The sequence below is a fragment of the Micromonospora fulviviridis genome, assembly GCF_014648395.1.
Classification (GTDB): Bacteria; Actinomycetota; Actinomycetes; order Mycobacteriales; family Micromonosporaceae; genus Micromonospora; species Micromonospora fulviviridis.
Map to the genome: position 1 here is coordinate 371,236 of NZ_BMRA01000003.1, position 56,968 is coordinate 428,203.

At 74.9% G+C, this 56,968-nt stretch carries 55 protein-coding genes (1 of these 55 cut by a window edge); 35 read left to right on the forward strand and 20 right to left on the reverse strand.

Annotation, left to right across the window (positions count from 1 at the left end):
* The 4 genes from IEY96_RS10280 to IEY96_RS10295 form a co-directional block, all read left to right on the forward strand.
* A partial coding sequence (locus IEY96_RS10280) for a discoidin domain-containing protein (RefSeq protein WP_189194573.1) occupies positions 1-991 on the forward strand: 991 nt, incomplete at its 5' end.
* A 91-nt stretch (positions 992-1,082) separates the two neighbouring features.
* Positions 1,083-5,366, forward strand: coding sequence for a discoidin domain-containing protein (locus tag IEY96_RS10285; protein ID WP_189194574.1), 4,284 nt, complete (start codon positions 1,083-1,085; stop codon positions 5,364-5,366).
* Between the two features lie 112 nt (positions 5,367-5,478).
* The gene (locus tag IEY96_RS10290) at positions 5,479-5,796 is read left to right on the forward strand and encodes a hypothetical protein (protein WP_229791495.1); all 318 of its coding nucleotides are present in this window, start codon (positions 5,479-5,481) and stop codon (positions 5,794-5,796) included.
* On the forward strand, positions 5,790-6,074 hold the full coding sequence (locus IEY96_RS10295; RefSeq protein WP_189194575.1) for a hypothetical protein: 285 nt from the start codon (positions 5,790-5,792) through the stop codon (positions 6,072-6,074). The genes IEY96_RS10290 and IEY96_RS10295 overlap by 7 nt, the downstream gene beginning before the upstream one ends.
* Positions 6,075-6,083: 9 nt before the next feature.
* Here the strand turns inward: IEY96_RS10295 and IEY96_RS10300 are convergent, their stop codons facing one another.
* The 5 genes from IEY96_RS10300 to IEY96_RS10320 all read right to left on the reverse strand — a co-directional run bounded on the left by IEY96_RS10300 (position 6,084) and on the right by IEY96_RS10320 (position 10,227).
* Positions 6,084-7,142 carry an SRPBCC domain-containing protein gene (locus IEY96_RS10300; RefSeq protein ID WP_189194576.1) on the reverse strand — a complete coding sequence of 353 codons (1,059 nt, stop codon included), beginning with the start codon at positions 7,140-7,142 and terminating at the stop codon, positions 6,084-6,086.
* Between the two features lie 48 nt (positions 7,143-7,190).
* Entirely contained in the window at positions 7,191-8,522 is a 1,332-nt protein-coding gene (locus tag IEY96_RS10305) for a low temperature requirement protein A (RefSeq protein ID WP_189194577.1), read from the reverse strand.
* Positions 8,523-8,588: 66 nt separating this feature from the next.
* Positions 8,589-9,215, reverse strand: a complete 627-nt coding sequence (locus tag IEY96_RS10310) for a GNAT family N-acetyltransferase (protein ID WP_189194578.1) — start codon at positions 9,213-9,215, stop codon at positions 8,589-8,591.
* Positions 9,216-9,243: 28 nt separating this feature from the next.
* Positions 9,244-9,606: an MmcQ/YjbR family DNA-binding protein gene (locus IEY96_RS10315; RefSeq protein ID WP_189194579.1), complete on the reverse strand. Its 363-nt coding sequence runs from the start codon at positions 9,604-9,606 to the stop codon at positions 9,244-9,246.
* A 30-nt stretch (positions 9,607-9,636) separates the two neighbouring features.
* Positions 9,637-10,227 (reverse strand): TetR/AcrR family transcriptional regulator, encoded by a 591-nt coding sequence (locus tag IEY96_RS10320; RefSeq protein WP_189194580.1) that lies wholly within the window; start codon positions 10,225-10,227, stop codon positions 9,637-9,639.
* A gap of 101 nt (positions 10,228-10,328) precedes the next feature.
* On the opposite strand from IEY96_RS10320, the gene IEY96_RS10325 reads away from it, so the two are divergent.
* From IEY96_RS10325 to IEY96_RS10335, 3 genes are all read left to right on the forward strand, one after another.
* On the forward strand, positions 10,329-10,799 hold the full coding sequence (locus IEY96_RS10325) for a MarR family winged helix-turn-helix transcriptional regulator (RefSeq protein WP_229791496.1): 471 nt from the start codon (positions 10,329-10,331) through the stop codon (positions 10,797-10,799).
* On the forward strand, positions 10,796-12,436 hold the full coding sequence (locus IEY96_RS10330; protein WP_189194582.1) for an MDR family MFS transporter: 1,641 nt from the start codon (positions 10,796-10,798) through the stop codon (positions 12,434-12,436). Before IEY96_RS10325 ends, IEY96_RS10330 begins: the two co-directional genes overlap by 4 nt.
* 97 nt (positions 12,437-12,533) lie before the next feature.
* Positions 12,534-13,421, forward strand: coding sequence for a phosphatase PAP2 family protein (locus IEY96_RS10335; protein ID WP_189194583.1), 888 nt, complete (start codon positions 12,534-12,536; stop codon positions 13,419-13,421).
* A 12-nt stretch (positions 13,422-13,433) separates the two neighbouring features.
* On the opposite strand, the gene IEY96_RS10340 is transcribed toward IEY96_RS10335, so the two are convergent.
* Entirely contained in the window at positions 13,434-15,509 is a 2,076-nt protein-coding gene (locus IEY96_RS10340; RefSeq protein ID WP_189194584.1) for a cellulose binding domain-containing protein, read from the reverse strand.
* A 246-nt stretch (positions 15,510-15,755) separates the two neighbouring features.
* Between IEY96_RS10340 and IEY96_RS10345 the strand changes: the two genes are divergently transcribed.
* Both IEY96_RS10345 and IEY96_RS10350 read left to right on the forward strand, forming a co-directional pair.
* Entirely contained in the window at positions 15,756-16,502 is a 747-nt protein-coding gene (locus tag IEY96_RS10345) for a lytic polysaccharide monooxygenase (protein WP_189194585.1), read from the forward strand.
* Between the two features lie 71 nt (positions 16,503-16,573).
* Positions 16,574-17,137 carry a DUF305 domain-containing protein gene (locus IEY96_RS10350; protein WP_189194586.1) on the forward strand — a complete coding sequence of 188 codons (564 nt, stop codon included), beginning with the start codon at positions 16,574-16,576 and terminating at the stop codon, positions 17,135-17,137.
* A 12-nt stretch (positions 17,138-17,149) separates the two neighbouring features.
* Here the strand turns inward: IEY96_RS10350 and IEY96_RS10355 are convergent, their stop codons facing one another.
* A complete protein-coding gene (locus IEY96_RS10355) occupies positions 17,150-17,650 on the reverse strand; it encodes an anthrone oxygenase family protein (protein ID WP_229791497.1) in 501 nt (166 codons plus the stop codon).
* An 81-nt stretch (positions 17,651-17,731) separates the two neighbouring features.
* On the opposite strand from IEY96_RS10355, the gene IEY96_RS10360 reads away from it, so the two are divergent.
* Together IEY96_RS10360 and IEY96_RS10365 are read left to right on the forward strand one after the other, a co-directional pair.
* Positions 17,732-18,664 (forward strand): AraC family transcriptional regulator, encoded by a 933-nt coding sequence (locus IEY96_RS10360; RefSeq protein ID WP_189194588.1) that lies wholly within the window; start codon positions 17,732-17,734, stop codon positions 18,662-18,664.
* 163 nt (positions 18,665-18,827) lie between these two features.
* Positions 18,828-20,414: a DHA2 family efflux MFS transporter permease subunit gene (locus IEY96_RS10365; protein WP_189194589.1), complete on the forward strand. Its 1,587-nt coding sequence runs from the start codon at positions 18,828-18,830 to the stop codon at positions 20,412-20,414.
* Between the two features lie 82 nt (positions 20,415-20,496).
* On the opposite strand, the gene IEY96_RS10370 is transcribed toward IEY96_RS10365, so the two are convergent.
* Positions 20,497-21,012 carry a DinB family protein gene (locus IEY96_RS10370; RefSeq protein WP_189194590.1) on the reverse strand — a complete coding sequence of 172 codons (516 nt, stop codon included), beginning with the start codon at positions 21,010-21,012 and terminating at the stop codon, positions 20,497-20,499.
* A 119-nt stretch (positions 21,013-21,131) separates the two neighbouring features.
* Here IEY96_RS10370 and IEY96_RS10375 point away from each other — a divergent pair, with 119 nt between their 5' ends.
* The 5 genes from IEY96_RS10375 to IEY96_RS10395 all read left to right on the forward strand — a co-directional run bounded on the left by IEY96_RS10375 (position 21,132) and on the right by IEY96_RS10395 (position 24,607).
* Positions 21,132-21,545, forward strand: a complete 414-nt coding sequence (locus tag IEY96_RS10375) for a nuclear transport factor 2 family protein (protein WP_189194591.1) — start codon at positions 21,132-21,134, stop codon at positions 21,543-21,545.
* A 72-nt stretch (positions 21,546-21,617) separates the two neighbouring features.
* Positions 21,618-22,556: a sigma-70 family RNA polymerase sigma factor gene (locus IEY96_RS10380; RefSeq protein WP_189194592.1), complete on the forward strand. Its 939-nt coding sequence runs from the start codon at positions 21,618-21,620 to the stop codon at positions 22,554-22,556.
* A gap of 55 nt (positions 22,557-22,611) precedes the next feature.
* Positions 22,612-23,169 carry a dihydrofolate reductase family protein gene (locus tag IEY96_RS10385; protein WP_189194593.1) on the forward strand — a complete coding sequence of 186 codons (558 nt, stop codon included), beginning with the start codon at positions 22,612-22,614 and terminating at the stop codon, positions 23,167-23,169.
* Positions 23,170-23,252: 83 nt separating this feature from the next.
* Complete coding sequence (locus IEY96_RS10390) at positions 23,253-23,480, forward strand: hypothetical protein (protein ID WP_189194594.1); 228 nt, start codon at positions 23,253-23,255, stop codon at positions 23,478-23,480.
* Positions 23,481-23,515: 35 nt separating this feature from the next.
* Entirely contained in the window at positions 23,516-24,607 is a 1,092-nt protein-coding gene (locus tag IEY96_RS10395; protein ID WP_189194595.1) for a PIN domain-containing protein, read from the forward strand.
* A gap of 19 nt (positions 24,608-24,626) precedes the next feature.
* Here the strand turns inward: IEY96_RS10395 and IEY96_RS10400 are convergent, their stop codons facing one another.
* Complete coding sequence (locus IEY96_RS10400) at positions 24,627-25,865, reverse strand: hypothetical protein (RefSeq protein WP_189194596.1); 1,239 nt, start codon at positions 25,863-25,865, stop codon at positions 24,627-24,629.
* A 90-nt stretch (positions 25,866-25,955) separates the two neighbouring features.
* Here IEY96_RS10400 and IEY96_RS10405 point away from each other — a divergent pair, with 90 nt between their 5' ends.
* A complete protein-coding gene (locus IEY96_RS10405; protein WP_189194597.1) occupies positions 25,956-26,429 on the forward strand; it encodes a molybdenum cofactor biosysynthesis protein in 474 nt (157 codons plus the stop codon).
* Between the two features lie 153 nt (positions 26,430-26,582).
* The gene (locus IEY96_RS10410) at positions 26,583-27,158 is read left to right on the forward strand and encodes a sigma-70 family RNA polymerase sigma factor (protein ID WP_189194598.1); all 576 of its coding nucleotides are present in this window, start codon (positions 26,583-26,585) and stop codon (positions 27,156-27,158) included.
* Positions 27,159-27,211: 53 nt separating this feature from the next.
* Here IEY96_RS10410 and IEY96_RS10415 read toward each other — a convergent pair whose 3' ends face one another.
* Both IEY96_RS10415 and IEY96_RS10420 read right to left on the reverse strand, forming a co-directional pair.
* A complete protein-coding gene (locus IEY96_RS10415; protein WP_189194599.1) occupies positions 27,212-27,949 on the reverse strand; it encodes a zf-HC2 domain-containing protein in 738 nt (245 codons plus the stop codon).
* Positions 27,950-28,008: 59 nt separating this feature from the next.
* Complete coding sequence (locus tag IEY96_RS10420) at positions 28,009-28,170, reverse strand: hypothetical protein (protein WP_189194600.1); 162 nt, start codon at positions 28,168-28,170, stop codon at positions 28,009-28,011.
* Between the two features lie 56 nt (positions 28,171-28,226).
* Between IEY96_RS10420 and IEY96_RS10425 the strand changes: the two genes are divergently transcribed.
* Positions 28,227-28,724: a DinB family protein gene (locus IEY96_RS10425; protein WP_189194601.1), complete on the forward strand. Its 498-nt coding sequence runs from the start codon at positions 28,227-28,229 to the stop codon at positions 28,722-28,724.
* Positions 28,725-28,783: 59 nt separating this feature from the next.
* Entirely contained in the window at positions 28,784-29,548 is a 765-nt protein-coding gene (locus IEY96_RS10430) for a hypothetical protein (RefSeq protein WP_189194602.1), read from the forward strand.
* Positions 29,549-29,563: 15 nt separating this feature from the next.
* Here the strand turns inward: IEY96_RS10430 and IEY96_RS10435 are convergent, their stop codons facing one another.
* The 3 genes from IEY96_RS10435 to IEY96_RS10445 form a co-directional block, all read right to left on the reverse strand.
* A complete protein-coding gene (locus IEY96_RS10435) occupies positions 29,564-30,778 on the reverse strand; it encodes an RNA polymerase sigma factor (protein ID WP_189194603.1) in 1,215 nt (404 codons plus the stop codon).
* On the reverse strand, positions 30,778-31,194 hold the full coding sequence (locus IEY96_RS10440) for a YciI family protein (RefSeq protein ID WP_189194604.1): 417 nt from the start codon (positions 31,192-31,194) through the stop codon (positions 30,778-30,780). The genes IEY96_RS10435 and IEY96_RS10440 overlap by 1 nt, the downstream gene beginning before the upstream one ends.
* Positions 31,195-31,472: 278 nt before the next feature.
* Positions 31,473-32,603 (reverse strand): FAD-dependent oxidoreductase, encoded by a 1,131-nt coding sequence (locus tag IEY96_RS10445; protein WP_229791498.1) that lies wholly within the window; start codon positions 32,601-32,603, stop codon positions 31,473-31,475.
* 24 nt (positions 32,604-32,627) lie between these two features.
* On the opposite strand from IEY96_RS10445, the gene IEY96_RS10450 reads away from it, so the two are divergent.
* Positions 32,628-33,353, forward strand: coding sequence for a TetR/AcrR family transcriptional regulator C-terminal domain-containing protein (locus tag IEY96_RS10450; protein ID WP_189194605.1), 726 nt, complete (start codon positions 32,628-32,630; stop codon positions 33,351-33,353).
* A 21-nt stretch (positions 33,354-33,374) separates the two neighbouring features.
* On the opposite strand, the gene IEY96_RS10455 is transcribed toward IEY96_RS10450, so the two are convergent.
* On the reverse strand, positions 33,375-34,778 hold the full coding sequence (locus IEY96_RS10455; protein WP_189194606.1) for an acyl-CoA synthetase: 1,404 nt from the start codon (positions 34,776-34,778) through the stop codon (positions 33,375-33,377).
* Positions 34,779-35,023: 245 nt separating this feature from the next.
* On the opposite strand from IEY96_RS10455, the gene IEY96_RS10460 reads away from it, so the two are divergent.
* Positions 35,024-36,160 (forward strand): CaiB/BaiF CoA transferase family protein, encoded by a 1,137-nt coding sequence (locus IEY96_RS10460; RefSeq protein WP_189194607.1) that lies wholly within the window; start codon positions 35,024-35,026, stop codon positions 36,158-36,160.
* Between the two features lie 4 nt (positions 36,161-36,164).
* Here IEY96_RS10460 and IEY96_RS10465 read toward each other — a convergent pair whose 3' ends face one another.
* Entirely contained in the window at positions 36,165-36,740 is a 576-nt protein-coding gene (locus IEY96_RS10465) for a TetR/AcrR family transcriptional regulator (protein WP_189194608.1), read from the reverse strand.
* A 141-nt stretch (positions 36,741-36,881) separates the two neighbouring features.
* Here IEY96_RS10465 and IEY96_RS10470 point away from each other — a divergent pair, with 141 nt between their 5' ends.
* Positions 36,882-38,075 (forward strand): thiolase family protein, encoded by a 1,194-nt coding sequence (locus IEY96_RS10470; protein ID WP_189194609.1) that lies wholly within the window; start codon positions 36,882-36,884, stop codon positions 38,073-38,075.
* A gap of 18 nt (positions 38,076-38,093) precedes the next feature.
* Here IEY96_RS10470 and IEY96_RS10475 read toward each other — a convergent pair whose 3' ends face one another.
* Positions 38,094-38,522, reverse strand: a complete 429-nt coding sequence (locus tag IEY96_RS10475; protein WP_189194610.1) for a PPOX class F420-dependent oxidoreductase — start codon at positions 38,520-38,522, stop codon at positions 38,094-38,096.
* Positions 38,523-38,662: 140 nt separating this feature from the next.
* Here IEY96_RS10475 and IEY96_RS10480 point away from each other — a divergent pair, with 140 nt between their 5' ends.
* Positions 38,663-39,874, forward strand: coding sequence for an LCP family protein (locus IEY96_RS10480; RefSeq protein ID WP_229791499.1), 1,212 nt, complete (start codon positions 38,663-38,665; stop codon positions 39,872-39,874).
* Between the two features lie 9 nt (positions 39,875-39,883).
* On the opposite strand, the gene IEY96_RS10485 is transcribed toward IEY96_RS10480, so the two are convergent.
* The 3 genes from IEY96_RS10485 to IEY96_RS10495 all read right to left on the reverse strand — a co-directional run bounded on the left by IEY96_RS10485 (position 39,884) and on the right by IEY96_RS10495 (position 42,426).
* Entirely contained in the window at positions 39,884-40,546 is a 663-nt protein-coding gene (locus IEY96_RS10485; protein ID WP_189194611.1) for a ribonuclease FAU-1 family protein, read from the reverse strand.
* Positions 40,547-40,594: 48 nt separating this feature from the next.
* A complete protein-coding gene (locus IEY96_RS10490; protein ID WP_444543426.1) occupies positions 40,595-41,047 on the reverse strand; it encodes a VOC family protein in 453 nt (150 codons plus the stop codon).
* A gap of 320 nt (positions 41,048-41,367) precedes the next feature.
* Positions 41,368-42,426, reverse strand: a complete 1,059-nt coding sequence (locus tag IEY96_RS10495; protein ID WP_189194612.1) for a S8 family peptidase — start codon at positions 42,424-42,426, stop codon at positions 41,368-41,370.
* A gap of 143 nt (positions 42,427-42,569) precedes the next feature.
* On the opposite strand from IEY96_RS10495, the gene IEY96_RS10500 reads away from it, so the two are divergent.
* The 11 genes from IEY96_RS10500 to IEY96_RS10550 all read left to right on the forward strand — a co-directional run.
* Entirely contained in the window at positions 42,570-43,223 is a 654-nt protein-coding gene (locus IEY96_RS10500) for a hypothetical protein (RefSeq protein WP_107077947.1), read from the forward strand.
* Between the two features lies 1 nt (position 43,224).
* On the forward strand, positions 43,225-43,524 hold the full coding sequence (locus IEY96_RS10505; protein WP_189194613.1) for a LysM peptidoglycan-binding domain-containing protein: 300 nt from the start codon (positions 43,225-43,227) through the stop codon (positions 43,522-43,524).
* 1 nt (position 43,525) lies between these two features.
* Positions 43,526-44,677 carry a hypothetical protein gene (locus IEY96_RS10510; RefSeq protein WP_189194614.1) on the forward strand — a complete coding sequence of 384 codons (1,152 nt, stop codon included), beginning with the start codon at positions 43,526-43,528 and terminating at the stop codon, positions 44,675-44,677.
* Between the two features lie 19 nt (positions 44,678-44,696).
* Positions 44,697-45,194: a phage baseplate assembly protein V gene (locus IEY96_RS10515; protein WP_107077943.1), complete on the forward strand. Its 498-nt coding sequence runs from the start codon at positions 44,697-44,699 to the stop codon at positions 45,192-45,194.
* A complete protein-coding gene (locus IEY96_RS10520) occupies positions 45,194-45,511 on the forward strand; it encodes a hypothetical protein (RefSeq protein WP_091261547.1) in 318 nt (105 codons plus the stop codon). The genes IEY96_RS10515 and IEY96_RS10520 overlap by 1 nt, the downstream gene beginning before the upstream one ends.
* A complete protein-coding gene (locus IEY96_RS10525) occupies positions 45,508-45,891 on the forward strand; it encodes a GPW/gp25 family protein (RefSeq protein ID WP_189194615.1) in 384 nt (127 codons plus the stop codon). Before IEY96_RS10520 ends, IEY96_RS10525 begins: the two co-directional genes overlap by 4 nt.
* The gene (locus IEY96_RS10530) at positions 45,888-48,392 is read left to right on the forward strand and encodes a putative baseplate assembly protein (RefSeq protein ID WP_189194616.1); all 2,505 of its coding nucleotides are present in this window, start codon (positions 45,888-45,890) and stop codon (positions 48,390-48,392) included. The genes IEY96_RS10525 and IEY96_RS10530 overlap by 4 nt, the downstream gene beginning before the upstream one ends.
* Positions 48,389-50,947 (forward strand): baseplate J/gp47 family protein, encoded by a 2,559-nt coding sequence (locus IEY96_RS10535; protein WP_189194617.1) that lies wholly within the window; start codon positions 48,389-48,391, stop codon positions 50,945-50,947. Before IEY96_RS10530 ends, IEY96_RS10535 begins: the two co-directional genes overlap by 4 nt.
* A complete protein-coding gene (locus tag IEY96_RS10540) occupies positions 50,944-53,121 on the forward strand; it encodes a phage tail protein (RefSeq protein WP_189194618.1) in 2,178 nt (725 codons plus the stop codon). The genes IEY96_RS10535 and IEY96_RS10540 overlap by 4 nt, the downstream gene beginning before the upstream one ends.
* Before the next feature lies 1 nt (position 53,122).
* Complete coding sequence (locus tag IEY96_RS10545) at positions 53,123-56,200, forward strand: DUF6519 domain-containing protein (protein ID WP_189194619.1); 3,078 nt, start codon at positions 53,123-53,125, stop codon at positions 56,198-56,200.
* Positions 56,197-56,968: part of an eCIS core domain-containing protein coding region (locus IEY96_RS10550; protein WP_189194620.1), annotated on the forward strand (this coding region is incomplete at its 3' end). 1,642 nt of the annotated region lie beyond the right edge of the window; the window shows 772 of its 2,414 annotated nt. The genes IEY96_RS10545 and IEY96_RS10550, both read left to right, overlap by 4 nt.

Here is a 56,968-nt window from a genome sequence, read left to right on the forward strand (position 1 = left end):
GATCGGCTCCGGCGGCACGCCGTCACCGACCCCCACGACGCCCACGCCGACGCCGACCAGCCCGACGCCGAGCCCCACCCCGACCACCCCGCCGCCGTCCGGCGGCAACCTCGCCCTCGGCCTGCCGGCCACCGCGTCCAGCAGCACCCAGACGTACGCGGCGGCGAACGCGGTGGACGGCAACGCCGGCACCTACTGGGAGAGCGCCAACAACGCGTTCCCGCAGACGCTGACCGTGGACCTCGGCGCGGCGCGCACCGTCGACCGGGTCGTGCTCAAGCTGCCGGCCGGCTGGGAGCGGCGCACCCAGACGCTGTCGGTGCTCGGCTCCACCGACGGATCCACCTGGACCACGCTGAAGGCGTCGGCCGGCTACGCCTTCGACCCGGCCACCGGCAACACCGTGACGATCCCGCTGGCGGCGGGGGAGCGGCGGCACCTGCGGCTCAGCGTCACGGGCAACACCGGCTGGCCGGCCGGCCAGGCCGCCGAGTTCGAGGTGTACGGCGGCGGCACCACCACCCCGCCGCCGACCACCACGCCGCCCCCGACCACCACCCCGCCGCCGCCGAGCGGCAACCTGGCCGCCGGGCGGCCGGTCACCGAGACCAGCCACGCCGACGTGTACGGCGCGGCCAACACGGTCGACGGCAACGCCGGCACGTACTGGGAGAGCGCCAACAACGCGTTCCCGCAGTCGCTCACCGTGGACCTCGGCGCGACGTACCCGGTGTCCCGGGTCGTGCTGAAGCTGCCACCCTCGCCGGCCTGGCAGACGCGCACCCAGACGCTGTCGGTGCTCGGCTCCACCGACGGGTCCACCTGGACCACGGTGAAGGCGTCGGCCGGCTACACCTTCGACCCGGCCACCGGAAACACCGCCACCATCACCTTCCCGTCCGCCGGACGCCGGCACCTGCGGCTGAGCTTCACCGGCAACACCGGCTGGCCCGCCGGTCAGCTCGGCGAGTTCGAGGTGTACGCCACCTGACCGCCCCGGGGTCCCCGCGGCGCGGCGGGGACCCCGTCCACCCCCCACCACACCACCTCTCCACGTCCCCGGAAGAAGGTGTCCCTCCACCATGTCCAGATTCCGTACCCGGCTGGTCGCGGTGCTCGCCGCGGTCGCGCTGGCCGTCACGGCCCCGCCCCCGTCCCCGGCCGCCGCGGCCGGCGGTCCCAACCTCGCGCTGGGCCGCACCGCCACCGCCAGCAGCGCCAACGGCCCGTACGCGGCCGGCAACCTCACCGACGGCAACGCCGGCAGCTACTGGGAGAGCGCCGGCAGCACCTTCCCCCAGTGGGCCCAGGTCGACCTCGGTTCCGCCCAGTCGGTCGACCAGGTCGTGCTGAAGCTTCCCGCCGGCTGGGAGTCCCGCACCGAGACCCTGTCGGTGCAGGGCAGCACCGACGGAAGCAGCTTCACCACCCTGCTCGCCTCGGCCGGGCGCACGTTCAGCCCGGCCAACGGCAACACGGTCGCGCTGAGCTTCCCGGCCACCAGCGCCCGCCACGTCCGGATCACGGTCACCGCCAACACCGGCTGGGCCGCCGCGCAACTCGCCGAGCTGGAGGTGTACGGGGCGGCGAACTCGTCGACCAACCTGGCCCTGGGCCGGGCCATGGCGGAGAGCAGCCACTCCGACGTCTACGGCGCGGCCAACGCCAACGACGGCAACCCGGCCACCTACTGGGAGAGCGCCAACAACGCCTTCCCGCAGTGGATCCGGGTCGACCTCGGCGCCGCCGTGGTGGCCAACAAGGTGGTGCTCAAGCTGCCCGCCGGCTGGCCGGCGCGCACCCAGACGCTGACGGTGCAGGGCAGCACCGACGGCTCCACCTTCACCACGCTCGTCGCCTCCGCCGGGTACGCCTTCGACCCCGCCGGCGGCAACACGGTCACCGTCACGTTCGGCACGACCACCACCCGGTACGTGCGGCTGCTGGTCACCGCCAACACCGGCTGGCCCGCCGGCCAGGTCGCCGAGCTCGAGGTCTACGGCCCGGCCACCGGCGACACCCAGCCGCCGAGCGCCCCCGGCAACCTGGCCCTCACCGAGCCCGCCGCCGACCAGGTCCGGCTCACCTGGACGGCGTCCACCGACAACGTCGGCGTCACCGGCTACGACATCTACGCCAACGGCACGCTGCGCACCAGCGTCGGAGCGTCGACCCTCACGTACACCGACACCCAGCCGGCCGGGGCGACGGTCTCCTACTACGTCCGGGCCCGCGACGCGGCCGGCAACCAGTCCGCCAACAGCAACACCGTCACCCGCACCGGCAACACCGGGGACACCACGGCACCGACCGCGCCGGGCAACCTGGCGTACACCCAGCCGGCGGCCGGGCAGATCCGGCTGACCTGGACGGCGTCGACTGACAACGTCGGCGTCACCGGCTATGACGTCTACGCCAACAACGCACTGCGCGGCAGTGTCAACGGCTCCACCCTGACGTACACCGACAGCCAGCCGGACAGCGCCACCGTCTCCTACTACGTGCGGGCCCGCGACGCGGCCGGGAACGTCTCGGCGACCTCCAACACGGTCACCCGGACGGGCAGCACGCCGGGCGGCACCAACCTGGCCGCCGGCAAGCCGATCACCGCCTCCTCGGTGGTGCACGTGTTCAACGCGGTCAACGCCAACGACGGCGACGTGACGACCTACTGGGAGGGTGCGCCGGGGGCGTACCCGAGCACGCTGACCGTGGCGCTCGGCGCCAACGCCAGCATCAGCGCCATCGTGGTGAAGCTCAACCCGGACCCGGTGTGGGGGCCGCGCACGCAGACCTTCCAGGTGCTCGGCCGGGAGCAGTCCGCCTCCGGGTTCACCACCGTGGTCGGCTCGGCGACGTACTCGTTCAGCCCGAGCAGCAGCAACACGGTGACCATCCCGGTGAGCGCCACGGCCGCGGACGTGCGGCTCCAGTTCACCGCCAACTCGGGCTCGTCCAACGGGCAGGTCGCGGAGTTCCAGGTGATCGGCACCCCGGCGCCGAACCCGGACCTCACCGTCACGGCCCTGTCCGCGGCGCCGTCCGCGCCGGTGGAGACCGACCCGGTCACCCTCTCCGCCACCGTCCGCAACGCCGGCACCGCGCCGGCCGCCGCCTCCGCGGTGACCTTCAACCTGGGTACGACGAAGGTCGGCACCGCGGCGGTCGGCGCGCTCGCGGCCGGCGCCTCGGCGACCGTGTCGGTCAACATCGGCGCGCGCAACGCCGGCACCTACGAGGTGACCGCCACGGCCGACGAGGCGAACACGGTCATCGAGCAGAACGAGTCGAACAACAGCCGCACCGCCTCGCTGACGGTGAGCGCCGTGCCCAGCTCCGACCTGGTGGCCGGGGCGGTGAGCTGGTCACCCGGCACGCCGACCGCCGGCGCCGCGGTCAACTTCTCGGTGTCGATCCGCAACCAGGGCACCGTGGCCTCGGCCGCCGGGGCGCACGGCATCACCCTCACCGTGCTGAGCGACAGCGGCGCGGTGGTGCGCACCCTCACCGGCTCGTACAGCGGCACCCTGGCGGCCGGGGCGACGAGCCCGCCGGTCAGCCTGGGGACCTGGACGGCGGCGAACGGGAGGTACACCGTGCGGGTGGCGCTCGCCGCCGACGCCAACGAACTGCCGGTCAAGCAGCAGAACAACACCAGCGACCGGGCGCTCTTCGTCGGGCGGGGCGCGAACGTCCCGTACGACACGTACGAGGCCGAGGACGGCCGGGTCGGCGGCGGCGCGCAGGTGATCGGGCCGAACCGGACCATCGGCGACCTGGCCGGCGAGGCGTCCGGCCGCCGGGCGGTCACCCTGAACACCACCGGCGCGTACGTCGAGTGGACCACCCGGGCCGCCACCAACACCCTGGTCACCCGCTTCTCCATCCCGGACGCCCCGGGCGGCGGCGGGATCGACTCGACGTTGAACATCTACGTCAACGGGGTGCTGCACAAGCCGATCAACCTGACCTCGAAGCACATCTGGCTCTACGGGGCCGAGGCGGGCCCGAGCGACTCGCCGGGCGCCGGCGCGCCCCGCCACCTGTACGACGAGGCCAACGTGATGCTGAACTCGACCGTCCCGGCCGGCGCCACCATCCGGCTCCAGAAGGACCCGGCCAACAGCACCACGTACGCGATCGACTTCGTCAACACCGAACTGGTGTCGCCGCGGGCCAACCCGGACCCGGCCCGTTACAAGGTGCCGAACGGCTTCAGCCACGCCGACGTGCAGAACGCGCTGGACGCCGTCCGGATGGACACCACCGGCAACCTCGTCGGCGTCTACCTGCCGCCGGGCACCTACGACACCGCGCAGAAGTTCCAGGTGTACGGCAAGGCGGTCACGGTGGTCGGCGCGGGCATGTGGTACACCCGCTTCCAGACGCCCACCAACCAGCAGAACACCGACGCCGGTTTCCGGGTGGAGTCCTCGGCGAGCGGGTCGACCTTCGCCCACCTGGCGTTCTTCGGCAACTACACCAACCGGATCGACGGTCCGGGCAAGGTGTGGGGCGAGCTGAAGGACGTCGACAACATGACGCTGGACAGCGTCTGGGTCGAGCACACCGTCTGCGCGTACTGGGGGGTGAGCGTCAGCGGGCTGACCATCCGGGACAGCCGGTTCCGGGACACCTTCGCCGACGCCGTGAACATGACCAACGCCAGCACCAACAACCTGGTCACCAACTCGGAGGGCCGCTCCAACGGCGACGACGCCTTCGCGCTGTTCTCCGCGACCGACCAGGGCGGCTCGGGCGGCAACCACGGCAACGTGTTCGAGAACCTGACCGCCACGCTCACCTGGCGGGCGGCCGGGGTGGCCGTGTATGGCGGCTACGACAACATCTTCCGCAACCTCTACATCGCCGACATGCTGACGTACTCGGGCATCACCATCAGCTCGCTGGACTTCGGCTACCCGTTCGTCGGGTTCGGCGCCAGCCCGCCCACCCAGTTCCAGAACGTCTCGCTGATCCGGGCGGGTGGGCACTTCTGGGGTGCGCAGACGTTCCCCGCGATGTGGCTCTTCTCCGCCTCCAAGGAGTTCCGCGGCATCCGGGTGTCCGACGTGGACATCGTCGACCCGACGTACTCCGGGATCATGTTCCAGACCAAGTACAACGGCAGCCAACCGGAGAACCCGGTCACCGACACGGTCCTCACCAACGTGTCGATCTCCGGGGCGAGGCGCAGCGGTGACGCCTTCGACGCCAAGTCGGGCTTCGGCATCTGGGTCAACGAGATGCCCGAGCCGGGGCAGGGTCCGGCGGTCGGCTCCGCCACCTTCACCAACCTCCGGCTGACCGACAACTACCAGGACATCAGGAACACGACCAGCACGTTCACCATCACCCGGAACTGACCCTCCGGTCAGCGGCGCCGCCGGGGGGACCCCGTCCTCCCGGCGGCGCCGCAGCTATAGATGAACGTCACTCTGATCGGTTAGGGTGGGCCACCGGAGAAGGGAGGTACCGATGCGTCGATCGGTACGGCTGGTGGCGGCGACCGTCGCCGGCGTCTGCCTGGCGCCCGGGACGGCCGCGGCCGCCCGGGCCGAGACCGTCGTCCCGCGGCACGCCGTCGTGGTGTGCCAGACCGCCAGCTTCTACGACAACTACGACTCGGCCCGCGGCCCGTACGGGCTCAAGCGCACCCTCACCTACGGCAACAAGATCGGGCACACCCCCGGGGTCCACCCGGTCTACAACGGCTGGGCGGCGTCCTTCGACTTCGGCCCCAACGACTGGGGCTACCTGCGCCTGGAGTGCATCGGAGGCTACGACTCATGGTGAACCCGACCCGGCTCGCCGCCGCCGGCGTGGCCGCCGTCCTCGCGGTGACCGCCCTGCCCACGGCCGCGCACGCCGCCAACGGCACGATCGGGCAGCGGGAGACCGTCTGCGCCACCGACCTGTTCGTCCGGACCGACCCCAACGGCGCGTGGATGGGCACCCTCTACCGCGGCCAGACCTTCCTGGTCGAGGGGCCCCGCAGCGGCGGCTACGTGTACGGATTCGCCTACGGGCACGTCAACCGGCGCGGCTGGGTGCAGGACGGCTGGTTCTGCTGACCCGGCCGCTCACAGCCCGGCGCACGCCGAGCCGTCCACCGTGCAGCCCTCCGGCTTCGTGGCCGTCAGGTCGGGATCCCGCACGTCGAACCGGATGGTGGCCGACCCGCCCGCCGGTACCGCCGTGCCGGTGAAGGTGACCACCGCCCCGTCCTGCTTCGCCTCGGCCCCGTTGACGGTGCCGACGGTGGCGCCGTCGCCGAGCGTGACGGTCACCGTCCAGCCCGACCGCGCCGCCGAACCGGGATTGCTCAGCACCACCTGGCCGCGGTAGCCGAAGACCCGGTCGGAGACGGTCTCGTAGCTGGCGGCCAGCGGAGCGGCCGGCGACGGGCTGGGGCTCGGCGCACGGGTGGGGGAGGCGGACGGGGTCGGGTCCGGCGCGACGCTGCGGCGGGTGGCCGACGGCGTGGCCCGCGACGGCGTCGCCTTCGGCGACCCGCTGCTCGCGGAGGGCACCACCAGCGGCGACGACGGCGGCGCGGCGGCCGGCGCCGGCAGCGCGGGTCGGGTGGCCCAGACCGTCACCCCGGCGGCCGCCCCGAGCACCGCCAGCACCCCGGCCACCAGCACCGCCCGGCGGCGACCGGCCCCGCTGCGGGCGTCGCCGAGCAGCCCGACCACCGGCAGTTCGGCGGTCAGCCCGCCCTCGGCGCGGCGCAGGTCGACCTGCTGGAACGCGAGCCAGTCGAGGATCGCCGGGAGCCGCCCGGTCACCGCACCCTGGTGCTGCTCGGCGCGCTGGTCGGCGTCCCAGTCGCCCTGCTCCAGCACCTCCCGCACGGACAGCCGGCAACCGTGGTCGGTGGGGACGAGGTCGCAGGCCAGCCGGGTGCTCCGGTCCCCCTCCCGGCAGCGCAGCACCAGGCGTTCCGGCGCACGCAGCTCGACCACCTCCACCTCGGTGTCGGCGTCGTACCCGGGCAGCCCCGCGGTCCGCAGCAGGGTCCGGTCACCCAGCGGCTCGCTTCCGGCGAACCACTTGGCGAGCAGCTCCCGTTCCGTCAGCGCCCGCCAGATCCGTGCCGGCGGGTGGAACAGGTCGACCTCGGTGGCGATCTCGATCACGCGGAGACTCTAAGGGGCGCCCGTCCCACCATGTCGGACGGGCGATCCCTACTCCGCGGGCCGGTCCGGGCCGCCGTCGTGCCAGCGGGCACGGAAGGCCGCCTCGCTCGCCTCGTGGCTGGCCTTCTCCTCGTAGACGGCCCGGCGCAGCGCGGCGCGGGCCTCCGCCATCATCACCAGCTCGACCGCGACGAGCGCGACGCAGATCGCGGTGAGCAGGCCGAGCGCGGCGAGCGCCGGCAGGTGCCGGCCGGCCGGCAGCCCGGCGGCGAGCGCGGCGAGGGCGGCGACCCGGGTCCACGACACGGTCCGCAGGGTCCGCAGCTGGAACGCCATGTCCGCGGCGAGGTAGAGCATCACGCCGGCGAAGAGCAGTGGCACCGCCGGGCCGTGGGCCTGCTCGGCCACCCCGCCGACCGGGTCGGTGATCGTCCGGACCACCTCCTCCGCGCCGATCGCGAAGAGGATCACCCCCGCGATCATGGGAAGGTAGAGATAGGCGTACGCGTCGCGGGCCATCGCCACCCGCGGACGGCCCTGGGCGGCGTGCAGCGCGATCCGAGCGGCCGGGCCGATCATGTCGAAGTGCGCCCACCAGAGCGCCGCGGTGAACAGGATGCCGAAGATCGCCGCTGGGATGGCCGGCCAGGTCACCGCCTTGCCGATCAGGTTGCCGCCGACGCCGACCGAGATCACCGACTCGCCCAGCGCGATGATCAGGATCAGGTCGTAGCGCTCGGTCCAGTGCTCGGCGGAGGTGATCTGCCAGCCGTCGGTGCCGACCAGCACGCCGCTGGCGTACTGGATGACCACCACGGCGATCCAGAGCCCGTCGCGCACCCAGAGCCCGAGGTCGCGATCCCCGATCTCGGGCGGGAGCAGCGCCGCGACCAGCAGCAGGCAGGTGGTGATCAGCACCTCGGGAGCGAGCTGCCAGAGCTTGCGCCGAGCCGGCGGGTTGCCCCGGGTGGCGTACGCGTAGAGCGACATGTGCACGGCGCGGATCACCATGTAGCTGACGGTCACCAGGATCGGCCCGGCCGCGCCCTCCTGGAAGTTGGCGAAGGTCTGCGGCAGCGCCAGCGCGAAGGTGAAGAGCGCCACCATGCCGATCACCATGAGCACCGGCACGAAGCCCTCGCCCAGCCGGAGCCGGGTGGCCACCGCGCTGTGCACCACCCAGCACCACCAGAGCACGGCGAGCACCAGCATGGCGTGCAGCAGTTCCCGCGGGGTCACGTTCGCGGCGGTGGCCCGGGTGATGATGAAGAACGACACCACGAAGACGAGGTCGAAGAAGACCTCGAACTTGTCCACCCGGGCGGCCGGGGCCACCGGCACGGCGGGCCCCAGCCCCTTGCCCCACCCGTCGCGGCCCACCGCCCGAGTCTGTCAGCGGCGGGACGGCCCCCGGGGCGGAATCGACCGGCGTCCCGGCCGGCTTCCTCAGGTGGTGGACCGGCCCAGGTAGGTGAGCGGGCCCGGGTCGGGCACCGGGATCACGTGGAAGCCCAGCCGGTCGTAGAAGCCGCGGGCCCGGACGTTGGCGGTGACCATGCCGACGTGCAGCGCGGGCGCGCCGGCCCGGGCGGCGGCGGCCAGGAACGTCTCCAGCAGCCGCCGGCCGTGGCCGCGCCCCTGGTGGCTGGGGAGCAGGTCGATGTGCAGGTGGGCCGGATAGCCGGCCAGCTCCGGCACCAGCATCCGCTCGGGGTGGTGGTGCAGGGCGATCATCTCCTCGTCCGGGGTGCGGGGGTCGCCGGCCGGCACGGGGTAGCGGTGTGCCAGCCGGGGGATCCAGACGCGCCGGTAGGCGCGGACGAAGGCGGGGGTGTCGGCGGTGCCGACCACGTAGCCGACCACCCGGCCGGCGTCGGCCAGCACGAACGCCAAGTCCGGTTCGAGGTGCAGGTAGGGGCCGGCGAAGAGGTCGGGCATGAGGTCATCGGAGGCGTACCTCCCGCGGGCGTCGCCGCCGGCGTCGGCGGTGCGGACGCAGATGTCGTAGACGGCCTCGTGGTCGGCGGGCCGGTACGGCCGCACGGCCGCCGTGGATGTCGTGGTGCCGCTCATGCCGGGACCGTACGGCCTGGTATCGCTCTCACCGAAGCCCCGGCGGCCCCGGTTCACCCAGCCGCTGGCGGGCCAGGAACTTCGGCACCACCATCCGCCACGCCTCGCAGACCAGCTCGGTCATCTGGGCGTGGTCGAGCCGCTCGAGGTGGCAGCAGACCCAGTTGAACCGCAGGTCGGAGGGGCGGGGGAGGAAGAACAGGTCCGGCTCGGCGGCGATCAGCCCGTCCCGCTGCTCCTTGGGGTAGCCGAAGCCCATGGTCCGCTCGTCGCGGCTGAACGCGACGTAGACGATCGCGCCCACCCGGAACTTGATCCGGTCGTGGATCAGGTGTTCGGTGGTGCGGGGGAGCGTGCGGGCCAGGGCGCGGACCTCGTCGACGGTGACCACGCCGTGGACGCTAGCCCCACCCTCCGACAATCAGCCGGCCGCCGGGGCGGCGTGGGCGAGCGCGGTCCGGAGCGTGCCGGGGAGCGGCTGGTCCGGCGCCTCGATCCACTGCTGGACGGCGACCCGCAGGGTCGCCAGGAAGGTCGCGGCGAGGATCCGGGCGCGCAGCGCCGCGTCGGCGCCGGTGAGCCGGCGGCCGATCTCCCCGGCCAGCTCCCGCTCGATCGCCGTGTACGCGGCCACCTGGTGCGCCACCAGGGCCGGGTTGCCGTGCAGTCGGCGGCGCCGGTCGAGCCAGGATTCGGCGGTCTCGTCGTACGTCTCGTCGGCCTGGCGCAGCGCGGCCCGGCTCAGCGCCGCCCACGGCGCCAGGTCGGCGGGTTGCTCGCCGATCAGTTCCAGCAGCCGGCGCAGCCGCATGGTGTCGCCGTGGAAGAGCGCCTCCTCCTTACTGGAGAAGTAGTTGGAGAACGTGCGCCGGGACACGTTGGCGGCGTCGGCGATCGCCTCCACGGTGACCCGGTCCGGCCCCTGCTCGGTGGCGAGGCGCAGGGCCGCCTCGTGCAGGGCGAGGCGGGTCGCCGCCTTCTTCCGCTCCCGCAGCCCGGTGGCCTCCTCCATGGCTCCCAGCGTACGTGATCCGTTTCTCAATGAGCAAACTTGCCTACTGCGCAAGATTCGCGAATGATTGCTTGAGGCAACCAAGGCAGGGGAGGGGAAGAGTGGACGCCACCAGCCAAGAGCTCGTCACCCGGTTGCAGGATCTGCTGACCGGCGTGCGGCTGCTCAAGCAGCGGCGCGCGGACGACCGGCCGGCCGTGCCGCCCGGCCTGGTGGGGCTGCTCCGGCACATCGACCGGGGCGCCGCCGCGGGCTGCCACGCCCGGGACCTGGCGGAACGGAGCCGGCTCGACCCCTCGACGGTCAGCCGCGCGGTCGCCGCCCTGGTCGCCGACGGCCTGGTGGACCGGCGCATCGACCCGGAGGACCGGCGGGCCAGCCACCTCACGGTCACTCCGGCCGGCCGGGCCGCCCTGACCGAGGCCTACGACTGGTACGGCGGGGTGCTCTCCCGCGCGCTCGCCGACTGGAGCCCCGGCGAGGTGGCGGCCCTGTCCGCCGCGCTCGCGCGCCTCACCCGCGACCTTGAGGTCGCCCTCACCCGACACGACAACCTGGAGGACGCGCGATGAGCGCACCCACCGCGACGGCGGACGCCGCGCCCATGAACCGGCGGCAGACGCTGGAAGCCCTCAGCGGCCTGTTGCTGGTGCTCTTCGTGGCCATGCTGAGCGGCACGGTCGTCTCGACCGCCCTACCGAAAATCATCGGAGCCCTCAACGGCTCGCAGACCCAGTACACCTGGGTGGTCACCGCCACCCTGCTCACCGCCACGGCGACCACCCCGATCTGGGGCAAGCTCGCCGACCTGTTCAACAAGAAGCTGCTGATCCAGGTCGCCATCGTGGTCTTCCTGGCCGGCTCGGTCGCGGCCGGCTTCGCGCACTCCGCCGGCCAGCTCATCGCCGCCCGCGCCTTCCAGGGCATCGGCGTCGGCGGCCTCCAGGCACTGGTCCAGGTGGCCATCGCGGCGATGATCCCGCCCCGGGAGCGCGGCCGTTACAACGGCTACCTCGGCGGCGTGATGGCCCTCGCCACGGTCGGCGGGCCGCTGCTCGGCGGCCTCATCGTGGACACCTCCTGGCTCGGCTGGCGCTGGTGCTTCTTCGTCGGCGTGCCCGTCGCGGTCGTCGCGCTGCTCCTGCTCCAGGCCACCCTGCACCTGCCCACCGCGCGGCGGGACAACGTGAAGATCGACTACCTGGGCGCCACCCTGATCGCCGCCGGCGTCAGCCTGCTGCTGGTCTGGATCTCGTTCGTCGACGACTCGTTCGCCTGGCTGTCCTGGCAGACCGGCGCGATGGTCGGCGGCTCGGTGCTGCTGCTCGCCCTCGCCGTCCTGGTGGAGTCGCGGGCCGCCGAGCCGGTCGTACCCCTGGAGATCGTCCGCGAGCGCACCACCGCGCTGGCCATCCTGGGCAGCCTCGCGGTCGGCATGGCGATGTTCGGCGGCGCGGTCTTCCTCGGCCAGTACTTCCAGATCGGCCGCGGCTACAGCCCGACCGAGGCCGGCCTGCTCACCATCCCGATGATGGCCGGCGTGCTGCTCTCCTCGATCGTCGCCGGCCGGCTGATCACCGCCACCGGGAGGATCAAGCCGTACATCGTCGCCGGGTCGATCATCCTGGTGGCCGGCTTCGCCCTGCTCGGCACCATCGACCACGAGACCTCGCTGGTCCTGGTCGGCGCCGCCATGTTCATCGTCGGCGTGGGCGTCGGCATGACCATGCAGAACCTGGTGCTCGCGGTGCAGAACACCGTGGCGCTCAAGGACATCGGCGCGGCCAGCTCCACGGTGGCGTTCTTCCGCTCGCTCGGCGGCACCATCGGCGTGTCGGTGCTCGGCGCGGTGCTCGCCCGCCGGGTCACCGACCGGATCACCCACGACCTGGCCGCGGCCGGGATCCCCACCTCGGGCGGCGGCGGCAGCAGCACGCTCAACCTCGCCGCCCTGCCCGCGCCGGTGCAGAACATTGTGCGGGCCGCGTATGGTGACGCGACCGGGCACATCTTCCTGATCTCGGCCGCCATCGCGGTCGTCGGGATCCTGGCCGCGCTGTTGCTCAAGCCGGTCACCCTGCGGTCCAGCCTGGACCTGCCCGACACCGCCCGCTCGGTCGCCGTCGCGGCCGACGCGGTCGACGGGGCGCCCGCCTTCGACGAGGTGGCCGTGGACGCCACGGGGCCGGGCGAACGCGTCCGCCGCTGACGCCCCGTCGTCCCAGGGCCGTCGCCGGTACCGGCGGCGGCCCTGGTCCGTGCCCACCTGGGCCGGCGTATGCCGGCCGTGACCGAATCGAGGCGCTGTGGACACCACGCAGCCCGCGCCGCCCCCGCCGGTGGCCGTCGACGCACGGCCGGCCGGGGCGGTGCGCCGGGCGGTCCGCGAGCTGACCCTCGTCGCCGTGCTCTTCCTCGCGTACAAGGCGGGCCGGCTGGCGGTGGCCGGGCGGTCCGCCGACGCGCAGGTGAACGGGGAGCGGATCTGGTGGTTCGAGCGGCTGCTGCACCTGCCGGACGAGGTGGCAGTGCAGGCGCCGCTGCTCGTCCACGAGCTGCCGGTCCGGCTGGCCAACTGCTACTACGCGTACGTGCACTTTCCGGCCACCGCGCTGTGCCTGGTCTGGCTCTACCTCCGCCACCCCCCGCACTACCGGTGGATGCGGCGGGCGCTCGCCGCGCTCACCGCCTCGGCGCTGGCCCTGCACGTCCTCGTCCCGCTCGCCCCGCCCCGGATGACCGCGCTCACCGGCCTGGTGGACACCGGTAGCCGGTACGGCCCCGCCGTCTACGGCCCGCCGGAGGCCGACACGCTGAGCAACCAGTACGCCGCGATGCCCTCGCTGCACGTCGGCTGGGCCGTGGCCGTCGCCGTCGCGCTGATCACGGTCACCGCCGGGCGGTGGCGGTGGCTGTGGCTGGCCCACCCGGTCGTCACCCTGCTGGTGGTGGTCGGCACCGGCAACCACTACTGGCTCGACGGGGTGGTCGCGGTGACACTCCTCGGGCTGATCCTGGCGGCGCTGCCCCGGCCGGACGCGCCGCGCCGGCCACCGGCCGGGCCGGCGTCCGCCGCGCGGCTGCGCCCGCACGTGGTTCCGGCCCCGCGCCGCCCGGGCGGCGCGGCCCGCCGACGGAGCCCGCGGACCCCGTCGGCGGCCGACGCGCGGCTCAGGCCACCGCGCCGGGGGTGACCGCCGCCCGGCTCACCGGGTGGTGCACACGGTGCCGTTGAGCCGGAACGCGCCCGGCAGCACGTTCGGCCCGCTGTACGCGCCGACGAAGCCGGCGCTGGTGCTGCCGCCGCCGGCGGCGAGCCGGCGGTTGTCGGCGGTGCTGGTCACCCTGACCTCGGTGCCCACCTGCGACCAGTTGGCGCTCCAGCCGCTGCTCACCTGCTGCCAGCCGGTGGGCCAGGTCCAGGTCAGCGTCCAGCCGTCGAGCGCGCTCGGGCCGGTGTTCACGATCTCCATGGTCGCCACGTAGCCGTTGCCCCAGTCGGTGTCCTTGCCGAGGCGGACCGCGCAGGTGCTGGCCGCCGGGCTGCCGGTGGCGAAGGTGAGCGGCGGGGAGGACCAGGAGACCCGGCCCGCGGTGTCCCGGGCGAGCACGTTCAGGGTGTACCGGGTGCCCGGATCGAGGTTGCCGACGGTGAGCGAGGTGCCCGCCGTCTCGCCGAGTTGCTCGCTGGCCGCCCCCTGCTGCCGGTACACCTCGTACTTGGCGATCGGCGCGCCGCCGGGCGCGGCCGGCGGCCAGGAGATGGTCGCGCTCCGGTCGGTCACCGCGCCCGCGGTGGGCCGGCCCGGCGCCCCCGGCCGGCCGTCGGCCGCGCCGGCGGGGCGCAGCACAAGCGTGGTCAGCGAGTACGGCGGCAGCGTCCGGGAGGTCGCGCCACCCGACCGGCCCGTGGTCACCCCGCTCGCGCCGTTGGTCAGCGTGTGCACCGTCGGCGCCTCGTCCGCCGGGGTGAAGCCGGCGTAGTCGATCGCCACCGGGTGGGCGGTGTCCGGGTCCTTGTTCAGCAGCAGGACGGCCAGGCTGCCGTCGGGCCGGCGGGCGGCGTGCGCGGTGACCAGCGGCTGGTCGGTGCCGGCCCGGACGAGCTGGTCACCCGCCCGGACGAAGAGGTTCATCAGGGACAGCCCGTGGTACGGCGCGAACGGCGTGTTGAACGGCGGCTCGCAGACCGACCCGTCGGCCGTGCACCCGCCGCTGGAGAGCATCCCGAAGTCGCCGTAGTCGGTCTGCCCGGCGACCTCCGAGACCGTGCCGATCCCGTTGTGCACGTTCCACCACTGGACGGTGAAGACGCCCTGCTCCAGCAGCCCGCTGTAGGCGTCGGCCAGGAACAGGGCGCCCGGCTGGGTGTTCTGGCCGGCGCCGACGTTCAGCTCGGTGAAGCTGATCCCGATCCGACCGGAGTCCGGGCCGGCGTAGCGGGCGATCTGCTGGCGCAGCAGCCAGGCGGCGTCGGGGATGTGGCCGGTCCGGGCCAGGGACTCGGCGGCGGTGCCGCCCGGGTACCAGTGCACGTCCACGAAGTCGATCTTCGGTCCGGCGAGGGAGAGCACCGTCTGGTTCCAGGGGCCGGGGTCGGCGCCGGCGGTCAGCCCGTCCGGCCAGTTCGCCGGCATGGTCAGCACCGCGCCGACCTTGATGCTCGGGTCGACCGCCTTCATGGCGTCGGCGTACTCGACCACCAACTTGGCGTACTGGGTGGCGCTCCGGTCCGGGTGGTCGTCGGCCTCCCAGGCCGAGCCGTAGTGGCCGTTGCCGTAGTTCTCGTTACCGACCGTCCACCACTTCGCGCCGTAGCCCTTGGTGACGTTGGCGTACCGCACCCACTCGGCGGCCTCCACCGGGGTGCCGGTGCCGTAGTTGGCGATGATCATCGGCTGGGCGCCGACCCTCCTGGCCGCCGCCATGAAGGTGTCGAAGTCGGTGTTCGGGGCGACGTACCCGCCGGGCGCGGTGTGGGTACGCCAGTGGTAGATGTCGGCGTACGAGCCGCCGGGGTAGCGCAGCATCCGCACGCCGGCCGCGCGGAGCAGGTCCGACGTCTCGCTGCTGCCCAGGTGCTGGTCCCAGATGGCGTGGTTGACGCCGAGCGCGGTGTCCGGCACGGTGGCCAGCCCGGCGCGGGCGTTCACGGTCACGGTCACCGGGTCGGCCGCCGCGCCGGCGGCGGGCGGGTCGACGGCGGCCGGCGCCGCGGTGGCGAGCAGCAGGACGGCCGCGTACGCGGTGAGCCGGCGCGCTGTGGAGGGGGTTCTGCTCATGCGGGGTTCCTTCGTGGGTCGGGCGATCGTCTGTCCGCGTCGCCCTCCCGGAGTGGTGTCCGGGTGCCCAGGGAACGACGGTCGGCCCCGCGCGAGCCATCGACGTACCAGAATTCCACGCCGCCCCGGAGGCGTTCAAGGAGGACCCCGGGTACGCGGCTTAATTTATAGACAGGAGTCTTTACTGTTAACAAGGTTTAATTTATGTTCATTGGCATCTCCCACCGCCCCGAAGGAGTTGCCGCCATGCGTCGAAGAATCACCCTGCCGCTGCTCACCACGGGTGCCGTCACCGCCACGCTGGCGGTCGCCGCCCCCGCCCAGGCCCACGGCTACGTCTCCTCGCCTCCCAGCCGCCAGGCGCTCTGCGCCCAGAACCGGGTGCCCGACTGCGGCCAGATCAAGTACGAGCCGCAGAGCGTCGAGGGCCCCAAGGGCCTGAAGAGCTGCCACGCCGGCATCGCCCAGTTCGCCGTGCTCAACGACGACAGCCGCGGCTGGCCGGCCACCTCGGTCGGCAGCTCGGTGACGTTCACCTGGGTCAACACCGCCCGGCACGCCACCGCCAACTGGGAGTACTGGATCGGCAACACCCGGGTCGCGGTCGTCGACGGCGGGGGCCGCCAGCCCGACGCCACCGTGTCGCACACCGTCAACCTGGGCGGCTTCTCCGGCCGGCAGAAACTGCTCGCCGTCTGGAACATCGCCGACACGGCGAACGCCTTCTACTCCTGCGTCGACCTCCAGATCGGCGGCGGCGGCAACCCCACGCCCACCCCGTCGCCGACACCGACCCCGGCCCCGACCACGCCGAAGCCCACGCCCACCCCGACCAGCTCGCCGGCCCCCGGAGGCACCTGGACCGCCGGGCGCGCCTACCAGGTGGGGGACACGGTCACCTACAACGGCCTGACCTACCGCTGCCGTCAGGCGCACACCGCGATCCCCGGCTGGGAACCGCCGAACGTGCCGGCGCTGTGGCTCCAGATCTGACCGGACGGGTGCGGCCACGCTCCGCGTGCGCCGCACCCGACACCCGCCGTACCCCCGATCGGAGGACCGGTATGCGCCGCCCGCTCGCCGCCGTCCTGCTGGGCGCGCTGCTCGCCGTGGCCGGCTGCACCGGCCAGCCGGCGCCGACCGCCGCCACCCGCCCCGGGCCGGCCGTCGAGACCGCGACCAGCGGCATCGACGCGCTCTTCCTGGCCATGATGGTGGCGCACACCGGGCAGACCCTGGAACTCGTCCAGGTCGGGCTCGACCGCGGCACGGACCCGGAGCTCCGCACGCTGATCGCCGCCGTCCGCGCCACCGAGACCGACGAGCTCGCCACCATGCGCGGCTGGCTGCGCGAGGCCGGCCCGTCCGCGGTGGCGGCCGCCGAGCGGCACGACCACTCCGGCCACAGCGACGCCACCGCCGGGCTGGCCCGGCTGCGGGCCGCGCCGGCCGGCCAGGTCGACCGGGTGCTCATCGACGTGCTCACCGCGCACCAGCGGACCGCAGCGGACCTGGCCCGCGCCCAGGTCCAGGCCGGCACCAGCGCCCGGGTACGCGACCTCGCCGGCCGGATCGAACGGTCCCGGACTGCCGAGGTCGCGCTGCTGGTGAAGCTGCGCGCCCGGTGAGGCGGGCGGCGGTCAGTCGGGCAGCGACCGGGCCACCAGCAGCGCCCAGCCCAGGCAGCCGAGGGCCGCCGTGTTCAGCACCGCCCGGACCACGTTCCAGCGCACCCAGGCGCCCTCGAACGCCGCGCGCAGTTCCGCCGGGTCGGCCAGCCGGGCGGCGCCCGCCTCGAGCCGGTCGTTGAGCGGCACGTTCACCGCCGCGGTCACCGCGAGCACCAGCATGTAGAGCGCCAGGGCGGCGATCAGCCAGGGCAGCGGTCCGCGCCGCCCGGCGGGCAGGTGCAGCAGGACCGCCGCGAGGGTGCAGACCAGCGCGCCGCCGAAGCACAGCGCGAACCAGCCGTTGAGGATGGCCTGGTTGATGGACCTCATGCCGGCCACGAAGGCCCGGTCGTCCACCCGGGCCAGGCCCGGCATCACCGCGTACGCGAAGGCCGCGAAGAGCCCCGCCGTCAACCCCGTGGTCACCGTGGCCAGCAGCAGTACGCCGGCCCGGACGTTCGATGCGATCATGGCGTCCATTGCACACCGGGTGGGCTGGACGCTCCATGGCCGGAACGCCGGGAACCATACGCCAGCGTCTACGCTCATCGGGTGGACGTCCTCGCCGACGTGCTCCGCGGGCTGCGCGCCCGGGACGCCTTCCTGCTCCGTACCGTGATGGACCCGCCCTGGTCGATCCGGGTCCGCGACGCCGCCCCGCTGAGCGTCACCACGGTGGTCCGGGGCAGCGCGTGGGTGGCGCCCGACGGCGGCGCCCCGGTGCCGCTGCGACCCGGGGACGTGGCCGTGTTGCGCGGGCCCGACCCGTACACGGTGGCCGACCACCCGGACACCCCGCCGCAGGTGGTGATCCATCCCGGGCAGCGCTGCACCACCCTCGGCGGGCAGGAGCTGACCGAGACCATGGCGCTGGGCGTGCGTACCTGGGGCACCCGGCCGGACGGCGCGACCGCCCTGCTCACCGGCACGTACGCCAGCAGCGGCGCGGTCGGCGCCGGCCTGCTCGCCGCACTGCCGCCCCTCGTGGTGCTGACCGCCGCCGACGGCGACCTGCCGGTCGTCGGGCTCCTCGCCGCGGAGCTGGACCGGGACGGTCCCGGGCAGGAGGCGGTGCTGGACCGGCTGCTCGACCTGCTCGTCATCGCGGTGCTGCGCACCTGGCTGGGCCGACCCGGCGCGCAGCCGCCCGGTTGGTACCGGGCCTACGCCGACCCGGTGGTGGGCCGCGCGGTCCGGCTGGTGCAGCACGACCCGGCCCGCGCCTGGACGGTGGCCGACCTCGCCGCCGCCACCGGCGCCTCGCGGGCCGCGTTCGCCCGCCGGTTCACCGAACTGGTCGGCGAGCCGCCCATGACCTTCGTCACGAGTTGGCGCCTCACGCTCGCCGCCGACCTGCTGCGCGACACCGAGCTGACCCTCACCGCGGTGGCCCGCCGAGTGGGCTACAGCAGCCCTTTCGCGCTCAGCGCGGCCTTCAAACGGGTCCGTGGCGTCAATCCGCGCGACCACCGCGCCACGGCCTGAGCCGGCCCCGGGTCGCCGGTGATCCCGGTAAACCGGCCGCGCGATGTCGCAGCCCATGACTACGCTTCCTGCCGGACGCCGCCCCACCGCCCGTCACCCCGCGCCCTCACCGGCGCGCGGCGCCGCCAGCGCCCCCGACCGGACCTGAACCAGGAGACTGTTTGTGACCCAGCAACCTGTCGCGACATCGAACAAGCTCGACGCCGCGGTACTCAAGGTGGCCGGCGTCGTCGTGCTCGGTGCGATCATGTCGATCCTCGACGTGACGGTCGTCAGCGTGGCGCTGCCGACGTTCCAGAACGAGTTCGACGCCTCGTACGCCCGGGTGGCGTGGACGATGACCGGCTACACGCTCGCACTGGCCACGGTGATCCCGCTCAGCGGGTGGGCCGCCGACCGGTTCGGCACCAAGCGCCTCTACATGGTGGCGCTGGCGCTGTTCACCATCGGCTCCGGGCTGTGCGCCACCGCCGACTCGATCGGTGAGCTCATCGCCTGGCGCGTGGTCCAGGGCCTCGGCGGTGGCATGCTCATGCCGCTCGGCATGACGATCATGACCCGTGCGGCCGGCCCGCACCGGATCGGCCGGCTCATGGCCGTCCTCGGCATCCCGATGCTGCTCGGCCCGATCGGTGGCCCGATCCTCGGCGGCTGGCTGATCGACACCGCCAGCTGGCACTGGATCTTCCTCATCAACCTGCCGATCGGCGTCGTCGCGCTGATCTACGCCCAGCTCGCGCTGCCGAAGGACAACCCCGAGCCGTCGGAGTCGTTCGACTTCCTCGGCATGCTGATGCTCTCGCCCGGCCTGGCCCTCTTCCTCTACGGCGTCTCCTCGCTGCCGGAGGCCGGCACGGTCCGCGACAACGGCGTCTGGCTGCCCATGCTGGTCGGCGCCGTGCTCGTGGTGGCCTTCGTGTTCTACTCGTTCCGGCCCCAGCACCCGCTGCTCGACCTGCGGCTGTTCCGCAACCGCAACCTGACCATCGCCGCGGCGACCCTGTTCGTCTTCATCATCGCGTTCATGGGCGCGGGCCTGCTGTTCCCGAGCTACTTCCTGCAGATCCGCGGTGAGTCGACGCTGACCGCCGGCCTGCTGATGGCGCCCCAGGGCATCGGCGCGATGCTGACCATGCCGATCGCCGGCATGCTGGCCGACAAGGTGCCGGTCGGCCGGACGGTGCCGTTCGCGCTGGTGCTCATCGCCGCCGGGTTCTTCACCTTCACGCAGGTCGACCCGCACACGTCCTACTGGCTGCTCTGCGGCTCGCTGTTCGTGATGGGCCTCGGCATGGGCGGCACCATGATGCCGATCATGACCTCGGCGCTGAAGACGCTGCACGCCGCCGAGGTGGCCCGCGGCTCGACGCTGGTCAACATCCTCCAGCAGATCGGCGGCTCGGTCGGCGCCGCGGTGATGTCGGTGATCCTCACCAGCCGGCTGAACGGCTCCGAGGTGATCCCGGGCGTGACCGACCCGAGCGGCAACCCGGTCAGCGAGGCCGACCTGGCCATCGGTTCGCAGCTGCGGCCGGAGCTGCTCCAGCAGTTCCCGGTGCCGCCGACGCTGATCGAGCGCGGGCTCGACTTCGCGGCCGGCTCCTTCGCGACCACCTTCTGGGTGGGCTTCGGGCTGGTGCTGCTCACCTTCATCCCGGCCGCGTTGCTGCCGCGCCGGCGCGAGCCGTCGCACCTGCTCGACGGCGAGGCGGGGGAGGGACAGCGTCCCACCCCGGTCCCGATCCACTGACCGGCCGGTCGGGCCGCGGGGCAGCGTCCCGGCGGCCCGATCCGGGCCGGCTCGCCGTCGCGGGGCCTGACGCCAACCGGCGTCAGGCCCCGCCGGCCGTCCGGGCCTCGCCGGCCCGGCGGATGTCGAGCAGGTGGTGCTCGGCCTCGTGGACCGTGTGCCGGCCGAGCCAGCGCAGCGTCCGCGCCTCGCGCCGCGGCCACGGGTAGACGCCGGTGCGGTCCAGCTCCACCTCGCCGAGCGCCGCGAAGCGGGCCGCGAACTCGTCGGCGGCCGTGGCCAGGTCGACGAGGACCACCTCGGGGTCCTGCGCGTTGTAGCGCTCGGTGATCACCAGCTCGTCGCGGCCCATCGGGTGGAACTCCGGCTCGTCCACGCGCAGCGCCAGCGCAACCCGCTCACCCTGGACGCGGAACACGTCCCGGACGTGGCAGGCGTACTCCAGCGGTGACCACACCTCCGGGGCCGGCCGCCGGCGCGGGTCCGGCACCCCGTGCAGGGCGGCCGGATAGCGCGCGGCAAGGTCGCGCAACCGCTGCGGCAGCTCCCCGCTGCCGAGCGCCGAATAGACGAACAGGCACTCGTCACACCGATCCACGCGCTCAGCGTAGGCGGTGCGGCGGATCCGCCGCCGCCCGCGGAGGTTCCGGCGCAGGATGGGCGGAGGGGCGCCGGCGTCCGGGGCGCCCGCCGCCGGGAGACGAGGGGGAGCCGCCGATGACCGCCAACCGGGAGATCGTCGCGGACGCCTTCGCCGCCTGGACCGCCGGCACCGGCAGCATCACCGACATCTTCGCCGAGGACCTGCGCTGGGAGATCATCGGCCGTTCCGTGGCGGCCGGGTTGTACCAGCCCGCCCGGCAGTTCGTCGAGGAGGTGCTCAAGCCGTTCGAGGCGCGCTTCACCGCGGAGGATCCCTTCCGGCCCGTGCTGATCCGGGGCATCCACGAGGATCCGACCACCGGGACCGTGGTCGTGGCGTGGAACGGCGCGGGCACCACGACGATCGGCACGACGTACACCGACACGGTCGCCTGGTTCCTGCGGATGCGCGACGGCAAGGTGGTCGAGGGGACCGCCTTCTTCGACAGCATCGCCTTCAACGAGCTGTGGCAGGACGTGCCGGCCTGACGCTCGCCCGCGGAGCGGGTCGCCCGCCCGCCCGCGCCGGGGTGCGGGCGTCGCGTAGGCCAGGATGGGCGCGTGGACTTCGAGCCTCACCGGGGTGAGCTGCTGGCGTACTGCTACCGGATGCTGGGCTCGTTCCACGAGGCCGAGGACCTGGTCCAGGAAACCATGCTGCGCGCGTGGCGCGCCCGCGACCGGTACGACCCCACGCGCGCCTCGGTACGGACCTGGCTGTACCGGATCGCCACGAACGTGTGCCTGACGGCGCTGGAGGGGCGGGCGCGGCGGCCCCTGCCGTCCGGGCTGGGCGCGCCGAGTGCCGACCCGGGGGCGCCCCTCACACCGGCGCTGGACATCCCGTGGCTGCAGCCGTTTCCCGACGCCCGGATCGACCCGGAGGTGCGGACCGACCTGCGGCTCGCGCTGGTGGCCGCGGTGCAGGTGCTGCCGGCCCGCCAGCGGGCCGTGCTCCTGCTCCGAGCCGTGCTGAACTTCAGCGCCGCCGAGGTCGCCGCGCAGCTCGACACCACGGTGGCGGCGGTCAACAGCGCGCTGCAGCGCGCCCGCGTCGCACTCGCGGACGTCGGTGACGCCGGCGAGGTGACCGAGCCGGACGATCCGCGGGTGCGTGCCGTGATCCAGCAGTACGTGCGGGCCTTCGAGGCGGCGGACGTTCCCGCGCTCGTGCGGCTGCTCACCGACGATGCGGTCCTGGAGATGCCGCCGGTGCCCCTCTGGTATCGCGGCAGCCGCGACTACGGCCGGTTCCTGGACCGGGTGTTCCGGACCCGTGGGACGGGCTGGCGCATGACACGCCTGAGCGCCAACGGGCAACCGGCGCTCGCCGCGTACGCACCGCAGCCCGACGGCACCCACGGGCTGCACACGTTGCAGGTCCTGACGGTCGCCGGCGGCCGGGTCGCGCACAACGTCGTGTTCGCCGATCCGGGCGTGTTCGAGGCGTTCGACCTGCCAGAGCAGCTGGCTCCCGACGATTTCCGCCGGGTGCGATGAGTCCGGCCGGTGCCGCCGGTACGTACCGGTGAGCACCCACCGAAGGGACATCATCGTGAGCGTCATCGTCATCCAGTTCGTCACCCTCGACGGGATCGTGTCCGACCCGGACGGGTCCGGGGGCACGCCCGCCGGTGGCTGGGCCTTCCGGCACGGCCCGGAGACCGTCGCGGGGGACAAGTTCCGCCTCGGCAGCCTGCTCGACGAGGGAGTCATGCTGCTGGGGCGTACCACCTGGGAGTTGTTCGCCCGGCTCTGGCCCGGACGCGACGACCCCTTCTCACGCCGGATGAACGCGGTGCCCAAGCTGGTCGCCACCCGCACGCTGAGCGACGTCTCGGCGTGGGGGAACTCCCGCATCGTCGACGGCGACGTCGTCCACGCGGTCCGGAACGAGCGGCGCGACGTCATCGTGACCGGCAGCCTGCGCGTCGTGCACACGCTGATGGCCGAGGACCTGATCGACGAGTACCGCCTGCTGACCTTCCCCACGATCCTCCGCACCGGCCAGCGGCTCTTCCCCGCCGGCGGCCCGCCCGCGTACCTGGAGTGCCTGTCGGCGGAGCAGGCGGGCGCCGCCGTCCTCGCGCGGTACGGACGGCCGGCACGCTGACCGCATCGCCTTCGACGAACCGCGGGAGGACGTGCCGGGGTAGCGCCTAGGCTGGCCGGGGGAGCGGGTGAGAGGCGGGAGCGGTGGAGGCTGGCGGTCGGGACCGGTCGAGGGCGCGGCGGAACGGCCTGCTCCTGGCCGGCCTGCTGGCCGTGGTCGGCCTGATCCTGCTGCTGCTCGCCCTCACCGTCGCCAACGGCGCGGTCGCCGGCGTCGAGGTCGTGCTGGCCCTGCTGCTGCTGGTCGCCAGCTACGCCATCCAGTTCGCGGCCCGCCGCGACACCCTCTACCGGGACCGGCGGCGGCGGTGAGCGGGTCGGGTGCCGGGCGGGGCTAGGCTGACGCGGTGGATCAGGAAGACCGGATCGCGCTGTTCCTCGACTACGAGAACCTGGCGCTGGGTGTACGGGACCATCACGGTGGCCGCGCGTTCGACCTCCGTCCGATCGCCGACGCCCTCGCCGAGCGCGGCCGGGTGGTGGTGCGTCGGGCGTACGCGGACTGGTCGTACTTCGACGAGGACCGGCGGATGCTCACCCGGTCGCACGTCGAGCTCATCGAGATCCCCCAGCGGATGGGCGCCTCGCGGAAGAACGCCGCCGACATCAAGATGGCCGTCGACGCCGTGGAGCTGGCCTTCGAGCGGGAGTACATCTCGACGTTCGTGATCGGCACCGGGGACAGCGACTTCACCCCGCTGGTGCACAAGCTCCGGGAACTGAACAAGCGGGTCATCGGGGTCGGCGTGGAGAACTCCACCTCGGCGCTGCTCCCGCCGGCCTGCGACGAGTTCCTCTTCTACGACCGCCTCGAAGGGGTCGACGTGCCCCCCGCGGCGGGCCGTCGGGGCCGGGTGGCCCGTCCGGCGGGCACCGGGGCGCCGGCGCCGGCCGAGCGGCCGGCCGAGCCGCCCGTCGAGGTGGCGCCGGCCGCCGAGGAGCCGGCGCGGGACGTCGACACGCTCGCCGTGCTGGTGGCCCAGACCGTGGCCGGCATGCAGGGCAGCTCCAGCGGCGAGGTGACCGCCTCCGGCCTGAAGCGCACCCTGCTCCGCAAGGATCCGACGTTCAGCGAGTCCGACTACGGCTTCCGCACCTTCGGGGAGCTGCTGCGCCACCTGGCCGGGCACAACGTCATCGAGCTCGCCGCCGGGCCCGCCAAGGGCGACCCGGAGGTGTCGTTGCCCGAGCGGGGTGACCGGGAGGTGGCCTTCGCGCTGCTGCGGTCCGTGGTGGTGGACCTGGCCGGTGAGGGCGGCGCGGTGGCGCTGTCCGGGTTGAAGGACCAGCTCCGCCGGGCGCGGCCCGACTTCAGCGAGAAGAAGCTCGGCTACCGCAGCTTCCTCCAGTTCTGCAAGGCCGCCGCCACGAGCGGCGCCGTGGAGCTGCGGTGGAGCGCGGAGGCCGAGGACTACCTGCTCACCCCGCACACCGCCTGATCGCCGGGCGGGCCCCGGCTCAGCTCCGGCGGCAGAGCAGCGGGTCCACCACCGGCAGCCGGAGCGGATCCAGGCAGATTCCCGATCTGGCGGGGCCGCTCGGCGACGGCGAGCCGGTCGGCGTCGCGGTGGGGCCTGCCGTGGGGGTTCCGGTGGGGCTCACCGCCGGGGGCGGGTTCCCGGTCGGGCTCACCGCCGGCGGGGTGGTCGACGCCGCCGGCGTCGCGGGCGCCGTGGCGCGGGAGGGCAGCACGATCTGTGCCGTGCCGGCCCGGACCGGGGTCTGCCCCGCGGTGGCGTGCGTGGCCCCGTCGGCCGGGCGGGGGATCCGGGTGGGTTCGCCGGCCGGCGACGGGGCCGGAGCGCCGTCGCGTTCGCCCTCGGGGCGGGGGACCGGGTCCGGCGCGAGGTCGCCGTCCGGGGCGCCGGCGGGACTGCCCGTCGCCGCCCGGGGCACCGGCTCGGCTGTCGCTGGCCAGGTGCCCGCGGCCGACATCCCGAGGAGCACCGCGACGGCGACGACCCCGGCCGCGGCCAGGCGCTCCGGCCGCCGCCGTACCGCCGGGGCGTCCTCGACGCCGAGCGGCCGCCCGGGCCGGGGCCGGGCCGCGCGGTGGGCGGCCAGCAGCGCGTCGAGCCGCGCGGCGACGGCGTCACGGGTCCCGGTGGCGGTGGCGTACGCCAGGGTGAGGTAGAAGCGGACGTTCGCCGCCGCGCTGGCCGGCACCCGCAGCCCGACCGGGCGCCCGCCGTCCCCGGGGTGCAGCAGGGTGACCGGCACGTCCGGGTGGTGCCCCGGCCCCAGCAGGTCACGGTGGGCCCACTCGCGCCGGCCGGCCCGCCCGGCGAAGGCGATCCGCCGGTCGGTCACCACGGCGGCGCCGGTGTCGACCACCCGCAGCCCGGTCGGGAGCGGGCCGTCGGCCGGGTCGAGCAGCTCCGCGGTGAGCGTCGGGTCCGGTGCGGGGAGCCCGGGCAGGTGCCGGGCCTCCGCCTCGACCAGCTCCGCGACCGGCAGGATCCGGTAGACCACCTCGCCGTCGTCGAGCGGCACCGGCAGCTCGGTGCCGGGCAGGGCGCACCCGTGGAACCCGGTCGCCTCGATCCGTAGCCGTTCCAGGTGCTCGTCGCGCCGGCGCCACTCGCGGGCCGCCGCCTCGTACGCGCGCCGCCGGCGTTCGTTCTCGCGCCGCGCCCATGCAATCTGCCGTCCCAGCTCGGGGTGAGGCCCGACCGGGGTGGACCGTCTCGCCGTCACACCCGGTACAACGTCCTCCACCCACCGTGGACACGTGAGGGTGGCTATCGTCCGCTTTGGTGGGGGTACGTCCGTGCCTACAATCGGCGCATGCCCGAGATCGTCCAGTTGCTCGCCTCGCCGGTGCACCGCTACGTGGGCCGGCCGGCCGACGGCCCGGCCCCCGCGCCGCCGGGCGAGCTGGTGGAGCAGATCCGGATCCGGGCCGGGCTGGGCATCGTGGGCGACCGGTACTTCGGCCGGCCGGCACACCGCGAGGCGAGCGTGACGCTGATCGCGCAGGAGTCGCTGCCGGCCGGCGCCGACCTCACCCAGGTCCGGCGAAACGTGCTGACCAGCGGCATCGCCGTGGACGAGCTGGTCGGCCGGGTGCTCACCCTGGACTCTGGCGACGGGCCGGTCAGCCTGCGGGTGCACCGGGCCGCCCCGCCCTGCGCCTGGCTGGACGTCACCGTCGCGCCCGGCACCTGGAAGGCGCTGCGCGGCCGGGGCGGTGTGCGCTGCGCCCCGCTCACCGACGGCGTGCTGCGGGTCGGGCCGGTCGAGGTCACCGTCACCTCCTGAACGGGCCCGGGAACTTTTCGGCCCCGCCGGCCGACCAACCTGCGACCGCCCGGTCGGCGGCGAGGTGGCAGGGAGGACGCCAGGGATGAACCGAGCGAGGCCCGCGCCCGTACCGTCGATCATGACGATGGCGGACCGGCGGGCCGGTCGCGGATGAGCCCCGAGGCCGACGACGAGCAGGTGACCCGGTGGGCGCACCGGGCCGGCCGGGGCGACCAGCAGGCTGCGGCCGCGTTCGTCCGGGCCCTCCAGGGCCCGGTGTGGCGGTTCGTCGCGCACCTGGCCGGCCCCGCCGAGGCCGACGACCTGACCCAGGAGACGTTCCTGCGCGCGCTGCGCGGCCTGCCCGGTTTCGCCGGCCGGTCCACGGCGCGCACCTGGGTCTTCACCATCGCCCGCCGGGTCGCCGTGGACCACGTCCGGGCCGCCACGGCGCGCCCCCGGGTGGCCGCGCTGACCGACTGGCAGGCCGCCGCCGAGGCGGCCGGGGCGGTCACGCCGGGTGGGGACGAGGCGGTCACCCTGCGCGGGCTCATCGCCGGGCTCGCCCCGGAACGGCGGGAGGCGTTCGTCGCCACCCAGGTGGTCGGCCTCTCCTATGCCGAGGCGGCCCAGGTGTGCGGCTGCCCGGTCGGCACCATCCGCTCCCGGGTGGCCCGGGCCCGCGAGGACCTGGTCGCCGCCTGGCAGGGCGACGCCCGGCCGACCCGGGGCGGGCGGGCGGTCTGACACCGGTCGGCGGACCGGCTGTCCGGCCAGGGCGGCCGGCGCCGGTCGGCCCGTCAGGCGGCCCGGCGGTGGCGGGCCTGCGCGGCGTACGGCGTGGGCGGCAGCAGGCGCAGCGGGGCCGGCTCGGGCGGTTCCTCCGTACGCAGCGACCAGCGCGACCCGGCCGGGCGGCCCTGTCGGGGCGGCGTGCCACCCGGGCGCCACCGGGGCCGGGCGAGCAGCACCATCACCACCCAGCCGACCAGCAGGAAGCCGTGGCTGACCAGCCGCTGCACCGCCACCTGCCCGGTGATCAGGTCGTTCACCGACAGCAGCACCAGGGTGGCGACGAACGCGCTGAGCATCGGCAGCAGCCCCGCCGGGGCGGAGCGCCGCAACGCCACGTAGAGGAAGCCGGCGCCCACCGCCACGTTCCAGGCGGCCGACTCGTGCCAGAGGTGCTGGCCGGTGGCGTGCGCGTGGTCGATCACGGTTTCGCGGCCGACCTGGGCCAGCCCGAGGACGAGCTGCACCGCGCCGAGCAGCCCGAGCACCCCGCGCAGCCCGAGCGCCAGCCGCTCCCGCCACCCGGGCCGGGGCGGCGGCGCGGCGGCCAGCACCGCGTCCACCAGGTCGGGCACCTGCGGGGCGAGCTGGGTGCGGGCCCGCCGGGTCACCCGGGCGGCCGCCTCGAACCAGCCCCGGCAGCCGGCGCAGCCCGCCAGGTGCGCCTCGGCCGCCGTGCTCTCCGACCGGGTCGCCTCCCCGTCCAGCTGCGCCGACAGGATCTCCCGCCACTGCTCACACGCCATGCACAGGTAGTCGTCCGCACGGCCCGTCTGGTTCCCGCGGCCCCGGCTCGATCCGCCGGTCAGAGCCCCAGGAAGCCCAGGTAGGCGGCGATCTGGTGGGCGATCATGCGCTCGCCGGGGTGCGCCGGCAGGCCGCGTTCGCGCGCCGCGCGCAGCAGCGCGGTCTCCGCCGGGGACATGATGATCTCCGCGTAGCGGTCGTTCGGGAGACGCATCCGCATCCGCTTCAGTTGATGTTCGCTGGTTGCTCCTGGCGACGGTCTGGAATGCTTCGCCCATGCCCGCCTTCCCGCCCACCTTCGCCGACCAGGTCATCGCGCAGCCGGCCCAGGCCCAGTTCGAGGCGTTCCTCGACGAGCACCGCGGCGCGCTCAACGGCTGCCTGGACGGGCTGACCGAGGAACAGGCGCGCCGATCGTTGGTGGCCTCCCGGACCACGCTGCTGGGTCTTGTGAAGCACGCGACGTTCGTCGAGAAGGTCTGGTTCAACGAAGCCGTCACGGGCCGGTCGCGCGCGGAGATCGGCATCCCTGAGGTGTCGGATGAGTCGTTCATCCTCGATGACGACGACACGATCGCCACCGTCCAGCGCGCACACCGTGAGGCCTGCGAGGCATCACGCCGTGCGACGTCATCCCTGGGTCTGGACGACATCCTCCACGGGCACCGGCGGGGCCCGCTTCCGCTGCGGTGGGTGTATCTCCACGTGCTGCGCGAGCTCGCCCAGCACTGTGGGCACGCGGACATTCTTCGAGAGCAGCTCGTCAACGAGTAGTGCGCGGAGGCCGAGGTGAGGGGCCGCGTGGCCTTGCGGGAGCCGCCTACGATGCGGCCATGACACGCCGAGCCGCGGTGGCTGCGATCTCTGCAGGGGTGCTGCTCCTACTGGGTTGCTCGGCCGGCGCGTGGACGGGAGACGAGTCCGCCCCGGCGCCGACCGTCGGGGCTGACGCCACCACCACGGCCAAGGCGATCGAGCTGCTGAAGTCAGGCACGAAGTTCATCGATCGGGCGAGCTTTCGCGTCGACGTCGACATCGCGAGTCAGGTCACGACGCTGGCGCACACCGACAACGTCAACAAGCGCGCCGACGCCACGATTTCGGCGTCCGGTCGGGGCATCGAGATCCGGATGATCGGCACCGAGATCTTCATGAAGACCGATCTGGACCTCCCCGGTGTCGGCCACGAATGGATGAACCTCGACCCGGCCCGGGTGCCGTCGGACTTCGCCCTCAGCTTCGCCCCGGGAAAGAACGATCCCGGCGGCTCGGCGCGCCTCATCAACGCGATCGTCACCGCACGCGCAGACGGCTATGACGTCGCCGGGACGATCGACCTGACCCGGGTCGGCCGCGGTAACGGGATCAACTTCCGCCCCGGGCCAGACGGCTTCCCCGACGCAGCGCGCAGCAACCCGTTCCGCGCAACGCTGGATGCCGATGGCCGACTGGTCAGCTTCCTGATCCCCGCCGCCAACGGCATGCCGAGCGCGAGCCTGCGCTACAGCGACTTCGGTGCGGCTGTCGACGTCGCGCGGCCGCACGGAGCCGTCGCCGCCCCCGACGCCCTGTATCCCCAGCTCGGCCTAGGCGGCTGAGAGCGGTCGGAGACGTCAGCCCAGCGCGGCCGCCTTCCGCAGCAGCACCGATCGTTCGCGCTGGTTGGCGCACAGCCGGGCGGCCAGCTCCAGCTCGGCGCGCGCCTCCGGTCGCCGTCCGAGGCGGGCCAGCAGTTCCCCGCGTACGGTCGGGACCAGATGCGAACCGGGGAGCCGGTCCGAGGCGATCAGTTCGTCCACGATGGCCAGGGCCTGCGCCGGACCCGAGGCCATGGCCACGGCGACGGCCCGGTTGAGCTCGACCACGGGCGAGGGCGCGACCCGGCCGAGCGCCTCGTAGAGCACCACGATCCGGTCCCAGTCGGTCGCCTCGACCGAGGGCGCCGACGCGTGGGTGGCGGCGATCGCGGCCTGCAGGCCGTAGGGGCCGAGGCCGCGAGTCGATGCCTTGGCCAGCGCGGCCAGCCCACGGCGGATCGCCGAGAGGTCCCACCGTCGCCGGTCCTGGTCCTCCAGCAGGACCGGCGAACCGTCCGGGCCGGTCCGGGCCGGGAAGCGCGCGGCCGTCAGCTCGAACAGGGCGAGCAGGCCGTGCACCTCCGGCTCGTCCGGCTGCAGCGCGGCCAGCGTGTGGGCCAGCCGGATCGCCTCGTACGCGACGTCGGGGCGCAGCAGCCGGTCGCCCGACGTGGCCGTCGACCCCTCGGTGAAGATCACGTAGAGGACGCTGAGCACGCCGCCCAGCCGCTCCCGGCGCTCGCTGGCCGGCGGCAGCTCGAACGGCACCCGGGCCGCCGCGATCGTCTTCTTGGCCCGGGTGATGCGGGCCTGCACGGTCGGCACGGGCACGAGGAACGCGCGGGCGATCTCCTCGCTGGACAGGCCGCCGACCACGCGCAGGGTCAGCGCCACCCGGGCCTCCGGGGAGAGCACCGGGTGGCAGCTGACGAACATCAGCGCCAGGACGTCGTCGTCGATCCTGTCGGGGTCGACTTCTTCGTCGACCGCCGGATCGGCCGCCAGCAGGGCGTACCGGTCCTGGAGGGCGGTCCGGCGGCGGATCGCGTCGATGGCCCGCCGCCGGGCCGTGGCCATCAACCAGCCGGCCGGATTGGCCGGCGAGGCCAGCGGCCACGACACCAGCGCCTGGGCCACCGCCTCCTGGGCGGCGTCCTCGGCCAGAGCGAAGTCGCCGGTGAGTCGGGTCAGCGCGCCGACGATTCGCGCCGACTCGATCCGCCAGACGGCCTCGACGTCGGCCGTACCCATCAGATCTGGCCGTTGCTCTCGCGCCGGGCCCGTTCCTCGGCGGACCCCGCGGCGTCCGTCGGCATCTCGTCGTCGCCCGCCACCCGCCGGACCTCGATCTTGGACCCGGTGACCGCCGGGATCCGCCTGGCCCACTCGACCGCCTCCTGCTTCGAGGCGACATCGAGCAGGAAGTAGCCCCCGAACAGCTCCTTGGTCTCTCCGTACGGCCCGTCCGTGACCAGCGGGGTCTCGCCGCTGAAGTCGACCACGACGCCCTGACGGGGATCGTCCAGTCCTTCCGCCGCCACGAACACGCCGGCCTTGACCAGGTCCTCGATGTACTGGCGAGTCGCGGCCGCCAACTCCTCGAACCCGGCCATCAGGGCCGCGTTCGACTCATCGGTGCCCCGCATGATCAGCATGTACTTCGACATCGTGTTCTCCTCATCCGGCGGGGCCGCCTCTCGGCCCTCGCACCCCCACGTCGAACGGGCGGCCCGCGGATCGACACGGCCCCGGCCAATTTTTCGCGGTGCCGCGGCCGATCCCTCCGGCCCGCCGTCCGCCGTCGGAGCGGCCCCTGAGCGAGAAAGCACGATCCTGCCACGGGAGGCGGCGAGCCCTCACCCTACGGCGCGACGGCGGAGTCACGGTGAGGACGGCCGCCAGGCTCCGCGAGCGCCCACCGGGGCGGGGCCGCTGCGTCGTTGCGTCAGTCTGCGGGTGCCGGTTCGGTGGGCCGCGGCGTGAAGAAGCGGACGATGTCGTCGGCTGCGGTGGGGGACAGCATCATTGCCTGGACTCGTGCGGACATCTCGGCGATCGGCTGGGTCCTGGTGAACATCGCCTCCTCGTAGCTCCGGATGGCCGAGTCGGGGTCGGCGGGGTTGATGGCGAGTTCGGCGGCGAGTTCGGCGGCGTCGAGCATGGCTTGGTTGGCGCCCTCGCCGACCGGCGGCATGAGGTGCGCGGCGTCACCGATGAGGGTGATCCCCGGCTGGTGGGTCCAGCGGGTACCGGTGGGCATGGCCTCGATCCTGCGTGGGGCGGGCGGGCTGTCGCCGGCCTCGATGAGGGCGGTGAGGCGGGGGTCCCAGCCGTCGAACATGTCCAGCAGAGCGCGCTTGCTGCGGTAGGTGTCCAGGTGGCGGTCGTCCGCGCGGAGGGAGATCCCGACCCGGATGCTGCCGTCGCCGAGGCGTTGTGCTGCCAGGATCTGGTTCACGCCGATGCACCAGAGGTTTCCGGGGCCGACCAGCTCGGCGAGATCCGGACGGCGCCGGTCGGCGTCGCTGATGCTCAGCTCCACCAGGGTGGCCACGTGGGACAGTCTCGCGTCGGTCAGCAGCGACCGGACGACCGAGCGCGCGCCGTCCGCGCCGATGAGGACGTCGCAGTCGGCGCCGTGGCCGCCGTCGAACGTCAGCTCGAAGCCTCCGTCGGGTCGGGGCGTCGCCGCGACGAGCCGGTGCTGCCACGCGACCGCGTCGCGGGGGAGCGAATCGAGCAGAAGATCACGCAGTGCGCTGCGGTCGATTTCCGGGCGTCCGGAGAATGAGCCGGGTTGTGGCTTGTGGTGCACGAGGGTGCGCCCGGCCGGGTCGAGGATGCGGTGTTCCTCGCCCTCCGGCCGTGCCTCGGACCGGAACCGGCCGGCGAGACCCGCCGCCGCCAGGGCCTGTTGCCCGGACTCCGGGTGCAGGTCGAGCGAGCCGCCCTGCGATCGCGCGGATCGGCTGGCCTCGCGTTCGTACACCACCGCGCCGATGCCGTGCCGGTGCAGGATTCGGGCCAGCGTCAGGCCGCCGAGGCCACCGCCGGCGATCGCGATTCGCATGAACATCTCCGTTAGCGTACGCTGTATTCCATGGATACGGCGTACGGTAACGCACCGCTGCCCGTCTGGGAACGGCCCGAGCCCCAGCCGCGGGCGGCGCCGGTGCCGCTGAGCCGCGCGAAGATCGCCGCCACGGCGATCCGGCTCGCCGACGCGCACGGCCTCGACGGGCTGTCGGTACGCAAGATCGCCAAGGAGCTCGGTGTCGGTCCGATGCGGCTCTACGACTACGTGATCAACAGATCCGAACTGCTCGATCTGATGGTCGACGCCGTGTACGCCCGGATCGCCGAGGCCGGCCAGCACCCCGAGTGGCGCGCCACGGTGCTGGCCCTCGCCAGGGCGACCCGCGAAGCGGCCCTTGACCATGAGTGGTTCGCCGACCTGCTCGGCGGAAGGCCGCACCTGGGACCGCACGCGCTCGCCGTGGGCGAATCGACCGCGGCGGCGCTCAGCCAGGCCCCCGCCGTGCGCGGTGTCGACGATCTCCAGCGGGCCCTGGGCGCCCTCAACGGGTTCATCGTCGGAGCGCTCCGCAGGGAGATCACCGAGCGACGCACCGCCCGTTCCACCGGCACCGACGTGTCCGCGTGGCAGGCCGCCCTCGGGCCCTACCTCACCCGCATGCTCGAAACGGGCCGTTACCCCACCGTCGCCCGGCTCGTCGTCGACGGCGCCCACCTCGACGCCGAGGAAACCTTCCACCACAACCTGATCACCATCCTGGACGGCATCACCAGCCATCCCCGCCCGTGACCTACCGCTGCGGCTGGTGCGTCACCCCTCGGCCAGCAGGTTCTTCTGCACCTTGCCCATGGCGTTGCGGGGGAGGGCGTCGACCAGCCGGACCTGCCGGGGCCGCTTGTGCACCGAGAGCTGCCGGGCCACGAAGTCGATCAGCTCGGCCTCCCGCAGCCCGTCGCCGACCACGTACGCGGTCACCTGCTGGCCCAGGTCCGGATGGGGCGTGCCGACCACGGCCGCCTCGCGGACCCCGGGATGGCCGAGCAACGCGTCCTCCACCTCGCCGGCCCCGATCCGGTAGCCGCCGCTCTTGATCAGGTCGGTCGCGGCCCGGCCGACGATCCGGTGCCAGCCGTCCGGCCCGACCGTCGCCACGTCCCCGGTGCGGAACCAGCCGTCCGCCGTCCGGCTGGCCGCGTCGGCGTCCGGCCGGTGCAGGTAGCCGTCGAAGAGGGTGTCGCCGCGCACCTGGAGCTCGCCCATCGCGTCTGCGGGCAGCGGGTCGCCCTGCTCGTCCACCACCCGGGTGCGTACCCCGGGCAGCGGCAGGCCCACCGTGCCGGGCCGCCGGGGCCCGTCGGCCCGGGCGCTCACGGTGATCAGGGTCTCGGTCATGCCGTACCGCTCGGCGATCCGGTGGCCGGCCAGGTCGGCGAGCGCCGCGAAGACCGGCTCGGGCAGCGCGGCGCTGCCGGAGACCAGCAGCCGCGCCCCACGCAGCGCCCGCGCCGCGTCCGGGGCCGCGGCGATCCGCGACCAGATGGTGGGTACGCCGAAGTAGAGCGAGCCGGCGGCGGCCGCGTACCGCTCGGGGCGGGGCCGGCCGACGTGGTGCAGCCGGCTGCCGAGCCGCAGCGGGCCGAGCACGCCGAGCACCAGCCCGTGGACATGGAACAGCGGCAGTCCGTGCACCAGCCGGTCGTCCGGCGTCCACGCCCAGGCGTCGGCCAGCCCGTCCAGGCAGGCGGCGACGGCGCGACGGGACAGCACCGCGCCCTTCGGGGCGCCCGTGGTGCCGCTGGTGTAGAGGATCAACGCGGTGGCGGCCGGGTCGGGCTCCGGGTGCCGGGTGTCCGACCGCCGGGTCAGGTCGACCGGCACGGCCGGAGGCGTGGTGGGTGCGTCGGCGAACCCACCGCCGGCGGGCGTCAGCAGCACCTCGGCGCCCGAGTCGCGCAGGATGTGGTCGCGTTCGACCGGCCCGGCGTCCGGGGGCACCGGGACGACGGCGGCGCCGGCCAGGAGCCCGCCCACGACGGCGACCACCGTCTCCAGGCTCGGGGTGGCCGGCACGGCCACCCGCCCGACACCGCGCAGGTCGTCGGCGACGGCCGCGGCCGTCGCGCGCAGCTCCACCCAGGACAGCGACCGGTCGTCGATCCGGACCGCCTCGGGACGCTCGTCGGTGGACTCGGACAGCCAGCTCAGCAGCGGCACGGTGCGGGCCCCTCTCCCGGTCGCGCCGGCGGGCGCGCCATCGCCCCGCCGGTCCGGCCCTCCGGTACGGCCGTGGCGGCTCGACGCACCCCGCGCGCCGGTGCCGGACGACCCGACCGTAGCCGGGGCGCCCCGGGGCCGGCCACCCCGACCGGGATGCACCGATGCCGGGCGGCGGCCGGTGTGCCATCGTTGGCCGTCCGGTCCGGGCCGCCCTGGCGGGTGCCCGAGGGGGAGGGGGCGCCATGGAGGAGGGTTCGTCCGGGCCGCTGCGCGGCGTCCTCGTCGCGGACTTCTCCCGGATCCTGGCCGGGCCGTACGCGACCATGCTCCTGGCCGACCTGGGCGCCGACGTGGTCAAGGTGGAGGCGCCGGGCGGCGACGACACGCGGACCTGGCAGCCACCGGTCCGCGACGGGGTCTCGACCTACTACCTCGGCGTCAACCGCAACAAGCGCTCGCTGGTCCTCGACCTCGCCGATCCCGGGGACGCGGTCCTGGCCCGGCGGCTCGCCGTCCGGGCCGACGTCATGATCCAGAACTTCCGGCCCGGCGCGCTGCGCCGCTTCGGCCTCGACCACGACACCGTCACCGCCGCCAACCCGCGGCTGGTGTACGCCTCGATCAGCGGGTTCGGCGCGGCCGGCGGCGCGGACCTGCCCGGGTACGACCTCATGGTGCAGGCGGCCTCCGGGTTGATGAGCCTGACCGGGGCGGCCGACGGCCCCCCGTACAAGGCGGGGGTGGCGGTCTTCGACGTGATCGCCGGGCTGCACGCGGCGGTCGGGATCCTGGCCGCGCTGCACCACCGGGCGGCCACCGGCGTCGGCCAGCACGTCGAGGTGGACCTGCTCTCCTCGGCCCTGTCCGGGCTGGTCAACCACACCAGCGCGCACGTCGCCGCGGGCGTGGTGCCGCACCGGATGGGCAACGCGCACCCGAGCATCGTGCCGTACGAGCCGCTGCCGACCGCCGACGGCGAGCTGGTGGTGATCGCCGGCAACGACGGCCAGTTCGGCATCCTGTGCCAGGTCCTCGGCCTGCCCGGGCTGCCCGACGACCCGCGGTTCCGGCGCAACCAGGACCGCACCGCGCACCGCGACGCGCTGCGGCCGTTGCTGGTGGCCGCCCTGGCCCGGCGGACCAGCGCCGAGTGGTTCCGCGAGCTGTGCGCGGCGGGCGTGCCGTGCAGCCCGATCAACACGGTCGCCGACGGGCTGGCCCTGGCCGAGGGGCTCGGGCTCGACCCGGTGGTCACCGTGGACGGCGTGCCGGGGGTGCGCCACCCGATCGGCCTGTCGGCCACCCCGCCCCGCTACGACCTGCCGCCGCCGGGGCTGGACGAGCACGGCGCCGAGCTGCGCGCCTGGCTGGCCGAGTGAGCGGTCAGCGTGTCGCGGCGGCCAGCAGGTCGTCCACCAGCCCGGTGGCGGTCTGCGCCGCGGCGGCGGCGTCCGGGCGACCGGCGCTGCCGTAGAGGCCCTCCACGATCAGCCAGATCCGGTCGGCGAGCCGCCCCGGGTCGGCCACGTCCAGCCGGGCCACCAGCGCGTCGATCTCCGCCCGGGTGTCGCGCAGGTAGTCGCGGGCCACCCGGCCCGGCTCGCCCGCGTCGCCGGGGAACTCGGCGAGGTAGAGGCGGAACGCGCAGCCGCGGAAGTCGGGGGCGGTGGCGGTCGCCGCGATCTCCGCGACCAGCGCCCGCAGCCGTGTCGCCGGGTCATCGGGCAGTCCCTCGGCCGCCGCGCCGCCGGCCCGCTCGCGCTCCCGCCGGCACGCCCGCAGGTAGGCGGCGACCAGGTCGTCCTTGCTGGGGAAGTGGGTGTAGAGCAGGTTCTTGCCGCAGCCGGCCGCGTCGATCACCTGGTTCATCCCGACGGCGCGGACCCCGTGGCGGTAGAACAGCTCGCCGGCGGTGCGCAGGATCCGCTCCCGGCTTCCCGGGGCCGCGGTGCGGGCCATCGCTCCTCCTTCGCTCGCGCCTGTGGCGAGGATAACGGACCGATCGGTCCGTCGACGATTGACCGGGCGGCGGGCGGCGGCGCAGTATCGGACCACTCGGTCCCGGACCGATCGGTCCGGCAACGTTCCCAGGAGGCAGCGATGCGCGACGCGGTCATCGTCGAGGCGGTACGGACCCCGGTGGGTCGGGCGAAGCGGGGTGGGGCCTACCTCGACGTGCACCCGGTGGACCTGCACGCGCACGCCCTGCGCAGCCTGGTCGCCCGGGTGCCAGGGCTGGACCCGGTCGAGATCGACGACGTCATCGGCGGCACCGTCGCCCAGGTGGGGGAGCAGAGCACCAACACCACCCGGCTCGCCGCGCTCGCCGCCGGCTTCCCCGAGTCGGTGCCCGGGGTGACCGTGGACCGGCAGTGCGGCAGCAGCCAGCAGGCGCTCAGTTTCGCCGCCCAGGGGCTGGTCGCCGGGGCGTACGACATCGTGGTGGCCTCCGGCGTCGAGTCCATGAGCCGGGTGCCGATCGGCAGCGCCGCCGTGGTCGACGGCGTCCGCACCGACTTCGCCGGCCCCGCCGTCGCGGCGCGCTACCCGGGCGGGCTCGTCCCGCAGGGCGTCGCCGCCGAGCTGATCGCCCGCAAGTGGGGCCTGTCCCGCACCCGGCTCGACGAGTACGCCGCCACCAGCCACCAGCGGGCCGCCGAGGCGTGGCGGCAGGGGCGGTTCGCCGGCCAGGTCGCCCCGCTGCCGGGCGTCGACCTGGCCATGGACGAGACCATCCGGCCCGGGACCACGGTGGCCCGCCTCGCCGACCTGCCGACGGCCTTCGCCGCCGAGCACTGGACCGCCCGCTTCGGCGAGCTGGACTGGAAGGTCACCGCCGGCAACTCCAGCCCGCTCAACGACGGCGCGGCGGCCCTGCTGCTCACCACCGGCGAGACCGCCCGCCGCCGGGGCTGGCGGCCCCGGGCCCGGATCCACACCGCCACGGTGGTCGGCGACGACCCGATCATGATGCTCACCGGCATCATCCCGGCCACCGCCAAGGTGCTCGCCCGGGCCGGCCTCGCCATGGGCGACATCGACGCGTTCGAGGTCAACGAGGCGTTCTCCTCGGTCGTGCTGGCCTGGCTGGCCGAGACCGGCGCGGACCCGGCGAAGGTGAACGTCGACGGCGGCGCCATCGCCATCGGCCACCCGCTCGGAGCCAGCGGCGCCCGGCTCGCCACCACCCTGCTGCACGTCCTCGAACGCACCGGCGGCCGCTACGGCCTGCAGACCATGTGCGAGGCCGGCGGCACCGCCAACGCCACGATCATCGAACGCCTCGACGGCTGACCGGCCGGGCGCGGTGGCTCAGTCGGCGATGCCGGTGAACGCGACCACGTGCTCGGCGCGCAGCCGCACCAGCAGCTCGCCGGGCACGGCGTTGCGCCGGCCGTACTCCTCGGCCCGCTCGGCGCCCATGTAGCGGGCGGCGATCCGGGTGGACCAGGGCAGCGACTCGACCGGGTCCTCGCCGATCGTCACCGGGCCCCGCACCGTCACGAAGGCGTACGGCGCGTGCTCCTCGTCGACCGTCAGCGCGGCCCGGGGGTCGCGGGCCAGGTTGCGCCCCTTCACGCTGCTCCGGCCGGTGTTGAAGACCAGGTCGTCGCCGTCGAGCACGAACCAGATCGGCGCCACGTGCGGGGAGCCGTCGGCCCGGACGGTGGCCAGCTTCCCCGTCCGGGTGCCGGCGGTCACGAAGGCACGCCACTGCTCGTCGCTCATCCGCTGCGCCATGCGGCCATTCTGGCCCACCCCGCCGACAGTTCGGCCGCACCCCGCTCCCAGGGAGTTCACAGCCGGCTGACCTGTCCGGCGGGCCCCGCCCGGAATAGCCTCGGACCGGCCCGCACCCGTCCTGACCTGGGGAGATAAAGGTGTCCTACCCGACCACCGCCGGACCGTCCGGTCCGGTCCGGCCGCGCCGGTCCGCGCGTCGGCCCTGGCCCCGCTGGGCCCGGTGGTGCGTGGCGGTCGGCACCACGCTCATGACGCTGAGCGGCGTGGCGCTGGGCGGCAGCGCCTACCTGCTGCACGCGGCGACCGGCGAGGTCACCCGGCAGAACCTGCTCGGCGCCGCCGCCGCGCCCGTGCAGCAGCACCGGACGATCACCGGGGCGAAGAACATCCTGCTCGTCGGGGTCGACACCCGCCCGAACCAGGACCCGAGCCAGCTCACCCGCGCGGACTCGATCATCCTGCTGCACGTCCCGGCCGACCACACCCAGGCGTACCTGGTCTCGCTGCCCCGGGACTCGCTGGTCACCATCCCCGCGTACGACAACGGGGCGACGCCCTTCCGCGGCGGGCAGAACAAGATCAACTCTGCCTTCGCCTTCGGCAGCCGGGGACTGACCGGCTCCGCGGCGCTCTCGCACGGCTTCGAACTGCTGGCGCTGACCGTCCGCGACCTGACCGGCATCACCCCCGACGCCGGCGCGATCATCGACTTCCAGGGGTTCAAGAAGATCGTCCAGGTGCTCGGCCAGGTCTGCATGTACGTCGACGAGACCACCACCTCGATCCACGTCGGGCACGACGCCGCCGGTAAGCCCGCCGCGCCGTACGCCATCAACCCCGACGGCACGGTGAACCACCGCATCGCCGGCGTCACCCCGAACGTCTACACCAAGGGCCAGCACTGCCTCGACCCGGCGCAGGCGCTGGACTTCGTCCGGCAGCGGGACCTGCTGGCCGACCACGACTTCGACTACGGCCGGCAGCGGCACCAGCAGCAGTTCGTCAAGGCGGTGCTCACCCAGGTGGTCAGCCAGGGGCTGGACTCGCCGACGAAGCTGCCCGGCCTGCTGTCGGCGGTCGGCCGCACGATGACCGTGGACGACGGCGGCATCCCCCTCGCCGACTGGGCCTTCGCCATGCGGGGCGTCAAGCCCGACTCGATCACCACGATCAAGACCAACGGCGGCACCTTCAACAGCCGTACCGTCCCGGGCGTCGGTAGCGCCGAGATCCTCAGCCCGACCAGCGTGCAACTGCTGCGCGCGGTCCGCGACGACACGGTCGCGGCCTTCGTGGCCGCCCACCCGACCTGGGTGGCCGACTCCGGACCGCCCGCCGCCGACCACTAAGTCCCGTTGTCAGGACCGGAAGTACTCGGGACCCCAACAGGTCGCGTCCGCCGGCAACTCCCACCAGTGCGGCATCGACGTCGGCCGCCACGCCGGATCCGGTTGGAAGTCCATCCACCGGCCGTCGAAGGGCGCGGCCCCGGCGCGGGCCAGGGCAAGCAGTCGTTCGCCCTCGGCCCGGACCCCGGCGGCCTCGACCTCATCCCAGAACGCCGGCTCGCCGGTGTACTCGGCGAACGCGTCCTCGTCCTTCCACGACCATCTGCCATCCGGATAGATGAGCAGGTCGAGCTCCTGGTCGTAGACGTCGACCCCGCCAGCCCACCGGGTGACCGGACGCTCCAGGTTGACATACCAGTGAGTGAATTCGTCTGTTCGCCAGCTCCACCAGATCGAGTGGGCCGCGCCGGGCGGCATCAACATCAGAGTGCGGAAAGGCTGCCACGTACTCAGGCTGAGCATCGTGGTCATCCGCAGCTCCGTGAGCAGCGACAGTTGACGGGTCGGTTGGCCAGCGCTGTCGACCCGGCGCATGGCCTGTGAGCCGGCGTCGATCCACAGCGCCAGCCCGCGCTCGTCGTCGCTGACCACCCGCCCGCACAGCACCGAGCCGACCCGGCCGTCTGGGTACAGGTGTCGGCGGACGATTGTCTGCCCCTGCTCAAAGATCATTCGAGGACGATACCCACGAGGCCCGGTGATGACGGCCCCTCGGCGCCGTCAGCTCAGCTGCTCCGCCAGGGCGACGATGATGCCCTCGGGGCCGCGGACGTAACAGAGGCGGTAGGCGTCCTCGTACCGCTCCACCTCGCCGACGAGTTCGGCGCCGTGGGCCCGCAGGCGGGCGACCACGTCGTCGATGTCGTCGACGGCGAACATGACGTTACGGATGCCCAGCGTGTTCGGTGGCGCGACGGCCGGCTCGGCGCTGACCGCCGCCGGCGAGCGGAACGCCGTCAGCTCCACCTTGTTGTGGCCGTCCGGGGTCCGCATCATGGCCATGTCGACCCGGACGTCGTCGAGCCCGTTGACCCGGTCCACCCACGGTCCCTCGACCGCTGCCTCGCCCTCCAGCTCCATGCCGAGCTCGACGAAGAACGCCACCGCGGCCTCAAGGTCGCCGACGACGATGCCGACGTGGTCCATCCGCTGGAGCGCCATGTCCCCGAGCATACGGGCAGGATGCCTGGCTTTGCGGGACTCCTCAGGCCGGCGGCGCGGGTGGTTGATGACACCGGTCATGCCGTAGCGCAGAACTCCCGGCGGGCGGCGACCCTGACGTGACAACCGCTGCCGCGTCTGCCGGACCGGTGGCTGGCGAATGAGAATATGCCCTTGATCGACTCGGTCCGTCGAATCGCTGCGGTTCTGGCGCAGCCAGCGCCTCCGTATGGGCCCAGCACGGCTGACTGTGACACAAGTCCCTCGCCCCGGCCCGGAAAAGGTGCCCGAGCCGGGGCTCGCAGGTGGTCGCCGCCGGGGTGCCGGCCGCCTCAGGTGCGCGGCGCGGCCACGGCGGCCTGGGCGTCGACGATGCCCCAGCCGTAGAGCGGCGTGTAGACGCCGCGCAAACCCGCGACCGGGGTCCGGGCGGTCGACATCAGCACCGCGTACACGTTGGCTACGCTGCGCCCCTGGGCGGCGAGCAGCGCCGCCACCCCGGACACGTACGGCGTGGCCATCGACGTGCCGGCGTAGGCGTCGTAGTCGCCCTGCCCGCAGGTGGCCGCGCCGGCGCCCACTGGGACGCTGGACCAGATGTCGTCGTCGCAGTTGACGAGGCCGGCGCCGCCGGGGGCAGCGACCGCCTTCAGGTCGGCCTTGACACCCAGGTTCGAGTACCACGCCTTGACCTCGTTGCGGTCGGTGGCCGTGACGCAGAGGGCCCCGGCCTCCCAGGCCGGGGTGTCGCACAGCGGCGCCGTCTCGTTGCCGGCGGCCGCGATGACGGCGACGCCCTTCGCCTGCGCGTACGCGATCGCCTCGGTCGCCGCGGACTCCAGGCCGGTGAGGGTGAGGGCCTGGCTGCCGGGCAGTGCGCCGAGGCTGAGGTTGACCACCTTGGCGCCGTGGTCGGCCGCGTAGCGGATGCCGGCGGCGATGTCGGCGAAGCTGCCGCTGCCCGCCTCCAGCACCTTGATCGGCATGATCTTCGCGTCGCGGGCGACGCCGGCGACACCGACACCGTTGCCCGTCGCCGCGGCGGCGATACCGGCCACGTGGGTGCCGTGCTCGTCGCCGGCGTCGGGTACGCCGTTGGGGCCGCGCCAGTCGCCGTTGCCGCACGAGGCCGGGCCGCAGTCGACGAAGGTCGCGCCGGGGACGAGCTTGGCGGCCAGGTCCGGGTGGCCGAGGTCGACGCCGGTGTCCACCACCGCGATGACGACGCCCGATCCCGTGCTGGTTGCCCAGGCCTGCTCGGCGTGGATCTGCCGCAGGCCCCACTGCTTGTCGTACAACGGATCGTTGACGGCCGCCTGGGCGGGCGTCGCCGCGGCCGCCACCAGTGCGGTGACCACCGCGGTGCCGGCGAGTAACCGGGTGAACGACATCTGATCTCTCCTCCCACGGACAGCACTGTCATCTATGGATCGGAGATCGGGCGCGAAACGCAACAGCGGTGGGATCGCCTGACCGTGTCCGGCGTGACGCGGGCGTGACGGCGGGGCGACGGCTCCACGGGACCCTCGGCGGCGTGAGCAGCTTCCCGGGCAGTCCGCGTACCCTGCGCGGCGCCATCATCGCGGTGGACCCGCTGGGGCCGCTGTCCCGGGTGGTGGTGTTCCAGTACAACCCGGACCAGGTGCAGCGCACCATCGCGCCCCGCTCCGGCGGGGAGTCCGGGCAGCGCGCCGCCGACGCGCACCGCGCCTGGGGCGCGCCCACCGAGACCATCACCATGACGGTCGACGTCGACGCCGCCGACCAGTTGGAGACCGGCGACCCGGTGGCCGCCACCGTCGGCGTCCTGCCCCAGCTGTCCGTGCTGGAGATGCTGCTGCACCCGGGCAGCGTCCGGGTGATCGCCAACTCGGTGCTGCTGGCCGCCGGGACCATCGAGATCCTGCCGGTGGAGCTGCCCATGGCGGTGCTGGTGTGGGGGCCGGCCCGGGTGGTGCCGGTGCGGATCACCCAGCTCGGCGTCACCGAGCAGGCGTTCAACCCCGCGCTCAGCCCGATCCGGGCCACCGTGGACGTCTCCGCCCAGGTGCTCACCTACGACGACCTGTCGCTGACCGACGTCGGCTACGGGCTCTACCTCGCGCACCTGGTCGCCAAGGAGGTCCTCGCCATGGTGGGCGCGGTCACCGGCGCCGTGGACGCCGTCACCGACCTGGCCGGAGCGTGAGATGACCGGGCGCTACGACTCCGTACCCGTCGCTGGGACGACCGTGCCCGACGGCGCCGGCGGCCTGCGGGAGGTGCGCTACCTGCGGCGGCGGCCCCGGCCGGAGCTGCGCGACGTGCGGGCCGCCGCCACCCACCGGGTGACCGCCGGCGACCGGCTCGACCTGGTCAGCCACCGGTACCTGGGCGACGCCACCGCGTGGTGGCGGATCGCCGACGCCAACGGGGCGCTCGACCCGGAGGCGCTGACCGGCCCGGACGCCGAGGGCGAGCTGATCGTCATCCCGCTGCCGGGGGTGTGACGTGCTGCTCGGGTCCGGGCTGCGGCTCACCGTCCTGGCGGGACGGACCGTGCCGCTGCCGCTGTCGGTGGACCTGGCCCAGCGCTGGCGCTCCACCCGGGTCACCGAGAGCGACGCCGAGCGCAGCGTCTTCTCCCTGGTCTTCGACGCCGGCCGGGCCGGCCCGCTGGCCGCCGTCGACAGCCCGTTCGGGCCGACCGGCCCGCTGGTGCCGTTCGCCCGGGTGGTGCTGGTGCTCACCTTCGGCGTGGTGCCGAAGGTGCTCTTCGACGGCATCGTCACCGAGACCCGGCTCGACCCGGGCACCGGCGCCGGGCGGGCCACCTTCACGGTCACCGGGGAGGACGTGGGCAACCTGCTCGACCGCGAGGACCGCGACGTCGAGCACCCCGCCCTCGACGACTACCTGACCGTGCTGAAGATCCTCGCCCCGTACGCGGCGCGCGGCATCCTGCCGAAGGCGCTGCCCGCCCCGGTCACCGACCCGCCGCTGCCGATCGACCGGATCCCCACCCAGCACGGCACCGACCTGGAACACCTCGCGGAACTCGCCGAGCGGCACGGCTACGTCACCTACGTCGACCCCGGCCCGGTGCCCGGGATCAGCTCGTTCTACTGGGGACCGCCGGTGCGGCTCGGCCTGCCGCAGCCCGCGCTCGCCGTCGACCTGGGCTCGGACAGCAACGTGCGGGAGGTCTCCTTCCGCACCGAGGCGACCCGGCCGGCCACCGTCACCGGTGCGGTGCACGACCGGCGGACCGGGGTCACCCTGCCGGTCGCCGCGGTGGTGAGCACCCGGCCGCCGCTGGCCGCCGTGCCGTTCGCCCTGGCCAACGCCGGGGACGTGCGGCGACGCCGGCTGCGGGAGGGCAGCAGCGACGCGGTCTCCGCCTTCGCCCGCGCGCAGGGCGAGGTGGACCGGAGCGCCGACGCGCTGGTCGCCGAGGGCTCCGCCGACGGCGCCCGGTACGGGGCGGTGCTGCGCCCGCGCGGCCTGGTCGGCATGCGCGGCGCCGGCTGGAGCCACGACGGGCTCTGGTACGTCCGCCAGGTGGAGCACGACCTCGCCTACGGCGGCTACCGGGTCGGTTTCACCCTGTCCCGGGACGGCCACGGCTCGGTCACCCCCGCGCTGCCCCGGAGCCCACTGTGACCACCCGGGAGGAGCGGCGATGACCCGGCAGTTCTTCGGCGTCTACCGGGGAAAGGTGGAGCAGAACCTGGACCCGATGCTGCGCGGGCGGGTGCAGGTCTCCGTCCCGAAGGTGCTCGGCGACGGCCGGCTGGCCTGGGCCGAGCCGTGCGTGCCCTACGCCGGCAACGGCGTCGGCGGGTTCAACCTGCCGCCGGTGGGCGCCGCCGCCTGGGTGGCGTTCGAGGGCGGCAACCCGGACTACCCGGTCCTGCTCGGCTGCTACTGGCAGGTCGGCGAGTCGCCCGCGCCCGGGCTGCCGCAGCAGCGGGTGTTCCAGTCCGACTCGGTCAGCGTCACGGTCAGCGACCTGCCCATGATGGGCGGCCTGACCATCGAGGTCGGGCCGCCGGCCGTGCTGATCCCGCTCAAGGTGGTGCTCGGCCCCGGCGGGATCGAACTGTCCACCGGGGCCACCAAGGTCGTCCTCGACGGCGTGCGGGTCTCGGTCAACGACGGCGCGCTGGAGGTGATGTGATGCCCGGACCCCTCGTGCACCAGGGCGCCGTGGTGATCTGCGCGCACGGCGGCCAGGCCATGCCCACCGTGCCCAACCCCCGGGTACGCGTCGGCGGGCAGGCCACCGTGCTGCTCGCCGCACCGTGGACGGTGGCGGCGTGCCCGTTCCCGCCGGTCTCCGGCGGCCCCTGCGTGACCAGCGTGTGGAGCGTCGGCAGCGTCCGGGTGCGCTCCATGGGGCAGCCCCTCGTGCTGGCCTCCGGCCTGGCCACCTGCGCGCCGACCGGGGTGCCCCTCGCCGTCACCGCCAGCCAGTTCCGGGCGGTGGCGACGTGAGCGCCGGCCGGCACGTCGGTTTCCCGCTGCGCGTCGGCGGGCGCGGCCGCACCGCCCTGGTCGGCGACGAGGAATACCTGCGCGGCCTGGTCGAGGCGGTGCTCTTCACCCGCCCCGGCGAACGGGTCAACCGGCCCGACTTCGGCAGCGGCGTCGACCGGCTGGTCTTCGCCCCGGCCGGCGACGAGATGGCGCACGCCACCCGGGCCCTGGTGCACGGCGCGCTGCAACGCTGGCTCGGCGACCTCGTGCAGATCGACGACGTACGGGTCGAGACGGTCGACGCCCAGTTGCGGGTCACCGTCAGCTACGTGCCGCTGGTCGCCGGTGCGTCCGTCGGCGAGCGCCGCAGCCTCACCGTCGTGGGCGGCACCCCGTGACCGCGCCGCTGCTCGACCGGGAGGCCCGCCGGGCGCTCGTCGAGGGGGAGAGCGCCCTCTCCGGGATCGACCACGTCGAGGTGCTGTCGAACCGGCCCGGCACCCCGGGGCACGTGCCCGGCGCGCCCCGCCAGCGCACCCTCCTCGTCCACCTGCTGCGCGGCCCGGTCCCCGCCGACCTCGACGCCGGCCGGGTCCGCGTCCTCGGCGGGGTGCGGGTCGACCCACGGGTCAACCCGGTGCGGGTGCTCTGGGCGTACCCGGCGAGCGTGGTGGCGGCCGGGCCGCCGCCGGGGGTGACGGCGGCCGACCGGACGCTGGTCACCGGGGCCGTGCCGGCGCCCGCGCGGGGCCGGGTGCTGGTGGTGCGCACCTCGTCCAGCGGGGACTGGTCCAGTTACCTGCTCGCCCTCACCGGCCCGGGCGGCGACGGCTTCCCGGCCGGCTTCGACGAGCCGCTGTCCAGCTGCCCGTTCGCGTTCGCCGTCGACTGCCCGGACGAGCTGGACTGCCGGCCCGACGACGGCTGCCCGCCGGTGCCCGCCACCACCCCCGCCCTGGACTACCTGGCCCGCGACTACGCGGGGCTGCGCACCCGACTGCTCGACCGGCTCGCCGTCCTGCTGCCCGACTGGACCGACCGCAACCCAGCCGACCCGCTGGTCACCCTCGCCGAGCTGTTCGCGTACGTGGGGGACCGGCTCACCTACCGGCAGGACGCGATCGCCGCCGAGGCGCACCTGGCCACCGCCCGGCTGCGCCCCTCGGTGCGCCGGCACGCCCGGCTGCTCGACTACCGGATGCACGACGGGTGCGCGGCCCGAACCTGGCTGGTGTGGCGCACCGCCGCGCCGCTGACCCTGCCGGCGCGTACCCCGGTCGCCGGGGTCGAGGACCCGCTGCCGCCCGACGCGGGCGTGGCGGAGGCCGTGGACGCCGGCGCCACCGTGTTCGAGACCCTCGCCCCGCTGTCGCTGCGCCCCGCCCGCAACCAGCTCGACCTGCACGCCTGGGGCGACCCGGACGCCTGCCTGCCGGCCGGCGCGACCAGCGGCTGGCTGCGCCACCCGGCCGCCGCCGACCCGCAGATGCGCGCCGGCGACGTGCTCGTCCTCGCGCCGGTCGACGAGACCGGGACCGTGGTGGGCGACGAGGGCCGCCGGCAGGCCGTGCGGCTCGACCGCGACCCGGTAACCCGCGCCGACCCGCTCGCCCCCGCCGGCACCGTCGTCCGCGAGCTGCACTGGGCCGCCGAGGACGCCCTGCCGGTCCCGCTGCCGGTCGCCCGCCGCGCCGCCGACGGCACCGCCGCCCCGGCCGCAGTGGCCCTCGCCAACGTCGCGCTCGCAGAGCACGCCGCCGGGCTGCCCCCGCGCGGGCTGCTGCCGCCGCAGGCCCCCGACGACGGCCCGTACCGGCCGCGGCTGCCCACCGGGCGGCACCCGGTGGCCTGGACCGACGCGGTCGTGGACGGGCGCAGCGCCGCCGCCGCGCTGCGCCCCGACCCGCGCCGGGCGCTGCCCGCCGTGCTGCTCGACGACGGCAGCCGCACCTGGACGCCCGTGCCGGACCTGTTGGCCAGCGGCCGGTTGGACCCGCACGTGGTGGCCGAACCGGAGACCGGCGGCGTGCTGCGGCTGCGCCCCGGCGACGGGATCAACGGCCGCCGTCCCGCGCCCGGCGCCACCCTCACGGCCTGGCCCCGGGTGGGCGGCGGCACCGCCGGCAACGTCGGCGCGGACGTGCTCACCCTGCCGCTGCCCACCACCGCGTGGGCGGTGCCGGCCGGGGTGAGCGTCAGCAACCCGCTGCCGGCCACCGGCGGGGTCGACCCCCAGTCGGTCGACGAGGTGAAGGAACTGGCCCCCTACGCGTTCCGCACCCAGCTGCGCGCGGTCACCAGCGCCGACCACGCCGCCACCGCCGAGGAGAACCCGGGTGTGCAGCGCGCGGTGGCGCGGCGCCGCTGGACCGGTTCCTGGTACGCCCAGGAGGTCACCCTCGACCCGGTGGCCCGCCGGGCCGGCGACCCCGCGCTCGCCGCCGAGGTGGCCGCCCTGCTCGACGTACGCCGGCTGGCCGGCACCGACGTGGAGCTGGCCCCGCCCGCGCACGTCCCGCTGGAGATCGTCCTCGGGATCTGCGTCGCCGACGGCCACCTCGCCGCCGACGTGGAACGCCGGCTGCGCGCCGAACTGTCCACCCGGGTGCTGCCCGACGGCCGGCTCGGCTTCTTCCACCCCGACCGGCTCACCTTCGGCCAGTCCCTGTACGTCTCCGACCTGGTCGCCGCCGTCATGGCCGTGCCCGGCGTCGGCTACGTCGAGGTGGCCGACGACGACGCCATCGGCCTGCGGTTCCGCCGGCTCGGCCGGCCGCCCGCAGGGGAGGTGGCCCGCGGCCGGATCGACGCCGCCGCCCGCGAGGTGCTGCGCGCCGACAGCGACCCGAGCAACCCGGAGTACGGCCGGGTCGCCTTCCACCTGCGCGGTGGCGCGTGAGCTGCGGCTGCGGCGGCGGATGCGGGTGCGACCCGCTGCGCCCGCCCGCGCCCGAGGTGACCAACCCGCCCGGCCAACCCGCCCTGGCCTGGCGGGTCGCCCCGCACAGCCACGCCCTGGCCCGGATGCGGGCCGCGCTCGCCGACCCGGGCCTGCCGGCGGGTGTGCGGGCGGTGGCCGGGCAGGACGCCGACGACCCGGTGCTGGCGCTGCTCGACGCCGCCGCGGTGATGACCGACGTGGTCTCCTTCTACACCGAGCGGATCGCGCAGGAGGCGTACCTGCGCACGGCCACCGAGCTGACCTCGGTGCGGCACCTCGCCGGCATGATCGGCTACCAGCCGCGTCCCGGCGTCGCCGCCGCCGTGGACATCGCCTTCGACGTCGAGGACGCGCCGGGCGCACCGTCGCAAGTGGACGTGCCCGCCGGCACCCCGGTGCAGTCGGTGCCCGGGCAGGGTGAGCTGCCGCAGACCTTCGAGACCGGCGCCGACCTGCGCGCGTACGCCGTGTGGAACGCGATCCCCGGCGCCACCGCCGGGCCGCAGGAGATCGACTTCGCCACCGACGCGATCTGGCTGCGCGGCACCGCGCTCGGCGTGCGCACCGGCGACGGCGTGCTGGTGGTCGGCGCCGAACGCCGCCGCTACGGGCGCACCCCCGCGCACAGCCGGAGCGCCGCCGACCGCCGGCGCGACGACGAGCGCTGGGACTTCCGCATCGTCACGGCCGTCGAGGAGGGCCCGCCCGGCCTGGCCGGCTGGACCCGGCTGGCGCTGGCCGAGCGGATCGGCTGGCGGCGCTCGACGCCGCTGACCGCCGAGGAGGGCGTGGAGGTGCACGCCTTCGCCACCCGGACCAACCTGTTCGGCTGGAACGCCCCGATGGCGGGCCTGCTCGCCGGGAACGACCCGCCGCCGCCCGGCATCACCGACGGGGAGTGGGACGACATCGACAACCCGTTCCCGCCCGGCGAGCCGCCCCCCACCGACGTGGTCGAGGTCGACGGCGACCACCCCCGGATGGTGCCCGGCTCGTGGCTGCTGCTCGAACGCCCCGACTACCGCGAGCTGTACGCCGTCGAGGCGGCCGACCCGGCCGGCGGTTCCCGGTTCGGGGTCAGCGGCCGGACCACCCGGCTGCGCGTCGACATCACCGAGAACCTGGACACCTTCGGCCGCCGGGACACCCTGGTGCGCGGCGAGTCCCGGCCGCTGCCGGCGGCGGAGCGGCCCCTCGTCGAGCCGGTCGGCGGCCGGCGGCTCACCCTGGCCGCCACCGACCCGCCGCTGCCCGCTGGCCGGCGGGTGGTGGTGACCGGGTTCCCGCCCGGTGGGCCGCCCGCCGACCCGCTCGTCGCGGCGGCCACCGCGCCCCCGCTGGCCGAGACCGCGGTGGTGCTGGCCTGCGCGGTCGCCGCCGACGGCCGGACCATGACCGTCGACCTGGACCGCGACCTCACGCTCCGGTACGACCCGCGCGGCCTGCGGGTGCGCGGCAACGTCGCGCCGGCCAGCCACGGCGAGACCGTCGTCCAGCCGCTCGGCAGCGGCGACCCCACGCTCGCCTTCCAGCGGATGCGCACCCGGCGCGGCCCGCTCACCCACGTCCGCGACGACAGTCCCGCCGGCGCCCGCAGCACCCTGGAGGTCCGGGTCGACGGGGTGCGCTGGGACCCGGTGCCCGCGCTGGACACCGCCGGCCCGCACGACCGGGTGCACACCGAACGCCTCGACGACGAGGGCCTGGCCACGGTCACCACCGGCGACGGCCGGCACGGCGCCCGGCTGCCCGGCGGCGCGGAGAACGTGGTGGCCACCTACCGGGTCGGGGTGGGCGGCGCCGGCGCGGTCCGGGCCGGCCAGCTCAGCATCCTGCCCCGCCGACCGTACGGGGTTCGGGCCGCCGGCAATCCCGGCCCGGCCCGCGACTGGGCCGACCCGGAGCAGCTCGACGCGGCGCGGGCGCACGCCCCGCTGCGGATCCGCACCCTGGACCGGGCGGTGTCGGTGGCCGACCACGAGGACTTCGCGGCCGGCTTCGCCGGGGTCACCCTGGCCCGCGCCGACGACGTGTGGGACGGCCGGGAGCAGGTGGTCGTCGTCTCCGCGCTCGGCGCCGCGGCCGGTGGCGTGGCCGCCCCGGCCGGGCCGGAACTGGTCGCCGCGCTGCGCGCCGCCCTGGTGGCCGCCCGGGACCCGGGCACCCGGCTCGCCGTGCTGGCCGGCGAGACCGTCCCGTTCGGACTGCACGTCGACCTCGCGCACGACCCGGCGTACCCGCGCGCCGACGTGGAGGCCGCCGTCCGGGCCGCCCTCGCCGCCGCGTACACCCCGCCGGCGCTGGGCTTCGCCACCGGTGTGGTGGCCTCCCGGGCCCTGGTCACCGTCCGGGCGGTGCCCGGGGTACGCGCCTGCACCCTGCCCCGGCTCGCCGCGCCGCCGGGCGCCGCCGCCGTCGACCTGCTGGCCGCGCTGCCCGGCCGGTTCGCCGGCACGCTGCGCCCCGCCCAGGTGCTCACCCTCACCGAGGTGACGATCGGGGTGATGTCGTGACCGAACCCGCCCTGCACCGCCTGCTCGACCTCGTCCCGGTGCACCTGCTCGCCCGCGACGCGCAGGCCGACGGCGGCACCGGCCCGCTCACCGCGCTGCTCGCCGCGGTGGCCGGCGAACTGGAGCTGCTGGAGGCCGACCTCGACCGCCTGCACGACGGGTTCTTCGTCGAGACCTGCGCCGAGTGGCTGGTGCCGTACCTCGCCGACCTGGTCGGCCTCGCCGAACTGCCGCCCGACCTCGGGGTCACGGTGAGCCGGCGGGCCCTGGTCGCCAACACCGTCGCCTACCGCCGACGCAAGGGCACCGTGGCCGTGCTGGAACAGGTCGCCCGGGACGTCACCGGCTGGCCGGCGCGCGCCGTCGAGCACCACCCGCTGCTGGTGGGCACCACGCACGTCAACCACGTCCGCCCCGACCGGCCGGCCACCGTCTCGCTGCGCGGCGCTGCCCGGATCGAGGCCGCCGCCGTGGTCAGCCCGCCCGGCCCGCGCGGCGCCCTCGACCCGCTCACCCACACCGCCGAGGTACGCCGCATCCCGACCCGCCGCGGCCGCTACGGCATCGACCACGTGGCCGTGCACCTGTTCCCGACCCAGGCGTACGAGCTGGGCGCCCCCGAGGCCGACCCGCCGGCCGGCCCGAACGGCGGCTGGTCCGCCGCCCGCGCCGTCGCCGACCACTGGACCTTCGACCCGCTCGGCCGGGCCGTGCCGCTGTACGCCCCGCCCCGCCGGGAGGAGGCCGTCGAGCGGCTGGCCACTGAAGTGGACCTGCCCGTGCCGCTGCGCCCGCGCCGGCTGCTCGACCTGCTCGGCCAGGCCCGGGCCGGCACCCTGGCGGCGACCGCGCTGCCGCTCGGCGTACGGCTGCGGGTCGGTGGCGTCGACCAGCCCGACCTGACCCCCGACCGGATCCGGGTCTGCCACCTGGAGGACCTGGCCCCCGACCCGGCGCCGCAGGTCATGGTCGACCCGGTGGCGGGCCGGTTGCGGGTCCACGCGCCGGCCGCCCCCGACGCGGTCTTCGTCCGCTACGCCTACGGCGGCCTCGCCGACGTGGGCGCCGGCACCTACGACCGCACCGCCGCCCACGAGGCGCTGCTCGCCACCGACCCGGGCGCCCCGGTCACCGCCGACGGTCCGGACGCCCCGCCCGCCGCCGGCCAGACCCAGGTGTGCTCCGGTACGCCCGCCCCGGTCGGCAGCGTGCCCACGCTCGCCGCCGGCCTGGCCGCCGCCGAGGCGTCCTGGGCGGCCCCCGGCAGCACCACCCGCGGCGGCACCTACGTCGTGTCGGTCGCCGACAGCGCCAGCTACCCGGGGGACGTCGCGGTCACCGTGCCCGCCGGCACCCGGCTCGTGCTGGTGGCCGCCGGCTGGCCGACCCGCCGCCGCCCCGACGGCGAGGTGCTCGCCCCCGTCCCCGGCCGGTACGCCCCCGACGGGCTGCGCCCGCACCTGCGCGGCAGCCTGCGCATCACCGGCGAGCCGGGCAGCAGCGTGGTCGTCGACGGGCTGCTCGTCGAGGGCGACGTGGTCGTCGCGGCCGGCCAGCTCGGCCACCTCACGGTGGCGCACGGCACGGTCACCGGCGCGGTACGGGTCGAGTCGGCCGCCGGCCGGCCCAACAGCCGGCTCCAGCTCCGGCTCAGCCGGGTGGTGGCCGGCGCGGTCACCCTCGCCGCCACCGTGCCGATGGCCACCGTGGACACCTCCGTGCTGGACGCCACCGCCGGCGGCGGGACGGCGCTGGCCGGTGAGGGCGTGCACGCCTGCCTGGAGGGCAGCACCGTCCGGGGCGCGGTCCGGGTCCGCAGCCTCGACGCCAGCAGCTGCGTGCTGGACGGGCCGGTGGAGGTGGCCCACCGCCAGGTCGGCTGCCTGCGGTTCAGCTACGTCGCCCCCGGCTCGCGCACCCCGCGCCGCTACCGCTGCGTGCCGGCCGACGGCGAACCCGGCCCGCTCCCGGTGTACGCGGCCACCGACCCGGCCTCACCCGCGTACCCGGCCCTCGCCGGGTCCTGCCCGGTCGTGATCCGGGAGGGCGGCGAGGACCGGGCCGAACCGGGCGTGCACCACCACCTCAGGCGACCGCTGCGGCTCCGGGCGGCGCAGCGGCAGCTCGACCCCTACCGGCCGGTCGGCATCGAGCTCGGGATCTTCGGGAGTTGACGTGCAGGGAGACTTCACCCGCTGGACGTTCGACCCGCGCGACGGCTACCGCCAGGTGCTGTTGCAGCAGGGCCGGATGCTGCTCGACGCCGAGTGGAACGAGCAGACGAAGATCACCGCCTGGCACGACGAGGAGCGGACCCGCGACATCGTCGGCGCGGCCGGCGGGCCGCTCGACGGGGCCGGCTTCGCCGTGGTGGACCCCGCCGGCGCCAGCCCCACCGCGAGCGCGTGGGCCGATCTGCGGATCACCCCCGGCCGCTACTACGTGGACGGGGTGCTGGTCGACGCCGCCCCGCCGGCCGGCGGCGGGCCCGGGCACAAGCTCGCCGACCAGCCCTACCTGCCCAAGGTCGGCGACCTGCCCGGGCTGCCCGAGCCCACCGCCGACGGCCGGTACGCCGTCCTGCTCGACGTCGCCGACCAGCATGTCACCGCCGACCAGGCGCCCCGGCTGCGGGAGGCCGCCCTCGGCGGCCCGGACACCACCACGCGGGCCCGGACGGTCTGGCAGGTCCGGCTGGTCAAGGTGGCCGCCGGCACGGCCTGCGCCGACGTGGTCGACCCGGTGTGGGGCGACCGGAGCGCCCCCACCATGACCGCCGCGCTGCGCGAGGTGGACCCGACCGCCGACCCGTGCCGGCTCAGCGGCTCCGGCGGCTACCGGCGGCTGGAGAACCAGCTCTACCGCGTCCAGGTGCACGACGTGGCCACCGACGGCACGGCCCGCTACCTGTGGTCGCGGGAGAACGGCAGCGTGGTGGCCGGGCTGACCGCCATCGGCCCGCCCTCGGCGGGCGCCGCGGCGGCCGGGATGGACGCCGAGCTGAGCCTGGACCGGGTCGGCCGGGACGAGGAGCTGTCCTTCCGGGCTGGTGACCTCGTCGAGGTGACCAGCCCCGACCGGGAGCTGCACGGCCGGCCGGGCCACCTGGCCACCGCCGGCGCCCCGGACGGGACGGCGCTGCCGGTGAAGTGGGCCGCCGGAGCGCCGGCCACCCTCGCCGCGCTCGGCCGCACCCCGATCGTCCGGCGCTGGGACGGCCCCGCCCAGGTCGCCAACGCCAGCCCCGACGAACTCGACGACGCCGGCATCGAGGTGCGCTTCGGCGCCGGCGACTTCCGGGTCGGCGACCACTGGCTGATCCCGGCCCGCACGGTCCGCCTCGTCTACGGCGTCAGCGCCCTGTCCGGCACCATCGACTGGCCCACCGACGAGCTCGGCAACCCGCTCGCCCGGCCGCCGCTGGGTCCGGTGCACCACGTCGCGGTGCTCGGCATCCTGCGCCGCACCACGGTCGGCGGCGCCGGCCGCTGGGCGCTCGACGAGGACTGCCGCCGGCTCACCCCGCCGCTGACCGACCTGGTCACCCTCGACCTGCTCGGCGGCGACGGGCAGCAGGCCCCGCCCGGCCAGCCGCTGCCCGAGCCGGTGCGGGTGGTGGTCCGCAACGGCGGCCGCCCCGTGCACCGCGCCCGCGTCCGGTTCACCGCCGTCGACGGGCACCTGGCGACCGGCGTACCCACCGCCGCCGACCCGGCCCAACTGGTCCTGGAGACCGACGCCCGCGGCCAGATCGACGTGCGCTGGCTGCTGCCCAGCACCGGCCCGGCCACCCGGGTGCTCACCGCGGTCCGGCTCGACGACGCTGACGCCCCGGTCGACGCCGAGGTCCGCGTCACCGGCCGCCGCGACGAGGGCGGCACCGTCTGCCTCGTGGTACGCCCCGAGACCGACCTGGTGCAGCTCCTCGCCGACCTGTCCGGGGTCACGGCGCTGGCGCTCTGCCTGACCGCGGGGGAGTGGACGCTGGACGAGCCCGCGGTGCTGTCCGGGGTGTCCTGCGTGCTGGTCACCGGGGTCGGCTCCGCCACCCGGATCGTCTCCGCCGCCGAGTCGGCGCTGCGCTTCGTCGACTGCGGCGAGGTGCAGGTCCGCGACCTGGCCGTGGCGGCCGTGCCGGCCGAGAGCGACCAGCGCAACGGCGCCCTCGACGTGCGGCGCACCGGCCTGGTGCTGGTGGAACGCGTCCAGGCCGAGATCGGCGACGCCCCGGCCGCCGTGGCGAGCGGGATCACCGTCCGCGGCGATGACACCGAGGGCGGCCGGCCGGTGGAGCGCGCCGTCGTCCGGGACTGCCGGGTCGAGGCGGGGCACGCGCAGACCGGCGTGCTGGTGCTGGACAGCCGGCGCAGCGACGTGGTCGGCTGCGACGTGCTGGCCACCGCCGACCCGGGCGCCGACCCGGAGAAGCGGTTCCTCGAATGGCTGGGCGACCCGCGCTTCGCCCGCCGGATCGCCCGGCGGGCCGTGCACCCGCTGCTCGCCGGGGAGGACGGTCTCGGCCTGCGCAAGGGCTGGTCGTCGCTGGTGGAGACCCGCAACCTACGCTTCGGCTCCGAGATCGACGACCCCAAGGGCTGGAGCGCGTACCTCGGCGACCAGGAGATCAAGACCGTCGAGGAACTCCAGGACGTGGTCCGCGACGACCTGGTCCGGCACAACCCGGACTCCCGGTTCTTCGACGAGCGGACCCGGTTCGCCGCCTGGCTGCGCCGGGTCGCCGAGGAGTTCGCCGCCGCGGCCACGGCCACCGCCGGCATCACCGTCGCCGGGACCACCGCCGCCGACGTCCGGGTCCGCGACAACACCGTCACGGGCGCGCTCACCGGCATCAGCGTCGCCCTGGGTGACCCCGACGAAGAGCGCGAGACGGTACGCCGGGCGTGGATCACCGGCAACACGATCGCCCCGCCGGCGCGGGCCGCCACCGCCTTCCTGCACCAGGGCGTGTACGTCGGGGACTGCCACCGCCTCGACGTGTCGTCCAACGTGGTCGACCTGGCCGACGGCAAGCCCGGCTACCCCGTGCAGGGGCTGCTCTGCGCCGGCCGGCTCGGCCCGCACGCGGTCGCCGCCGCGAACACCTTCGACGGCACCGTGCTCGGCATCCGCGCCGTATCCGGCCCGTCGGGCTCGCCCACGCTGTGGGTGGCGCGCGACAATGTCTGCACCACCGGCACGGCGCTGGTCGACGGCACCGGGTCGTGGCGCGACGAGGGGAACGTGAGCGGGTGAGGGTGGCGGAGGCGGCCCAGCCGTCCCGGTCGGCCGACCGGGACGAGCCCGAGCACGCCCGCCCGGAGGCGGAGCGGCCGGTGCGGCGGTCGAGCCGGCCGGCCCGCAGCACCCACAGCGTGGCCCGCATCCCCGTGCACGCCCCGCCCGACCCGGCCGCCGAACACGACGCCCACGCCACCGCCCACCGCCTCGTCGCCGCCCGGCCCGCGCCGCCGGCCGCCCCCGCCCGGTCGGCCCGGCCGGTGGCCCGGCTCGCCACCGTGCCCGACCCCCGGCTGGGCGGCGGCCGGCCGCTGACCGGCGCCGAACGCGCCCGCTACGAGCCGGCGCTCGGCATGGACCTGACCGGGGTACGCCTGCACGACGGCCTCGCCGCCAAGCTGGCCGCCAAGGAGCGGCGGGCGCACGCCTTCACGTACGGCAATCACGTGGTCCTCGGCGCCGGGGCCGGGCCGGGCGGCGCGCCCGGCCGGGAGCTGGTGCTCGCCCACGAGCTGGCCCACGTCCGCCAGCAGGCCCGCCACGCGCCCGCCCCGGCCGGCGTGGCCACCGAGCATCCTGGTCGCGGCCCACCGGCCGCCCCGGCCCGGTCCGCGTCGCTCGGCGTGCAGTGCTTCGCGCTCGCCGACACCCCCGTGGGCCGGTTCGTCTCCGACACCGCGAGCGACGCCGCCGCCCTGGGCCGTGGCGCGCTCGACACCGCCCTCGACGTGGGCGGGGAGATCGCCGGGACCGCGCTGGAGGCGGCCTCCGCGGTCGTCGACC

Coding starts and splice junctions, on each gene's coding strand:
- IEY96_RS10285 (WP_189194574.1), top strand. CDS start 1,083: ATGTCCAGATTCCGTACCCGGCTGGTCGCGGTGCTCGCCGCGGTCGCG.
- IEY96_RS10290 (WP_229791495.1), top strand. CDS start 5,479: ATGCGTCGATCGGTACGGCTGGTGGCGGCGACCGTCGCCGGCGTCTGC.
- IEY96_RS10295 (WP_189194575.1), top strand. CDS start 5,790: ATGGTGAACCCGACCCGGCTCGCCGCCGCCGGCGTGGCCGCCGTCCTC.
- IEY96_RS10310 (WP_189194578.1), bottom strand. CDS start 9,215: ATGAGCGGCACCACGACATCCACGGCGGCCGTGCGGCCGTACCGGCCC.
- IEY96_RS10320 (WP_189194580.1), bottom strand. CDS start 10,227: ATGGAGGAGGCCACCGGGCTGCGGGAGCGGAAGAAGGCGGCGACCCGC.
- IEY96_RS10330 (WP_189194582.1), top strand. CDS start 10,796: ATGAGCGCACCCACCGCGACGGCGGACGCCGCGCCCATGAACCGGCGG.
- IEY96_RS10340 (WP_189194584.1), bottom strand. CDS start 15,509: ATGAGCAGAACCCCCTCCACAGCGCGCCGGCTCACCGCGTACGCGGCC.
- IEY96_RS10345 (WP_189194585.1), top strand. CDS start 15,756: ATGCGTCGAAGAATCACCCTGCCGCTGCTCACCACGGGTGCCGTCACC.
- IEY96_RS10350 (WP_189194586.1), top strand. CDS start 16,574: ATGCGCCGCCCGCTCGCCGCCGTCCTGCTGGGCGCGCTGCTCGCCGTG.
- IEY96_RS10355 (WP_229791497.1), bottom strand. CDS start 17,650: ATGATCGCATCGAACGTCCGGGCCGGCGTACTGCTGCTGGCCACGGTG.
- IEY96_RS10375 (WP_189194591.1), top strand. CDS start 21,132: ATGACCGCCAACCGGGAGATCGTCGCGGACGCCTTCGCCGCCTGGACC.
- IEY96_RS10405 (WP_189194597.1), top strand. CDS start 25,956: ATGCCCGAGATCGTCCAGTTGCTCGCCTCGCCGGTGCACCGCTACGTG.
- IEY96_RS10410 (WP_189194598.1), top strand. CDS start 26,583: ATGAGCCCCGAGGCCGACGACGAGCAGGTGACCCGGTGGGCGCACCGG.
- IEY96_RS10415 (WP_189194599.1), bottom strand. CDS start 27,949: ATGGCGTGTGAGCAGTGGCGGGAGATCCTGTCGGCGCAGCTGGACGGG.
- IEY96_RS10420 (WP_189194600.1), bottom strand. CDS start 28,170: ATGCGGATGCGTCTCCCGAACGACCGCTACGCGGAGATCATCATGTCC.
- IEY96_RS10425 (WP_189194601.1), top strand. CDS start 28,227: ATGCCCGCCTTCCCGCCCACCTTCGCCGACCAGGTCATCGCGCAGCCG.
- IEY96_RS10430 (WP_189194602.1), top strand. CDS start 28,784: ATGACACGCCGAGCCGCGGTGGCTGCGATCTCTGCAGGGGTGCTGCTC.
- IEY96_RS10435 (WP_189194603.1), bottom strand. CDS start 30,778: ATGGGTACGGCCGACGTCGAGGCCGTCTGGCGGATCGAGTCGGCGCGA.
- IEY96_RS10440 (WP_189194604.1), bottom strand. CDS start 31,194: ATGTCGAAGTACATGCTGATCATGCGGGGCACCGATGAGTCGAACGCG.
- IEY96_RS10445 (WP_229791498.1), bottom strand. CDS start 32,603: ATGTTCATGCGAATCGCGATCGCCGGCGGTGGCCTCGGCGGCCTGACG.
- IEY96_RS10450 (WP_189194605.1), top strand. CDS start 32,628: ATGGATACGGCGTACGGTAACGCACCGCTGCCCGTCTGGGAACGGCCC.
- IEY96_RS10460 (WP_189194607.1), top strand. CDS start 35,024: ATGGAGGAGGGTTCGTCCGGGCCGCTGCGCGGCGTCCTCGTCGCGGAC.
- IEY96_RS10465 (WP_189194608.1), bottom strand. CDS start 36,740: ATGGCCCGCACCGCGGCCCCGGGAAGCCGGGAGCGGATCCTGCGCACC.
- IEY96_RS10470 (WP_189194609.1), top strand. CDS start 36,882: ATGCGCGACGCGGTCATCGTCGAGGCGGTACGGACCCCGGTGGGTCGG.
- IEY96_RS10475 (WP_189194610.1), bottom strand. CDS start 38,522: ATGGCGCAGCGGATGAGCGACGAGCAGTGGCGTGCCTTCGTGACCGCC.
- IEY96_RS10485 (WP_189194611.1), bottom strand. CDS start 40,546: ATGATCTTTGAGCAGGGGCAGACAATCGTCCGCCGACACCTGTACCCA.
- IEY96_RS10490 (WP_444543426.1), bottom strand. CDS start 41,047: ATGCTCGGGGACATGGCGCTCCAGCGGATGGACCACGTCGGCATCGTC.
- IEY96_RS10495 (WP_189194612.1), bottom strand. CDS start 42,426: ATGTCGTTCACCCGGTTACTCGCCGGCACCGCGGTGGTCACCGCACTG.
- IEY96_RS10505 (WP_189194613.1), top strand. CDS start 43,225: ATGACCGGGCGCTACGACTCCGTACCCGTCGCTGGGACGACCGTGCCC.
- IEY96_RS10515 (WP_107077943.1), top strand. CDS start 44,697: ATGACCCGGCAGTTCTTCGGCGTCTACCGGGGAAAGGTGGAGCAGAAC.
- IEY96_RS10520 (WP_091261547.1), top strand. CDS start 45,194: ATGCCCGGACCCCTCGTGCACCAGGGCGCCGTGGTGATCTGCGCGCAC.